Here is a 57,671-nt window from a genome sequence, read left to right on the forward strand (position 1 = left end):
TGCCCAGTGCACGGTCGGTAGGGGGCTACGTCCCCCGCATCCCCCTACCGACTCCCCTTGCAACGGAAGGACACAACCCTCCAGGAGGAGGTGCCGGTAACGCTAAGCCACAAAACACCGTTAACAGTTACGACAATTGAGTGAACTACCAGGTGAGGGGTACTCAACTACTCTCAGAGAGTAACTTCGAAGACCAATTCACGGGCGGCTTCGAGGCCCATCGCGATGGCACCGGAGAGCACCGCGCCATCCCCCAGGGAGCCCGCCACGATCCGGGGCGCCAGCGGTGTCATCGACCGCAGCGCCGCCTCCAGCGGCTCGAGCATCAGGTCGACGTTCGACCCGACGCCACCGCCCAGGACCACCAGTTCCGGATCGATCACCGCGGCCACGGCGGCGACGAGGAACGCGAGCCGTTCCGCCTCCACCCGCACGACCTCCAGTGCGGTGGCATTCCCCGAACGCGCCTGCGAGAACACGTCACGGGCCGAGCGCGCCGTCAGCCCGAGCTCCCGTGCCCGTGCCACAACGGATCCCGCCGACGCCGCGTCCTCGAACTGTCCACGGCGGACGTCCGAAGAGGACTCGCCGTACGGCAGGAACCCGACCTCCCCCGCCGCGCCGCGCGCGCCGCGGAACAGCTCGCCGTCCACGACGATGCCCATGCCGACACCGGTGCCGACCGTGGCGCACACGAACACGCGGGCGTCCCGCGCGGCCCCGTAGACGTGCTCGCCCAGCGCCGCCAGGTTCGCGTCGTTCTCCACGACCACCGGGCCGAGCGACGACTCCAGCCCGTCCACCACGCCGAGCGACTCCCAGCCCGGCAGCTGCGGCGCGTGCCGCACCACCCGCGAGCGCTGGTCGATCACCCCGGGGCTGCCGATCACCTTCACCACGACGTCCGTGAGAGCGATCCCAGCGTCCGCCGCGGTGCGTGCGGCCAGGTCGGTCACCGTGCGCACGAGCGCCGCCGCCGACCGGCTGCGGTTGCGCTCGTCCACGCGGGCCACCACCGACCCGCCCAGGTCGGCCAGTGCCGCCCGGATCCGCTCCCGGCCGATGTCGACGCCCAGCACGTAGCCGGCCACGGGATTCGGCTCGTAGACCACCGCTGACCTGCCGGGACCCGCTGTCGTGCGGCCGATGGGGCGCACCAGGCCGTGACGTTCCAGATCGGCCAGGGCCTGCCCGACCGTCGGCTTGGACAGACCGGTGTCCTTGGCGATCTGGGGGCGCGTGGCGGCACCCAGACGGCGCAGCAGGCCGAGCACAGCGCGTTGGTTGAGCACGCGCATGCCCGCTGGTGTGCCCACCTCTGGCGGCTTGCGGTCGCTCACCACGCGATTCTAGATCTTGATCGCCGGTGCTCACGGGCAACTGTTGAGGAGACAGGTTGCACGACAATTCCCGTCCTGTCCCTTGACAACGATGTCACGTGCCGGAAACGCTCCCACCCACATGGGGCAGGCGGCGGAAGGGTTGCAATGAGGCACCTGCGCAAGAGACGAACCACGACCCTGTTGAGCGTTGCGATTGCTGCGACACTGGTGGGCGGCGTCACCAACGGCTACGCGGCCGCCGCACCAGAGGAGCCAGGAGTGGGTTTTTCATCGTCCTTTGAGGACGGTCAACCTCAGCCTTCGTGGTCGAACGCGGTCGAGACCGACTCCTCGGGCAACCCGAAGTCGTCGGGCGTGATCGGCTCGGACGGCTCGGGCATCCCCGGCAACTTGTCCGACAAGGTGCTGGAGGTCAAGGCCAACGGCGAGTTCGCGGACGCCGGCGAGGTGAAGGAGAACCTCGTCGACGGCAGCGTCAACTCCAAGTGGCTGGTCTTCACCTCCACGGGCTGGGCGTCGTTCCGCTTCGGCGAGCAGCAGACGATCAGGAAGTACGCGCTCTCGTCGGCCAACGACGCTCCCGAGCGCGACCCGAAGAACTGGACGCTCCAGGGCTCGAACAACGGCACGGACTGGACCGTCGTCGACACGCGCACCGGTGAGACGTTCGCCGAGCGCTTCCAGACCAAGAGCTACGACATCGCGACGCCCCAGGCGTTCAGCCACTACAAGCTCGACGTGACGCTGAACAACGGTGGCAACAACGTCATGCAGCTCGCCGAGGTGCAGCTCTCCGACGGCTCCACCACGCCTCCCGCGCCGAACATGCGCAGCGTCGTCGGGAGCGGCCCGACGGGCGGTTACACGTCCAAGTCGCGCGCCGGCTGGACGGGCGTCAAGTCGTTCCGCACCCAGGGCAGGCACACGGCCGAGGGCCGGGCGTACAGCTACAACAAGGTCTTCGACGTCGACGTGCCCGTCACCGCCAAGACCGAGCTGTCGTACATGATCTTCCCGGAGTTCATCACCGACAACCTGGACTACCCGAGCACGTACTCGGCGGTGGACCTCGCGTTCTCCGACGGCACGTACCTGAGCGACCTCAAGGCCGTCGACCAGCACGGCGCGACGCTGTCGCCGCAGGGCCAGGGCGCGGGCAAGTTCCTGTACGCCAACCAGTGGAACAAGGTGGCGTCCACGATCGGCGCCGTCGCGGCCGGCAAGACGATCAAGCGGATCCTGGTCGCCTACGACGGTCCGAAGGGCCCGACGGAGCTCGCCGCCTGGTACGACGACATCCGCATCGGCGACGTCGTCACCAAGCAGTACGCGAAGCCGTCGGACTACGTGCTGACCACGCGCGGCACGAACTCGAACGGCTCGTTCTCGCGGGGCAACAACTTCCCGGCGACCGCGGTGCCGCACGGCTTCAACTTCTGGTCCCCGATGACCAACGCGGGTTCGCAGAGCTGGCTGTACGAGTACGCGCAGCGCAACAACGCGCAGAACCTGCCGACGCTGCAGGCGTTCACGACCTCCCACGAGCCCAGCCCGTGGATGGGCGACCGCCAGACGTTCCAGGTCATGCCCTCGAACATCGCGCCGACCCAGGACCGCGCGCTGCGCGCCCTGCCGTTCCGGCACGAGAACGAGGTCGCCAAGGCGCACTACTACGGCGTCACGTTCGAGAACGGCATGAAGACCGAGATCACGCCGACGGACCACGCGGCGGTCTTCCGGTTCACGTTCGACGACGGGGCCCAGAAGAACCTCGTGTTCGACAACGTGAACAACTCCGGTGGTCTCACCCTCGACGCCGCCAACGGTGTCGTGACGGGCTACTCGGACGTCAAGAGCGGCCTGTCGACCGGCGCGACCCGCCTGTTCGTCTACGGCAAGGTCGACAAGGCGGTGACGGCGAGCGGCAAGCTCACCGGCGCGGGCCGTGACAGCGTGGGCGGCTACTTCTCGTTCGGCGACAAGACCGTCGAGCTGCGGATCGCCACCTCGCTGATCTCCGTCGACCAGGCGAAGTCGAACCTGGAGCAGGAGGTCAGCGGCTCGGACACGTTCGAGTCGGTGCGCGACAAGGCGCAGGCCGCGTGGGACAAGATCCTCGGCATCATCACGGTCGAGGGCGCGTCCGAGGACCAGCTGATCACGCTGTACTCGAACCTGTACCGCCTCTACCTCTACCCGAACTCGGGCTTCGAGAACGTCGGCGGTGTCACCAAGTACGCGTCCCCGGTGTCGCCCGCGACCGGCCAGAACACGCCGACGCAGACCGGCGCGAAGATCGTGGACGGCAAGGTCTACGTCAACAACGGGTTCTGGGACACCTACCGCACGACCTGGCCCGCGTACTCGCTGTTCACGCCGTCCAAGGCGGGCGAGATGGCCGAGGGCTTCGTCCAGCAGTACAAGGACGGCGGCTGGATCTCGCGCTGGTCCTCCCCCGGTTACGCGGACCTGATGACCGGCACGAGCTCCGACGTGGCGTTCGCCGACGCGTACCTCAAGGGTGTCAGCAACTTCGACATCAAGGCCGCCTACGACGCCGCGGTGAAGAACGCGTCCGTCGTGCCGCCGAGCAACAACGTCGGCCGCAAGGGCATGGACCGGTCGATCTTCCTCGGCTGGACCGGCAACGACCAGCTGCACGAGGCGTGGTCGTGGGCGATCGAGGGCTACCTCAACGACTTCGGCATCGCGTCGATGGCGAAGGCCCTGCACGAGAAGACGGGCGAGAAGCGGTACGCCGAGGAGTACGAGTACTTCCTCAACCGCGCCCAGAACTACGTGCTGACGTTCGACAAGCGGATCGACTTCTTCCAGGGCCGCAACGTCGACGGGTCGTGGCGCGTCGAGGACCCGTCGAAGTACAACCCGCAGGACTGGCGCTACGACTACACCGAGACGAACGGCTGGAACATGGCGTTCACGGTGCCGCACGACGGGCAGGGTCTCGCGAACCTGTACGGCGGGCGGGAGAAGCTGGCGCAGAAGCTCGACTCGTTCTTCACCCTGCCCGAGACCGCGAAGTTCCCCGGCGGCTACGGCGGCGTGATCCACGAGATGATCGAGGCGCGGGACGTGCGGATGGGCCAGTACGGCCACTCCAACCAGCCGTCGCACCACATCGCCTACATGTACAACTACGCCGGCCAGCCCGCGCGGACGGCGGAGAAGGTGCGGGAGATCCTGTCGCGCCTGTACGTGGGCTCGCAGCAGGGCCAGGGCTACGCCGGTGACGAGGACAACGGCGAGATGTCGGCCTGGCACCTGTTCTCGTCGCTGGGCTTCTACCCGCTGCAGATGGGCAAGCCGGCCTACGCGATCGGATCGCCGCTGTTCACCAAGGCGACCGTGAAGCTCGAGAACGGCAAGAAGCTCGTCATCAACGCACCGAAGAACAGCGCGAAGAACATCTACGTGCAGGGTGTGAAGGTCAACGGCAAGGCGTGGAACAAGACGTCGCTGCCGCACGACGTGCTCGCGGCCGGCGCCACGATCGACTTCGACATGGGCCCGAAGCCGTCCGCCTGGGGCACGGGCGTCAACGACGTGCCGGACTCGATCACCAAGGGTGACGCGGTTCCGACGCCGTTGCGCGACGTCTCCTCGGGTGTCGGCACGGCCGCGTTGGTGGACAACAACTCCGCGACCAGCGCCGTGGTCCGCTCGTTCGACTTCAAGGCGGCCGACGCCAAGGAGAAGGCGGAGTTCTACACGCTGACCAACGGCAAGACGGGCACGTCGCCGTCGGCGTGGGAGCTGAAGGGCTCCTACGACGGCAAGACGTGGGCCACGGTCGACAAGCGGACCGGTGAGAACTTCCAATGGCAGCAGTACACCCGGTCGTTCAAGATCGCCTCGCCGGGCCGGTACAACTTCTACCGGCTGGAGTTCACCGGCGACGTGACGCTGTCGGAGTTCGAGCTGCTGTCGAAGCCGCTGCCGGCCGCCACCAGCACGGTGACCGGCACGGTCAACGGCCCGCTGCAGGTCAAGGGCGTGACCTATGTGGACGGTGCCACGATCAGCGGACCGGTGACAGTTCAGAAGGGCGCGACCCTCTACGTCTTCGGCGGCGAGATCAAGGGCCCGCTGTCGGCGGCGGACGCGTCGTCCGTCGTACTGGTGGGCACTCGCGTCAACGGCCCGGTGACGGTGCACGGCTCCGCCACCGAGGTCGCCGTGGAGAACACCTCGGTCAGCGGCCCCGTGTCGCTGACGTCGAACAAGACCGCTTCGGTCGTGGCGTTCTCGACGGTCGGCGGACCGTTGTCCTGCACGGGCAACGACCCGGCGCCGTCGAACAACGGCTTCGCGAACGACGTGAAGGGTCCGAAGGCAGGACAGTGCGCTGGGCTGTAGCGAGTAGCCCGCAGCGCTGATGGGGAAGGCCGCGTTCCGTCACGGAGCGCGGCCTTTCCCGTTCACCTGAAAGGATCTATCCCTTTCAGACATACTCCGGTGAGATCTTGTCAACTCGTGTGCGGTGACTGGGGAGGCTCTTGTGGTGCCGTTCGAGCGAGGCCGCGTGTGGATCGCCGTTCCGCAACCCCGCCAGCCGGTGGTTCCGTCACGAACGGGCGCGCAGTCCACGAAGGACACCATGCGCGACCTGCCGCACTCACCAGCTGAGCTCCCGGCACCGCTGCGCTGACGAGCCGCCCTCGACCTGCAGGGTCGCGTGCTCGATGTGGTACTTGGCCGCCAGCAACGCCTGCGCCTCCTTCAACACGACCGCGTGATCGGCGTCCTCAGCCGTCGTGAGGTGGGCGGAAGCCACCTCCATGCCGCTGGTGAGCGTCCACACGTGCAGGTCGTGCGCCTCGGTGACGCCAGGCAGCTCGGTGAGCGCCTTCTGCATCTCCGTGACGTCCAACCGCTCCGGCGCGTGCTGGAACAGGATGTGCAGCGCGTTCTTGGCCAACGAGTACGTCCGCGGCAGGACCCACACGCCGATCAGCACACCCATGATCGGGTCCGCGTACTTCCACCCGGTCGTGATGGTGACCAGCGCCGAGATCAGCACACCGACGGACCCGATCAGGTCGGCCAGCACCTCGAGGTAAGCACCCTTGACGTTGATGCTCTCCTTGGCGCCCTCCTTGAGGACGGAGAAGGAGACCAGGTTCGCCGCCAGCCCGAGCGTCGCGGCGATGAGCACCGGCCACCCCGGCACGCTCGGCGGGTCCTGGAACCGGCCGACAGCCTCGTAGATGACGTAGCCGGCGACCCCGAAGAGCAGCACCGCGTTGGCCAGCGCCGCCAGCACCTCGGCCCGGTAGAAGCCGAACGTGCGGTTCTTCCCGGCCTTGGCCCTGCGCGCCACCATGATCGCGGCCAGCGCCATCCCGACCCCGAGCACGTCGGTGAGCATGTGGGCGGCATCGGAGATCAGGGCCAGCGAGGACGTCGCGAAGCCCACGACGAACTCCACCACCATGAAGACCGCGCCGATGCCGAACGCGACCCACAGCTTGCCGGCGTGCTGCCCGCTCGCGCTCGCCGATCCGTGCCCATGCCCGTGACCCATGGTTCGGAACATATAGCGACATGCGCATGAGTGCAATCCGGGCTATTCCCGTCCCACTACCCAGGTGATGGACGCCACGTCGTGGGGCCACAGGGGGTAGGTGTGAAACGGGGTGGCGCGGGTGCGCTAGGATCTTCCACGTAGCTACGGCCCCCGTAGCTCAGGGGATAGAGCACCGCCCTCCGGAGGCGGGAGCGCAGGTTCGAATCCTGCCGGGGGCACCGAAGTCGAAGGCGATCTGTGTTCGCGGAGTGCGCGAACCGGGTCGCCTTCGGGCGTTTTCTGGGGGCCGAGCCCCCAGACCCCAGCCGGGGGCGAGCCCCCGGACCCCCGCGGGTGGCTGGGACCGTCTGTGAGTCGCCCTGCCCAGAGGAACCACAGACACCGGACCCCCGCAGGTGGCTGGCACCGTCTGCGAGTCGCCCTGCCAGGGGCACCACAGACAATGGTCGTGCAGCGCCCTGCGTTCGGTTCAGTTTCCCGCCCGGCCGGTGTCGTACGCCCACATCGCGATCTCGACCCTGTTGCGGGCGCCGATCTTGGCCAGCAGGCTGGCGACGTGGGTCTTGGCGGTCGTCAAGCCGATGAACAGCTCGGCGGCGATCTCGGCGTTCGTGCGGCCACGGGCGACCAGTGCCAGCACCTCCTCCTCGCGTTCGGTGAGCGGCTCGATCGGTTGGGTCCGCCGGCTCGACGGTTCCCTGGCGGCGAGGGTGGCCAGCAGCCGCCGGGTGATGTTCGGCGCGATCAGCGCGTCACCGACGGCGGCGGCGTGGACGGCCTGGACTAGCAGCTCCGGCCCGGCGTCCTTGAGCAGGAAGCCCCTGGCGCCGGCCCGGAGGGCACCCTGGACGTACTCGTCGAGGTCGAACGTCGTGATCACCACCACCGCGATCGGATCCGGGACGTCCCGCCCCGCGAGGAGACGGGTCACCTCGATGCCGTCGAGCCCGGGCATCTGGATGTCGACCAGGCACACGTCGGGACGGAGCCGCTGCGCCAGCTCGACGGCGGCGTGGCCGTCGGCGGCCTGGCCGACGACCTCGATGCCGGGCTGCGCGTCGAGGATCATCGACAGGCCGGTGCGCACCAGGTCCTGGTCGTCGGCCACCAGCACGCGCACCGTCATCGGCGTGCCGCGGTCGGCAGTTCGGCGTCGACCGTCCACCCGCCGCCCTCGGGTGCCGGGCCGGCACTGAGCGTGCCGCCGAGCAGCTGGACGCGCTCGGTCATCCCCAGCAGCCCGAAGCCGTGGTTGACCGACCGCCCTGGGTCGACCTGTCCGTCGTCGGTCACACGCAGTCGCAGCCTTCCCGCGGCCTCGACGACCCGGATCTCCACCCGCGAGGCGTTGCGAGCGTGCCGCAGGGCGTTGGTCAGCGCTTCCTGCGCCAGCCGGTAAACGGCCGTGTCGACCTGGTGCGAAAGTTCGTGCAGGTCGTCCGGCAACTCCACGTCGACGACCGGGAGCGGGTCGCGGCGGGCGAGGGCCACCAGGTCGGCAACACCGGGCTGGGGGAGATACCCCGTCGGCGCGCCGTCGCGCAGCACCCGGACCATCGCCCGCATCTCCGCGAGCGTCCGTGACGCTTCTCCTTCGATGACCGCCAGCGTCTCGAGCGCCGCTTCAGGTCGCTGCGCGGCGATCGCCCGACCGGCCTGCGCCTGCACGGCGATCGCCGAGACGTGGTGGGCGACCATGTCGTGCAGCTCGCGTGCGAGGCCGACCCGCTCCTGGCTGCGGATCTGGTCCAACGTCCGGCGCCAGCTCTCGGCGCGGTAGCGGAACGCCGCGCCGCCCGCTGCCGCCGCCGTCAGGACGGCGATCCCTCCGATGAGCTCGGTCGGCCCGGCGTGGTCGGTCATCCCGCCGAACACCGCGGCGACCGCCACCACCGCCAGCCCGATCACGATCTCGCGCCCCGAGCCCCAGCGGACCAGCGCGTAGACGAACACCAGGACGTAGATCATCGTGTCCAGGCCCACGCTCTGGACCCCGCCCAGCAGGCTCGCCAGACCCAACGCCGTCGCGGTGCCGAAGGCCACCACGACACAGGCCAACGGGTGGGTGCGCCGCCACAGCAGCACCGGCGCGAGTCCGACCGCCACGATCGTGGCGAACGGCCGCCAGACGACGTCGTCCCGGAGGACTCCCTCGAGCAGCGCCGCCGCCACCAGCACCCCGACCAGGACCCAGTCGCGCGGCACCCGGTCGGGAGCGTCCGCGGCGCGGGGCTCGGCCCACAGCGAGCTCAGGGCGTTGGTCATCACCTGCCCAGCCTAAGGATCACCGGGGCGTCGGGGACCGATCGAAAGAACGAGACGCCGCTCCTCCCGAAGGCGGAGGCAGGTCCGGCTTCGACGCCGATGTGCCCACCGCCGGGCTCGGCGATCGTGGATCCACCGATCCTCAACGACAACGGAGCCCATGGTGAGAACACGTCAACCCAACGCCGCGTTGGACGACCAGCGGATCCCGGTGAGAGCCAAGCTCGCCGCAGCGTGGACGAGCGTCATGTTCCTGTACGCCTACGTGGACATCATCGCCTTCTTCAAGCCCGGCGTCGTCGATGACATCCTGGTCGGCGTCGTCTGGGAGTTCGACGTCAGCCAGACGTTGTTGACCGTCTTCGTCGCGCTCATGGCGATCCCGATCCTCATGGTCGTGCTGTCGATGACGCTGCCCGCCAGGGCGAACCGCGTCACGAACCTCGTCGTGGCCTCGGTGCAGATCCCGTACGCGACGTTCAACGTGGTCGGCGAGTCCTGGACGTACTTCTACGGCCTTGGAGTCGCACTGGAAGTGATCGTCCTCGCCCTCATCCTGCGGTACGCCTGGACCTGGCCCCGCACCGCTCCGTCGGCGGTCACGGCCACCAGTCCGGACCGCGACCCCGTTCGCGCCCAGTAGCGCTGACCGCCCACCGGGCCCGGCCGTCGTCGGCACGCAGTCCCGTTGCCCTGGAGCTGGCAGGATGGGACGCAGGGGGTCGTGCTCGGCGGACGCGCGTTCCCCTTCCCGGCCCGAGGATTGGACGCAATGGGACGCTCGTCGGTGTTCACGTTCCAGTACATCGCCATCGACACGGAGGCCGGTGTCACGCCGGAGCAGTTCGAGACCTTCGTGCGCGCTGAAGGCGTTCACCTGCCCCTGTACCCCGGATGGCGGTGGACTCTGCTGCGCGGGTTGCGCGGAGAGCGGACCGGGCAGTACCTGATGTTGTACGAGATCGAGAGCGCCGAGCAGCGCGACCTCTACGTCACGGCCCGGGGTGAGCAGACCGAGCTGGCCCGGGAGTTCTGGGCGCGGCACCCCGAGGCGGAGGCCGTGCTGGCGCGGTGGCGGCGGCTGGGCACGTTCGGTGAGCTGCCCACGTTGTTCACCGACTACCGGCTGCTGGCCGACAACCCGCGGAGCACGGTCACGCCCGGTCCCCGCTACCGCGACCGCCCCGGGGAGGAGCCCGTCGCCAGGGTCGTCGGGATCCACAACCTGGCGTTGCGCGCCGGCGTGACCGAGGAGATGTTCGACCGCTTCATCGCCGAGAACCACCACCGGATCGACGACTACCCGGACTGGCGGTTCCACGTGCTCAAGGGCGAGCGCGGCAACCGCCTCGACCAGTACGTGATGATGATGGAGATCGCGAGCCTGGACGCGCTGGACGTCTTCTACCCGGAGCCCGACATCGCCACCGGCGAGGCGGCGGAGTTCGCGGCCGCCCACCGCGACACCAAGCAGATGTACGAGGAGTGGAAGCAGCTGGCCTCGTTCTCGGGCTCGCCGCAGATCTACACGGACTACCTCGCCGTCGCGGAGAACCCGGCGTAGCCCCGCACGACCGGGATCAGGGCATTAGAGTCGTCGCCGAGCTCGGCGGCTGGTCCCGCTGCGGCGAAGGGGGGATGGCCGTGGTCGTGCAGTACCGGGTCCTCGGCGCGCTGGAGGTGACGCTCGACGGCGCCGACGTGCCGGTGCCCGTGGGGCGGTGCCGGGTGTTGCTGGCGGCGTTGTTGTTGCGCCCCAACCGGTTCGTGTCCGTCGACGAGCTGGCGGAACTGGTGTGGGACGGCGCGCCGCCCGCGCGGGCCAGGCAGTCGCTGCACCAGGTCGTGCGGCGGCTCCGGGTCGCGCTCGGCGAGGCGGACTGCGTGCGGACGCTCTCCGGCGGGTACGAGGCGCGCGTCGGGCCGGACGAGCTCGACCTGCTGCGGTTCCGCGAACTCGTTGCGGCGCAGGACTTCGCGGCCGCCGTCAAGCTGCGGCGGGGTCCGCTGCTGACCAACGTCGTCTCCGAGTTGTTCCACCGCAACGAGGTCCGGCACGTGGCGGAGGAGTGCGCCGAGGTCGTGGCCCGGTCGAAGCGGCCCGTGCCCCGTCTGCTCCCCGCCGCCATGCCGCGCTTCGTCGGGCGGGACGGGCACCTGCGCCGGCTGACCTCGCTGGCCGAGGAGACCGGACCGGTCATCGCCACGATCACCGGCACCGCGGGCGTCGGCAAGAGCGTGCTCGCCGTGCAGTGGGCACACAGCACGACCGACCGCTTCCCGGACGGCCAGTTGCACGTGAACATGCGGGGGTTCGACCGGCACCGCGACCCGATGCCACCAGGTGACGTGCTGAACCGGTTCCTCGAAGCGCTCGGGGTCCTGGTGGAGCGGATCCCGGAGGCACTCGACGACCAGGTCGCGCTCTACCGCGAGATGACAGCGGACCGGCGCCTGCTGGTGGTGCTCGACAACGTCCGCGACGCCGACCACGTCCGCCCGCTGCTGACCGGTCCGTCGTTCGTGCTGATCACGAGCCGCGACCGGCTCACCGGCCTGGCGGGGCGGGACGTCGCGCTCGACGTGCTCAGCGCCGAGGAGGCTCGCACGCTGCTGGTCAGCAGGCTCGGCGAAAAGCGGGTGGACACCGCCGACGACCTGGTGGCGTGGTGTGGTGGCCTGCCGCTGGCACTCGCGATCGTCGCGGCACGGGCGGCCGAGGTCCCGCACCTCCCGCTGTCCGCGCTCGCCGCCGACCTCGCCGACGAGCGGACCCGGCTCGACTCGCTCGACACCGGTGACGCGGAGACCAGCGTCCGCACCGTGTTCCAGTGGTCCTACCAGCGGCTCAGCCCGCAGGCGGCGCGGATGTTCCGGCTCGTCGGCCTGCACCCGGGACCGGACCTCACGATCCCGGCGGCCACGAGCCTCGCCGGTGAGCCCGCCGACGACGCCGTGCGCGAACTGGTCGGGGCGAACCTGCTGGTCGAGCACGCCCCCGGCCGGTTCACGTGCCACGACCTGCTGCGCGTCTACGCCGCCGACCGCGCGCAGGCCGACGAACCGGAGGCGTCCCGCGCGGCGGCGGTGGAACGCATGCTCGACCACTACCTCCACACGCTGGAATGCATGAACCGCACGCATTACTGGAACCACCTCGGCACCCTCGAGGAGCCTCCCGTGCCGTCGGCCGGCACGACCCCGGAGGTGTTCGAGCGGCCGGACGAGGCCGAGGCCTGGTTCCACGCGGAACGCGCGGTGATCTACGCGGTCGTCGTGCAGGCAGGCGACCAGGGGTACGACCGGCACACCTGGCAGTTGGTGTGGTTCATGACCGACCTGGTCGAGAGGTTCGGGCTCTGGCGGGAGTGGATCGGTCTGTTCGCGCGTACGACGGAGGTGGTGGAACGGCTCGGCGACCGCCTCCAGGTGAGCAGGTTCGTGTTCTTGCGCGCGGTCGGCCACGGCCGCCTCGGCGAACTGGAGAGGGGTGTGGAGCTGTTCGAGGCCGCCGACCTGGTCTGTGCGGAGATCGGCCTGGTTCCGGGTCGGGTGCGGGCGCAGGCGGGCATCGCATGGCTGCTCGGTGAACTCGACCGGCCGCACGAGGCGGTCGAGGTGGCCCGGAGGTCGCTCGCCCTGCTGCGCGGCTTCGAAGGCCGGACGCCGACTCGGATGCGGATGGCCCTGTACCAGCTCAGCGGCGCCCTCGTGCTCGCGGGCAGGCACGCGGAGGTGCTGGAACTCGGGGCCGAATGGGAATCCCTGGACGGCGTGGCCGACCCGCACCTGAGCGGGCAGATGGCGTCCGAACTGGCCCGCGCGTACATCGGGCTCGGCAGGCACGCCGAGGCGGTGGCGGAGCTGCTGGGCGCGCTGGAGTCGTTCGAGCAGATGGGCACGTGGGTCGACGTCGCCTACGCCGAGAACTTCCTCGGCGACGCCCACCTCGGGCTGGGTGATGCCGCAGAGGCACGCGTCTGGTGGGAGAAGGCGGCCGCCCGGTACGCGGAGCACGAACACTCGGACGAGGCGGCGGTCAGGGCGAAGCTCGCCAGCGTGAGCTGACCTCGTCGACGCGTCAACCCCCATCTGCTGTTCGGCCACCGGTCGGGCGAACGGGCGTGTGGTGGCCTGGCGGTCAGCGGTCCAGCGCGGCGATCAGGTCGTCACCCGGCAGTTCCACCCCCAGCTGACCACCTGGGTTGATCAGCAGCAGGGTGCCGGCCAGGACCGGGACGAGCTCGCGGCCCGTCGTCTGCATCGGGGACGCGGCGTCCTGCGGCAGGTGCCCCGGTGCGGTCCACACCGCCAGGAAGCGGCGGCCGTCCTGGGTCACGCCGATGCGCAGGTTGCCCTGGCCGTCGGTCTCCGCGATCAGGGTGGCGTCCAGCGTTGCCGTCAGCAGCCGGTGCTGGGGAGCCCAGCCGCACGCGACGTAGCCCAGGGTCACGTCCAGGTCCGCCAGGGGTTCGGGGAAGCCGCGGCGCTGCGGGCCTGGGCGGTAGTTGGGGTTGAGGTAGGTCTCGCCCGTGAACTCGCCGTCCTCCCCCACCGCGAACGCGCCGAAGAGCGTCGCGTCCGGGATGCCCTCGATGTAGTTCGGGTTGACCTCCGGGTCCGCGCACCACAGCCAGGCGTCGGGGACCTGGCGGCGGGCCTGCTCGCGCATCGCGTCCGTGAGCGGGGGCAGGCCGGGGTGCAGGGTGAAGTCGTCGATGTAGTCCGGGAACGCGGTGAACCGGTCCGGCAGGACGTAGGCGCGGACGCCCTCCGCGGTGACGGCGGTGATCAGCGTCCACGGGCCCTTGAGCCGGTAGAGGTAGTGCTCGCGGTCGGACGGGATCTCGGTCTCGTAGGCGAGGTTGCCGTCCGGATCGCCGTAGCGGTGCACCCACAGGTCTTCGACCTTCGTCAACCGGATGCCGGTCATCGTGTTCAGCTGCGGGTCCTGCTCGGAGATCACCTGGTACGGCGACTGCCAGGCGGGCAGTTCCTCGTCGATCTCGAACCGCAGCCTGTCCTGGTTCTCGATGAGCTGACCGGTCAGGTAGGTGACGGCGTTGCGGACGTCCGCGAACCGTTCGCGCCTCTCCTTGAGCTCGCCCTCGGCCCAGTAGACCTCGTACCAGTCGCCGTCGCGCACCAGGCACCACGCCCGGTCGCGGTGGCCGTCGAGGCTGTAGAAGCGCGGGCTGGTCTGGACGCGCGTGATCACCAGGCGGAGGGGTTCCAGCGCCTTGCGGAAGGCCGCGTCGATCTGGTTCTCGTTGAACGGCCTGCCCATCGCGAGCGCGGCCGCGCGTGCCTTCGCGTTCTCCGTGACGGCCGGGAGCTCGTAGCGGTGCTGCCGGATGTGGTCGACCAGCGCCATCGACGGCGGGATCTCGTGCTCACGCAGGTAGTACGCGACGCTTTCCGGCCACACCCAGCGACCGTCGGTGCGGAAGGCGAGTGGCACGACCCGCTCGGCGCCGCTGACGAGGTCGTTCGCCGAGCCGCGCGACGACAGGACGACCGGAGCGCTTTCCAAGTAGCGCAACAGCAGATCGTGTTCTCTGGCACCGACCATCGGCCGGTACCAGACTCCCCTGCCGTCCTCGACCACGTCGAAGGCACGCACCAGTTCCAACTCCGGCGGCGTCTCCGGCAGGGGATCCCAGGACTTCACGCGCCCCCACTGCTGGATCTTGCCCGCCGCTTGCCACATCCAGTCCGGTACCGCCTCCGGCCGCCTCGGCAGCAACCGCAGTTCATCAGCCGCGTGCTGAACCACGTCCGTCTCGACCAGCCACTCCGGCCGGCCTTCGATCAGGAATCGGCGCGTGGTCTCTCCACCGGAGACGAACGTGAAGCTGGCCGTGAACCACGTGCCGAGGCTGTTGCGGAAGTCGCGCAGCCGTTGCCGGTGAAGCCATTGGCTGACCATCACCGGAGGCGCCCACGCACGGGTGGTGCCGTCGACGGTGACCGTGGCCTCGACCTCCATGTGGCGTCCGAGCGCGCGGCAGTGGAGGTCGATCTGCTGCAGGCCCTCCGGTGCGAGGGCGACGAGAGCCTCCTCCACCTGACCGGCGATCGAGGTGTTGGTGCGCGGCATCATGTCACCGGGCCCGAGCGAGGGGTACTGCGGCCACGCGCCGGGAAGCGGTGGCAACTCGCGGAGGAGCACCAGTCGCTCATCGCTCACGTGGCCCTGCAACGGATCCAGGTCGGTCTGCTCCGCGCCGTCCGCGGTGACGCGCCAGACCTCGGCGCCCAGCACCGTCTCGTAAGGCCCGGTCGCGCCGGGCTCGATCCGGAACGCCTCGTTGCCGTCGATGGCGATGTCGAACTGCACGTGCTTCACTCCTTGCCGCACAAGGGAAAAAGGGTCACGACTGCCGTGTTTCGACGAACTCGGCCCACTTCGGCGGCTGCTTGCCCATCTCCTCCATCATCTCCAGCATGTCGCGGAGGTCGGCGACGTTCGGCGCGGTGCCCGCGAACCAGTCGCTGACGCTGTTCCACGCCTTGCGCGCGCCCTCGCCCTCGACGACGTCCCAGACGGGCGGGTCGTCCTGGTCGAGGTCCGCGCCGTCGATGACGTGGTAGGCGTAGCCCTGGTGCGCGGTGAGCGCGAGCAGGCCACGCGGGTCGGTCAGCTCGTGGTCGAGACCGTTGAGGGTGGCGACGGCGTGCCGCTTGCGTTCCGCGGTCATCGCGTCGACCCCGAACGCCGTGCCGGCCAGCCACAGTCCTGATCGGACACCCATGATGCGCAGGACCTCGCGCACCGCCTCGGGAACGCGGTCCACTCCCTGGTCCGCGGCCATCTGGTCGATCTGGTCGTCGGACGCGCCTGCCACGGACCCACGACGCAGGCCGTTCGCGCACACGCTGTCGAAGATCGCGTCGATGCGCTCGCTCGGGTTGCCGGTCAGTTGGTTCACAGCGGGTACAGCCTCTCTCCAGCTCGGTTGACGACTTCCAGGCGCATGTTCGGGAAGACGCGCTCGTAGGCGAGCATGATCTTCTGGCACGACATGCAGATCTGGAACTCGGCCGGGGTTCCGTCGCGCTTGGCGGACGGCAGGTCGACCACCATGCGGAGATCACCTGAGATGTCCGCGGCGGAGAACGGCGTGTAGGTCGTGCCGTTCGCCTCCGCCCTCGCCATGGCGCGTTTGTTGAGCTCGTCGACCGCGAGGGACATGCGGTCCTGCGTGCGCTGGACCTCGCCCTTGAAGCCGTCGCGGTAGTAGTTCGGGTCGTCCTTGTCGAGCCGGTCGACCAGCTTGTTGGCCTCGCGCAGCGCCGTGTCGACCTCGTTGGGGGTCAGGCCGCTGTACTCGGCGAGCTGGTGCCGCGCCAGCTCCTCGAACATCTTCGGCTCCGAGTCGTTGACCCTGGGGGTGCCGGCGCCGTCGCGCCACGCCCCGCTCTCCGGGTCGTACGAGGTCGCGTTGGACGTCTCGAAGAGGCGCTCGTTCTTCGGCGGCTGCTGCGGGGCTTCCGCGGCGGGACTCCAGTCGTGCTGCTTGCCGCTGAAGTTGTAGAAGTCGGCCGACTCGCCGTCGCGGTCGCTGCGGTAGCGCGCCGTGGACAGGGTGCGCTCGTGCGGACGGCGTTCGGCGTCCGTGCTCGGGTTGCGGCCGGTGAGCTCTCGGACGGAGTCCAGGCCCTCCTCGCGCTTCTCGCGGTTGTCCTCGCGCAGCTCGCGGAAGTCGTCCTCCCGCTCACCACGCCGTTCCGCGGTCCCCGGTGCGAACTCGGGCGTCTCGTCGCCCCACTCGGGCGTGTGCCCTGGCGGGTAAGGACTTTCGTGGATGTTCTGCGAGCCGTCCGGACCGAAGGTGCGCCACTCGCCGTTCGGCGGCCAGCCGGGACCGTCGTCGGTGTTCCTGGTGGCGAAGACGTTGCCGTGGTAGTCGACCCAGGCGTCCGTGTTCGGCGCGGTCACCGGCACGCCGAGCTCCTGGGCGAGCTGGGCCGCGAACCCGTCGTCCCGCCTGCCCGTGTCGCAGCCGACGAGGGTGATCGGGTCGCCCCTGTAGTCGGGGTTCGCGCGGATGACGTCGGCGACGTCCCTCGGAGTGAGCGGGTGGTTGCCGACGCGGGCGTTGTGCTCGTTGCTGTGCAGGTCGACGACGAACTGGCCGGGGATCCTCGGGAGTTCCCTGGACGTGTAGTACCCGTTCTTGTCCTGTGACGTGTCGAAGATCGACATGCCGGCCGGGGTGGTGTGCACGTGGTCGCGCACGACCGGGTCGAGGTCCTCGCTGAGCGAGTCGAGGCGGTCGCTCAGCGGTTTCTGCGGGCGCTGTGGGGGTTCCTCGTCGCGACGGTCGGTGTCGTGCTTCTCGGAGTCGTGGCGGTCGGAATCGTGCTGCTGCGACTCGTGCTGCTGCGGCTCGTGCTGCGGGACCGGGTCCTGGGACGGGTGCGGTTGCTCGGTCCTGGCGGGCTCGGGATGGCGGACGGGTTCCGGCGCGTCGGGGCGGTCGGTGTGCGTCGGCGTGGACGGACGGTCGGAGCGATCAGGCGTCTGGTGCGGCGACGGCTCGTTCGAGCCGCTGAGCCGGTCCGCGATCGACGGGCGCGGCAGGTCCGCCTGGCGCGGCAGTGGCTGCGTCGGGCCCGCCGGGCGCTGTTCGGGCACGTCCGACTTGGCCGGGGTGTCGGTGTGCCGGGGAGTGACCGGTTCCTGCTTCGGAGGCGTCCGGTCGGCACGGGTGTCCGCCTGGTCTCGCGTGTCCGTGGAACCGTCCGCCTGTGCGGTGGTGCTGTCAGCGGTCCGGTGGCCGATGAAGTCCGGGTTCGGCACGAACGGCCCGAGCACCCGCCCGCCGTCGTAGCTGACCTGGTGCCAGCCCTCGACGTAACGCCAGTCGATACCGCCGGGGAAGAGCGTCTCCCCCTCGTCGTACCTGCGGTCGTGACCGACGTTGTCCAGCGTCGCGTCGGTCATGATGCCGCCGGGCGCCTTGATGACGTACACCTTGCCTTTGCCCGTGCCCGACCGCTCCATCGCGATCTTCTCGTCGGGCGTGGTGCTGACGAAGGCGTTGGTGTGCGAGTCGACGTGCCGGCGGAGGTCCGGCTCCTCCGAAGGCCTCGGCACGTCGAACCCGCCCGCCGCCTTGATCTCCTCCGGTGAGCGCGTGTCGCCGCGGTACAGGACGTTCTCGTCCCTCATCCAGCCCGGGACGTCCCGGTACGCGACCTTCGACGGGTCCACTCCGTAGTGGGACGGGTCGAGTCCCCGGATGGCGACCGGTGGCCCGCCGTCGGGTCCGGGAGGTGGCGCCGTGTAGGACGGGTGCGGCGGCTTCGGTGGCTCTTCCGGGATCGGCTCGTGCGCGTCCGGGGTCGGCTGGTGCGCGTCCGGCGCCGGCTGGGTATCGGGGTGCTGCTGACCCGGCGGGCCGAACGAGTTCGGCGCGGGCGGCACGTCCTGGTGCGGACGTGCCGGAGGCGCGAACGACTGCGGCGGCCCACCAGGACGCCGGTCGCCTCCCTGCGGAACCGGTGCGTTGCCGTGTCCCGGCATGCCGGGCTGGCGCTGCGCGGGCGGGGCCTGCTGGTGAAAGCCTTGAGGCGGGCCGCCTGGACGGTGACCGCCAGGCGCGTTCGGAGCACCGCCGGGATGTGTGTTCTGCCCCCAGGGCTGTGCGCCGGGACGCGTGTTCTGGCCGTTGCCGGGCATGCCTGGCCGCATGCCGGGAGCGTTCTGCGGCATGCCGTGGCCACCCGGCGGCACGCCGGGTCCGCCAGGACGCATGCCCGGAGTGCCGGGGCGCGTGTTCCCGGAGCCGGGCATTCCGGGGTTGACGGGGTGCGTGCCAGGAGCCCCCGGATGCATGCCGGGACTGCCCGGCCGCACAGGGGGACCGCCTTGTGGCACACCGGAACGCGGGTTCGGAGGCGGGTTGTGACCTCCTGGCATGCCTGGGCGCGTGCCAGGAGGTGGGCCGGGCATGCCGCCGGGCATCGGGCCGTTGCGTCCGGGGACACCCGCGCCCGGGCCGGGCGCTCCCGGGGGTGCGAGGGCGTGGGGGTTCGGCGTTCCGCGCCCCTGGGTTCCGGGGGGTGGGCCACCGAAGCCCTGGGGTGAGGTCGGGGCGCCTGGCTGACGGTGGTGACCACCGGGCGCCTGCGTTCCAGGGGATGGGGCGCCGACGGGCGGACGTCCCTGACCGCCGGCGGCAGGCGGACCGCCGACGGGCTGTCGGCCCTGTCCTCCGGCCACACCGGTGGGAGGACCGCCCGCAGGGGCGCGGCCTTGCCCACCGGGGGCAGCCATACCTCCGGGTGGGCCGCCAGCGGGCGCACGCCCCGGACCACCAGCCGCAGCCACGCCCGCGGGAGGACCGCCTGCAGGAGCGCGGCCTTGCCCACCGGCGGCAGCCACACCTCCAGGCGGACCGCCAACGGGCTGTCGCGCCTGTCCCCCGGCCACACCCGCGGGGGGACCACCCGCGGGCGCACGGCCCTGACCACCAGTCGCAGCCATACCTCCAGGCGGACCACCCGCAGGCGCACGCCCCTGGCCAGCATTCCCAGGCGCGCCACCAGCCGGCGGGCGGCCCTGACCGCCCGCCGGCGGACCACCGGCGGCCGCCGTGCCGGGCACCTGGCCAGGCCGAGGTCCGCCGCCCGCGCCGGGACCCGTGTTCGGGCCGCCCGCCGGGTTCGTCGTGCGAGAGGGTGCACCGCCTCCAGGAGGTGCACCCGCCGGGGACGAAGGGGCCAGGCCGGGCGGTCGTCCGCCCGGTGCGCCTGCCGCCGGAGTCGTGCGCGGCGCGCTCGACGTGGTCGTGGGGCCGCCGAGCTTGTCGGGCACCCGCGCCGGCGGGCCGCCGAGGCCCGGTGTTCTGGCGGAGCCGGTGCCCGAGGTGCCGCCGGGGATCGACGGCGTTGCCGAGGCGCGGTTGCCCGAGGAGGACGACGCCGAAGAAGAAGGGGTGCTGCTCGACGAGTTGCTGGAGGGCTGGGCCGGCGTCTTCGACTGGATGCGGTTCATCGACGACGCGGCCGACTGGTCGGCGTCGCGCGCGGTGCGGGCGGTCTCCTTGGTCTTGGTGCCCGCGTTGTCCGCGGCGGCGGCCGCCTTCTCGGCGCCGCCGCGGGCCGTCTGGATCGCGCGGTCTGCGTGTTGCATCGCCACCTGGCCGAACACGCCCGCGCTGCCCGAGGTGGCGTTGATGTTCAGCTTGGCCGCGACCGACGAGCGGACCTGGTCACCTCGGCTGGTGATCTTGCCGCCGAGCGACTCGACGGCGTCCGGGTCCATCCGGGTGCCGCGGCCGCCGACGCCACCCGGCGACGGAGAAGACGACGACGGAGTGGGCGACGACGTGTTGCCGCTGTGCGAGCTACCGCCGTGATGAGAGGAGGACCCCCGAGTCCGGCCGGTCATCAGGCGTTGGCGGGAGGCATGTCATAGGGCTTGACCGCGTCGTAGGCGGTCTTCGCGTAGCCGCCGTACTCGGCGAAGCGCTCAAGCCCCTTGACCAGGCCCTGCATCTTCTCCGCCAGCTTGGCCATGCGGCCGCCGAAGCGCGCCATCGCCGACGCCAGCTTCGAGAGGCGGCCGGCGATCTTGGTCGCCATCATGGCGGCGCGCGTGCCGGCGTACCCGGCGAAGGCGGCGATGGAGCTGCCCAGCGTCACCACGGCGGACGCGGCGGCGATGAGCGCGCTCGCGATCAGTTCGCCGATGAGGTCCGAGATCCAGCCGAACACCAGTGACCGCAGCTCGCAGACGAGCGCGCCGGACAACGCGTAGATGGCCGCGGTGCCGTCCATGGTCTTGCCGAGCGCCTCGTACTCGCCCGCCATCTGTTCCATCTCGCGCTTGAACGCGTCCCCCGACGCGCCCTCCCAGTCGGAGACGGCGCGCATGTCCTCGCGGTGCTCCTGGGCGACCATCTTCATCTGCAGCGCGGCCTGCTTGAGCTGGTCGGTGTTCGCGTTGATCTCGTCAGGGTTGCCGAGCAACGCGTCCAGCGGCTCGCGCAGGAAGTCGACGTGCTCCAGCAGCCAGCCGACACCGGCGGACGCGAGCATTCCCAACGGGTTCGCCATGGTGGCGACGACGTCCACCACCATGCCGGCGCCGCCGAGCGCGACGTCGATGACGTCCGGCCCTTCGCCCTCCGACTCCGACGTCAGCGAGTCGACGAAACCGGCGACGCTGTCCACCACGCCCGCACCGGTCGACCACGTGGTCGTGCTGTTCTCCTCGGACACCCCAGACCGCCCTACTGCTTCTTGAAGATCGAGTCGCCGCCGAAGTCGTCGTCGTCATCGCTCGGCCGCGGCGCGGGACGACGGACGGGCGGAGGCGGAGGCGCTGTGGCAGCGCGCTCCTCGTACTCCTCGTTGAACGCGTAGCCCGGCGCCTTCGGCTGCTCTTCTTCCTCGGGCGGGGGCAGGTATTCGGTGATCATGCGGTAGGTCTCGGACCCCTCGCCCTCGACCTCGGCGAACGTCTCGGCGACCTTCACCGCGGCACCGCGTTGAGCCTTGCGCGCGATCTCGAGGATCTCGGCGGACAGCTGGCCGTGCGACTTCCGCATGGCGTCCGCGGTCAGGTCGAGGCCGGTCAGGGCGCCGTTGGGCGCCACGCTGACCGTGATCGTGCCGTCGTTCGACGACGCCGAACCGCCTGCCTGTGCGAGGCCCTCCTGCACCGCGGCGGCCTTCGCCTGCGCGTCGGCGATCTTCGCCTCGAAGTCCCGCATCCACTCTTCGGGCGTCTTCACCCTGTCCCCCAGCTCACCCTCGATCGAACGTCCCAAAGGATTCCACAGGCGCGCCCGGCGCGTCGGCCGAACGGCCGTATCGTCGAATCTCACACCTGGAGAAGGAAGCGATGGCCGAGGAGTTGAACCGGGATCGCCGGGAACTCGCCGCCCTGGCGCAGCGGTTCGGGCTGCCCCAGACGGTGTCGGGAGCTGACTTCCCACCGTCGCAGACAGGTGCGCCGCTGATCGTCGACACGGGCGTCGGGGACGATTCGGACGCGGTCATCGCGCTCGTCGCAGCCGAGCCGTCGCTCACCCTCGTGTCCACAGTGGATGAGCAGGACGTGTGCCGCCTTCGGCGCTTGCTCGACCTGCACGGCCGCACCGACGTGCCGGTGGTCGCGGGTGACGAGCTCGACGAGGCGATGACGCGGGTCGTGACGAGCACGAACGGCCTGGTCCGCTGGGCGGGCCTGGGCCCGGCCACGAACGCGGCCCTGGTCGTCGGGAAGCCCGCTTGCGCGGAGCGCCTGGTGATCACACAGGCCGCCGCCGCTGCGGAACTCCGACGCGACCTGACCGCGGCGAGACTCCTGCTCACCAGGGCGGAGCTGCCGAAACTCGTCCGGCTCGACACGGTCCGGCACCACGGCCTCGTGATCGCCACCGCGCTTCAACTGCCGTTCGTGACACTGCGCCGCGCGCACGTCGCACTTGACGAGAGCGGCCGGCTGGTCGAGGCATCCGGCGGTGCGCTCGCACGAGTCAGCGTCAAGGTGGACGAGCGCGCGTTCCTGGGCTGGCTCTCCAGGGTGCTCGGCTAGGAGGCTCCGGCCGCGATGTCCTGGACCACCGCGCACGCGCTCGGCACCGGGTCCTGGTCGTTGACGTGCCCGGCCAACCGGCGGAGCAGCCCCTTGAACGTCTCGCGGTCGCCCTCCGACAGTCCGGACAGGACGTGCGCCTCGGCGTGGGCCAGGCGCAGGTCCAGCTCCTCCAGGCGCTTGCGGCCCTCGTCCGTCGCCACGACGAGGCGGGTGCGGCGGTCGGTCGGGGCCGGCTTGCGGGCGACCAGGGAGGCTCGCTCCAGGTCGTCGAGCAGGTAGGTCATGACCGTGCGGTCCACGCCGAGCTGCTGGCAGAGGGCGGACTGGCTTTCCGGCTGGTCACGGGTGGCCGCGGTGAGGACCTGGTAGCCGCGGTGGCCGCCGGGGAGGTCGCCCACGGCCGCGTTCGTGGCCTTGACGAGGGCGCGGAACACCACGCCCAGGGTCCAGCCGAAGTCGTCCTCTAGCGCCGTCACCCGACCAATGATAGCCGCGACAGAACGTCTGTCGCGCAGAACATCTGCGTGGCATACTTTCGGCATGACAGATTACGGTCACCCGCTGGAGTTCGGGGTGTTCCTGCCGCCCGGCGCCGAGGACTTCGCCACGACGTTGCGGCTCGCGCGGGCCGCTGACGAGCTCGGGCTGGAGCTCGTCAGCATCCAGGACCACCCCTACAACGCGGCGAACCTCGACACGTGGACGTCGTTGTCGGTCATCGCTGCGTCGACCACCAACGTGCGGGTGTTCCCCAACGTGGCCAACCTGCCTCTCAGGCCGCCGGCTGTTCTTGCGCGCGCTGCGGCCAGTCTTGACGTCATCAGCGGTGGGCGCGTTGAGCTCGGGCTTGGCGCTGGGGCGTTTTGGGACGCCATCGCCGCCATGGGCGGGCCTCATCGCACTGCCCCGGAGTCGATCGAGGCGCTCGAGGAAGCCATCGCGGTGATCCGGGCACTGTGGACGCCGGGGCGCGGGGTTCGCTTGCAGGGCAAGCACTATTCACTCAGCGGGGCGCGGCCCGGGCCGTTTCCGAAGCACGACGTCGGGATCTGGCTGGGCGCCTACAAGAAGCGGATGCTCCAGCTCACCGGGCGGAAGGCGGACGGGTGGCTGCCGTCGAGCCCGTACGCGCCGCCGCCGCAGCTCAAGGCGATGAACGCCATCATCGACGACTCCGCGCGCGAGGCAGGCCGCGATCCCAAGGACATCCGCAGGCTCTACAACATCACGACCGAACTCAACGCCGAGCAGCTCGCTGAGGTGGCGCTGAACGACGGCATGAGCGGGTTCGTGCTGATGGTCAACACCGACGACGAGGTACGCGTGTTCGCGGAAGAGGTCGCACCTGCCGTGCGCGAGTTGGTGCAGAAGGAGCGCGGCGACAAGAGGTTGTGGGACGAGTCGACGCGCCCAAAAGGCCCGGCGCCTGAAGCGGGCGCCGTCTACACCGCTTCGGGCAGGGCGTTGGGGCGCCAGCTGATCGGGGTGCACAACCACCTGCGGGAGGAGCTCACCAAGGTCCGTTCGATCGTCCAGCAGGTCGCGGACGGGGTCGTCCAGGTCGGCGACGCGCGGTCCGAGATCAACGCGATGACCATGCGCCAGAACAACTGGGCGATGGGCGCGTACTGCGAGAGCTACTGCCGTCTCGTCACCATCCACCACACCCTCGAGGACACGAGCCTCTACCCGCAGCTCAGGCAGGGGGATCCGCGGCTGGGGCCGGTGCTCGACCGGCTGACCGAGGAGCACCAGGTCATCCACCACGTGCTCGAACGGCTCGACGCCGCGCTGGTGGCCGCGGTCGCGGAGCCGGGGAAGGTCACCGAGGTGCAGGAGGCGGTCGACCTGCTCGCGGACGCGTTGCTGTCACACCTGTCCTACGAGGAGGGTGAACTGGTCGAGCCGATGGCCCGCATCGCGTACCACCACTGAGTGCACTTGGGCGTGTGCGGCGGCGCGGTACCCGCGTCTGCCAACAGACTGGGGTGCGTGGACACCAGGAAACGAGTCGATCCCGTCCGGCGCGGTCGCACCATCCTGGGGGCGGCGCTCCTGCTCACAGCCGTCGCCGCGGGAACGAGAGCCGCCGTCGGGTTCACCTACGGGGCCGAGGCGGAGGCCGCGATCCGGGCGGAGGACGGTCTGGACGTCACGATCGCGCTGCACCACGGGATGACGTACGCGTGGCTCGTGTTCGCCGTGCTGACCGGCGTCGCCGCGGTCCCGTTGCTGCTCAACGGTTCGGGCCGGACGTTCGCGGCGGGCGTCTGCTACGCGCTCGGCATGCCGTTGCTGCTGTTCAGCATCGGCGTGATCGCGCCGATCGGCACGGTCCAGACGCTGACGTGGCTGGCGTGCGGAACGATCCTGCTGCTGGCGTGCTTCGTGATGCTGACGTCGGGTCCGGTTCCCCCTCGGCGAGTGGCTCCGGACCGGCGCAGGCCGGTCCGGAGCCGTCACCGCTAGCGGCCGGTCACGGTGCAGGTGGCGGTCGCGGACCTGCCGGGGTTGCTCTCCGACACGGCCGTCAGCGTCACCTTGGACATCGCCGAACCACCGCCCCGCTGCACGTGCACCGGGACGTCGACGCGACCGCCGAACTTGGCCGTGGCCAACGCGTTCGGCACCGAGACGGTCCAGCCGTTCGACGCCGTCGCCGTCACGCGGTAGACGTCACCGTCGAGGTACTGGTCGACGGGCTCCGGGTGCTGTCCGCCCGGCACCGCTGCCCGGCCGGTGTTGGTCAGCGGGAACTTGCACGTCGCCACGCCCGAGGAGTCGACCCGTGCCGCGGTCGGCGTCACGCGCACGCCGCGCTGCTGCGGGCCGGCGCCGTCGAGCGACCGGATCGCCACCGTGTACGACAGCACGCCGCGCGAGTCGCGCTGCAGGTCCAGCACGTAGAAGTGCAGGCGGTTGGCCGTGTCGACGAACTCGAACTCGCTGCCGGAGTTCGTACCCGCGTGGAACAGCGCGTCGGACAGCTGGCGGTAGTCGCCGATCGTGATCGGGACCCTGGTGCCGTCGGGCAGGACGTAGTCGGTCATGCCGATGTCCTGCGGGTTGGCGTCGACCACCCACGTGAACGGTGCGGCGTCGACGTTCTTGGTCTTGGCGAGCAGCACGCCGGAGTCCGGGGTGAACGAGTCGGCGCCCATCCGGTCCACGACCTCGAGCGTGTAGTTGTTGTAGCCGCCGCCGTCGCAGAACGGGTCGGTGGAGACGTTGCAGGACGGCGTCTTGTCGCCCGTGCCCAGTGCGAGGTTGATGCCCGTCAGGCCGGCATCTCCGGGGTTCACCTCACGCGCGGTGATCTTCGCGATGACCGTGCCGGAGCCGGCCAGCGCCTCGCGGGACAGCCGCAGGACGTTCTTCTCGTCGATGATGCCGAGCTTGATCTTGTTGCGCAGGGTCTGTTGCGCGCCAAGGGATGCGCCACCGGTCGCCGGGATCGTCCAGCGCGAGTGCGGGCCGCCGGGGCCGTTGAACGAGCCGCGCGACAGCATGTCCCACGGGCCGCTGTAGTCACGGCGCGGCGGGCTGCCGTACGGGTTGTTGTAGTTGTCACCGATGCCGAGGATGTGGCTCAGCTCGTGCGCGTAGACGCCCTGGCCGGAGCTCTCGGCCTGGGTGGACGAGCCACCGCCCGCGTTCGGCCAGATCGACGAGCCCGCGGCCCACGACGTCCAGTCGACGTACCGGGTGCGCGACCAGTTCGGCAGCGCGGGGTCCGGCGGGCCGAAGTCGTCGGTCACGTCCTCCTTGGTCCGGAACTTCATCATCCCGAACTCCTGCCAGGTTCCGGACTCGTCCTGGCCCGCCGACAGGTAGTAGATGAAGTCGTACCCCGCGGGCACCTCGGCGCCGACGTCGGCCACCCACGCGGCACGGCCGTCGGTGCGGATGTTGCGGTTGCAGGAGTCGCCCGCGGGACATCCGGTCCCGCCCTGGAACTCCATGGCGTACTCGTGGTCCTTGCCCGGCATCTGGTACGGGCCGAACGCCTTCAGCTCGACGCCGTAGCGCCCGCCGGAGGTCTCCATCCAGTACTCGTGCACGGTGTGGCCGCGGTTGAGGCCGTTCGGCTTGTTGAGGAAGTCCTGGTAGAACTGGCCGACCTCGGCGCGCGGCACCCCGGAGGCCTCGGCGCTCGGGTTGCCGAACACCGTGGAGTTCTTGGGCTGCGTGACGACGAACGGCTGGTTCGGGTAGTCCAGCAGGACCAGCGCGCCCTTGAAGTTGCGCACCGACCCCTTGACCGCCGGGTCGGCCCAGTTCGTGCCGGGGATCTTCTTGTAGTCCCGCTCCCACGTCATGTGGTCGGGGTTGACCCAGTTCTGCGGGTCGATCGGGCCCGGGAACCCGGCCTGCGCGAGGACGCGCGCGGAGTCCCTCGTCTGCTGCCAAGGCTGTTGCTGAGGCCAGTGGTCGTACTGCCAGTGGTTCGCCGGCTCGTCAGGGGCTGCGGCGGAGTTGCCGACGTTGACCATCGCGATCGAGAGGAGCGCGGTGATCAGCAAGGCAGGGCGCCGGTGTGTGCGCTTCATGCGCTAACCGTGGTGCAGGAAGGCCCTCGCCAACCACCGTCGATCGTCTGCCGCTCAACGGAATTCCGGTAGATCGACGCGAACGGACGCACCGCGCGGTCTCGGCACGAACCGGACGCTGCCGGAGTGCGCGGCCACGGTGTCCGCCACGATCGCCAGTCCCAGCCCCGATCCCGGCAGGCCGCGGGCGTCCGGGGCGCGCCAGAACCGCTCGAACGCCGAGGTCCTGTGCTCGAACGGCACACCGGGGCCCTCATCACTCACCGTGAGCCAGCCGGGCTTCGAGCGGACCGTGATCGCGGAGCCCGCCGGGGAGAACTTCACGGCGTTGTCGAGGAGGTTGAGCACACTGCGTTCCAGCGCGCCCGCGTCGCCGACGATCGACCACTCGGCGCGGTCGACGTCGAAGACGTGGTCGTGAGCGCGGCTGCGGGCTCGTTCGACGGCCCTGTCGATCACGCCGGCCACGTCGACGGAGTCGCTGGCCAGTTCCCGGTCGTCACGCGCCAGCACGACCAGTTCGGTGACGAGGTCGCTGAACTCCTGGCTCTGGGCCTGCAGGCGGTCGAGGACCTCGGCGCGCTGGGGCAGTTCGCGGCCCGTGCGCTCGGCGCGGACCAGCAGGTCGATGTTGGTGCGCAGGCTCGTCAACGGGGTGCGCAGCTCGTGTGCGGCATCGTTGACCAGGTCTTTCTGGCGGCGGCGGGACTCGGCCAGCGCCGCGGTCATCGACGTGAACGCGCGGCCCAGGCGGCCCACCTCGTCCTGGCCGCCGACGGTGACGGGGGTGGTCAGGTCCTCGGTGCGCGCGATGTGTTCGGCGGTCTCGGTGAGGCGTTCCATGGGGGCGAGGGCGCGGCGGGTGAGCCACAGCCCGGCTCCGGCCACGAGCAGCGCGCCGAAGACCGACACGGCGGTCAGGACACCGGCGAGCGTGGTCAGGGTGCTGTTGATCTCGGCCTTGCTGCGGCTCAGGATCAGCACCTCGCCGGGGGCGATCGGCTGCAGCAGAACGCGTGCCTCGGCGCCCGACTCGGTGACGCCGTCGCGGAACGCCGGTGTGGCGACGACGTCCTCGGCAGAGGTGACGACGGGGTCGACGCCGGGTGGCGCGCAGCTCAGGCCGTCGGCGGTCAGGGTCTGGATGCCCTGCAGGACCTGCCGCAACCCCTCGGCGGGAACGCCTTCGTCGCACCGGATCTTGATGCGCGGCGGTGGGGTGCTGGCCAGCAACGACTTGTCGAGCTGCGAGCTCAGGTTGTGCTCGGTGGCGAGCCAGGTGACGACGCTGATCCCGGCGATCGCGACCGCCACGACGAACGCGGTGATCAACGCGAGCTTGCTGCGCAGCAGGACCGGGCGGCTCATGGCGACTCGCGCAGGATGAAACCCATGCCGCGCACGGTGTGCAGCAGCCGCGGGCGGCCACCCGACTCGGTCTTGCGCCGCAGGTAGCCGATGTACACGTCGAGCAGGTTGGTGCCCTGGTCCTTGCCCCACACGGCGTGCCGGAGGTGCTGCTTGGTGAGCAGCCGCTCCGGGTCGCGCAGGAAGACGGTGAGCAGGTCGAACTCCGTCGGGGTCAGGTCGAGCAGCTCGCCGCCGCGCACGACCTCGTGGGCCGCCGGGTCCATCCGCAGGTCGGCGAACTGGAGCACCTGCGGTGGCGTCCGCCGCCGGTTCTGCTTCAGCAACGCCCTGATGCGCGCCAGCAGTTCCTCCAGCGCGAACGGTTTGACCAGGTAGTCGTCGGCGCCGGCGTCCAGGCCGGTGACCTTGTCGCCCAGCGCGTCGCGGGCGGTGAGCATCAGCACGGGCAGGCGCTCGCCGGCCGCGCGCAGGCGCCGGCAGGCCTCCGAACCGTCGAGCACGGGCATCATCAGGTCGAGGATCGCCAGGTCGGCGCGGTGCACCAGGGGGAGCGCCTCGGCGCCGTCCGCGGCGGTCGTGACCTCGTAGCCCTCGAACTCGAGGCTGCGCCGCAGACTGTCCCGGACGTCCGGGTCGTCGTCCACCACGAGCAGTCTCATGCCGAGGACGGTAGAGCCGTTCGCTGTGAGCCAGCTGTGCATCCGGGCTCTCACGATTCTCTCAGCGGAAGCCAAGGACGTTCTCACAACTCCGTCAGCAGGCTCGATCTCGGAACGAGCGAGTCGTGTCCACAGTGGAACGGAGAGAGCCATGACGGCGGTGAGCACCGCACAGGCCACAGGGACGGTGGACATCATGATCCCCGTGTACAACGAGGAACGCGCGCTGCCCGGCTGCGTCGAGGTCCTGCACGGGTTCCTGACCGAGCAGTTCCCGTTCGACTGGTCGATCGTGGTGGTCGACAACGCCAGCACGGACGGGACCCTGGAGGTCGCCCGCGATCTGGAACGGAAGTACGAGCGGGTACGCGTGCACCACCTCGACCGCAAGGGTCGCGGGCTGGCGCTGCGGGAGTCGTGGGGTTCCAGCGAGGCGGCGGTCGTCGTCTACATGGACGTCGACCTGTCGACCGGGCTGGACGGGCTGCTGCCGCTGGTCGCGCCGCTGCTCAACGGGCACTCGGACCTCGCGATCGGCTCGCGCCTCGCGCCCGGTTCGCGAACGGTGCGCGGGCCGCGGAGAGAGCTGGTGTCGCGCGCCTACAACGCGTTGATCAGGCTGACGCACGGCGCGCGGTTCAGCGACGCGCAGTGCGGGTTCAAGGCCGCGCGCACGGAGGTCGTCCGGCCGCTGCTCGGCCAGGCGCGCGACGAGGCGTGGTTCTTCGACACCGAACTGCTGCTCCTGGCCGAGCACAACGGTCTGCGCGTGCACGAGGTGCCGGTGGACTGGGTCGAGGACGTGGACAGCCGGGTCGACGTGGTCGGCACCGCGATCGACGACATCAAGGGGTTGATCCGCGTTGCCCGTGCCAAGGCCAACGGGACGGCGCTCGTGACCGGGTTGCCGCGCCGGCCGCAGCCCCGCGCGATCCACCCGGACGCCGTGTTGAGCCGCAGCGAGGGCGGGCTCTCCTGGCAGGTGCTGTCGTTCGCGGTCATCGGCGTGATCTCCACGCTCGCGAACCTGGCCCTGTACGGCGCTTTCCGGCTGTGGTGGCCGGTGCTGGTGGCGAACCTCGCCGCGCTGGTGATCACCACGTTGTTCAACACGGAGGCCAACCGGCGCTTCACCTTCACGGCCCGCAACGCCTCGCGCGGCAAGACGCACCTGCAGGGGTTCGTGGTGTTCGGGCTCTACTACGCGTTCACGTCGGCCGCGTTGCTCGTGTTGCACGCGGTCTCCCCCGACCCGCCGCGCACCCTGGAACTGGTGGTGCTGCTCGGTTCCTCGGCACTGGGCACGGTGGGTCGCTTCTTCCTGCTGCGGAGCTGGGTGTTCCGCCGCAACGACCGAAAGGACGACGCATGACCGCCACTGCCGAAGTGGCAGCCCCTGCTGGCGAACCCGTCGAGGCACGACCTCCCCGTTGGCACGTCTGGGGTCTCGTCGCGATCTGCGTGCTGGCCGGTGGCCTGTACGCGTGGGCGATCGGCGCGGGACAGATCGGCAACTCCTACTACTCGGCCGCCGCGAAGTCGATGTCGACGTCGTTCACCAACTTCCTGTTCGGCTCGTTCGACCCGGCGGGCGTGGTGACCGTCGACAAGCCTCCGATGGCGTTGTGGCCGCAGGCGATCTCCGTGTGGCTCTTCGGGTTCCACGGCTGGGCGGTGTTGTTGCCGCAGGTGGTCGAGGGGGTCGCGGCGGTGTTCCTGCTGCACCGCACCGTCCGGCTGTGGGCGGGCGAACAGGTCGCGCTGCTCGCGGCGTTGATCTTCGCCCTCACGCCGATCACCGTCGCGATCAACCGCGACAACAACCCGGACACGTTGCTGGTGCTGCTGCTCGTCGCGTCCGCCTACGCCTTCACGCGGTCGGTCAAGGCCGCGGACAGCCGGTCGCGCACGAAGTGGCTGCTGTGGTGCGCCTTCTTCATCGGCTGCGGGTTCCTGACGAAGATGCTGCAGGCGTGGATCGTGGTCCCCGGCTTCGCCCTGGCCTACCTGGTCGGGACTTCAGGGGCGGTGAAACGGCGGATCCTCGACCTGCTCGCCGCCGGCGCGGTGCTGGTGGCGTCGTCGTTCTGGTGGGTGGCGCTGCACGCGTTCTGGCCCGGCTCCAAGCCGTACATCGGCGGGAGCACGGACGGCGGCGCGTGGGACCTGATCATCGGCTACAACGGGCTGGGCCGGGTGTTCGGCGGGAGCGGCAACCGGGGTGGCGGCAGCATGCCGGTGCCCAGCGGCGCGGCGCCGACCGGGCAGGGGCCGATGGAGTTCGGCGGACCCGGTGGCGGGGCGATGTTCGGCGGTCAGCCGGGCATCACGCGCATGTTCGACGCGTCGGTCGGCGGGCAGATCTCGTGGCTGCTGCCGTTGTGCCTGCTGGTCTTGGGAACCGTTTCCGTGGCGGGAGTGCTGCGCCGGCGGCGCGGGGTTCCCGGCGACGCGGCCGAGCGTGCGGGCTGGTTCCTGTGGGGCAGCTGGCTGCTCGTCACGGCGTTGGTGTTCAGCCTCGCGCAGGGCATCTTCCACCCGTACTACACGACGATGCTGGCGCCGGCCGTCGCCGCGATCAGCGCCGCCGGGATGGTGATGTTCTGGCGTGCCAAGAGCTTCGTGCGGTTCCTGCTTCCGCTGTCGGTCGTGCTGACGGCCGGGTGGGCGTTCGTGGTGGTCTCGCGCGACACGTCCTGGCACGGCTGGACGCGGTGGGCCGTGCTCGGCATGGCCGCTGTCGCCGTCGTCGTGCTGGTCCTGGGACTGCGCCGGGCCGGACTCGTGGCCGCGGTGGTCGCCGTCCTGCTGGTCCCCGCCGTGTGGTCCACGGCCACCGCGGCGACGGCGAGTTCGAACGGCACGATCCCCGCGGCCGGACCGGCGGAACGCGGCGGTGGTGGTTTCCAGGTCTTCGGCGGGCAGAGGCCGGGCAACGGCAGGCCCGCGCGGCCACAGATCGGCACGATGCCCGGCCCCGGCGGTGGTGGCCGGGGTGAGCTGACCGACGAGCAGAAGCGGATCCTGGCCTACGCCAGGGAGAACAGCGGTGGCGCGGAGATCACGCTCGCGGTCGCCGGGTCGTCGCAGATGGCCTCGCCGTTCATCATGGGTTCCGACGAGGTCGTGATCGGCATGGGCGGGTTCTCCGGCTCCGACGACGCGCCGTCGGTCGACCAGCTCCAGACCTGGGTGAGCGAGGGCAGGCTGAAGTTCGTGCTCGGCGGTGGCGACCGGATGGGCGGTCCTGGCGGCCGTGACGACCACGGCCGCCAGGCGTGGATCTCCCAGCACTGCTCGGCGGTGGACCCGAACCTCTACGGCGGCGGATCGGAGCAGCTCCTGGAGTGCCGGGCGTGACGGTCAGGGCACCAGCGCCCACGCCTGCTGCGCGCTGGCCTTGCAGAAGGCGAGCCAACGGCTCTGCGTGGTGATCACGCCGTCGGAACCGGCGCGGACGAGGGCGGCTGAGGAGTCCCGCTGCGTCTGCGGGCCCCAGTCGCCGTCGATTCCGGTGGAGTAGCCCCAGATGTACTGACAGGCGGCCTGGACGAAGTACGTCTGGGTCGTCGAGGAGGTGGCGAAGCCGGAGTCGCCGCTGCCCGAGATCGCGTTGTCGATGTGGGCGTGGTTGTGGTGCTCGGCGTCGTCCAAGTACGAGAGGACGTGCCGGAAGTGGTGGTGCAGTGACGCCATCGTTCCCCAGTAACGGATGCGGGCGGTGCGCAGGGCGTCACCCGTCGTGTTCCGCCACTGGTCGTAACGGGCGTTGAAGGCGGTGAACGTCGCGCCCGTGTCGCGGTTCGTGATGAGCATGCGGGCGAGGTCGAACGCCCTGCCCTCGCCGTGCATGCCGGGCTTGTCCACATACGCGCCGTACGAGTAGATCTTGTGCGGCGCGGTCCAGTGGTACGGCGTCCAGTTGCGCCAGTGCACGTGCCACGCCTCCAGCCGCGCGTAGAACGCGGGCTCGTAGCGGAACGACGTCGCGGCGCCGTTCACCTCGTAGAAGGTCGGCTGCGAGTTGATCTCGGAGTGGGTGACGAGGGCCGCCGCGGAGGCGTTCGGCGTGCCGAGCAGAACCGCCGCCGACCCCGCCACACCCGCGGCGAGGATGCTCCGGCGTGACACAGATCCGTCCATGCCCGAAGTGTTCTGCCGGGCATGAACGCGATCCCTAGTCCCGCGACCAGTTCTCGGCCGCCGGTACGTCCTCTTCGTCCGCCTCGTCCGCCTGGTCCTCGAGCACGCGGCGGACCTGTTCCTCGCTCGCACCGAACATGAAGCACATGCTCCTGACGCTAGGCGCCTCCCGCGGGGCCGGGCTTCTCGATTCCTGCTCGCTGTCGCCCCTTCTCGTTGCGGCCCCGGCGTGTTGGGATGCACCATGACCGATCGCGGCGAACGCATTGTGAGCGTGCTGGAAGAGGCCTTCTCGGGGCTGATGACCGCCGACCCCGCCGCGTTCCGGCACAAGTTCCGCAAGATGGCGGCCGAGCCGTTCGCGTTCTACCGCGGCAGCGCGTGCCTGTTCTACGCCGACATGGCCGAAATGCCCGACGAGTGGGCCGACGACCGCACCGGCCGCATCTGGATCCAGGGCGACCTGCACGCGCAGAACTTCGGGACCTACATGGACTCCGAGGGCACGCTGGTGTTCGACGTCAACGACTTCGACGAGGCCTACCTCGGCGCGTTCACGTGGGACCTCCGCCGCTTCGCCGCCTCGATGGCCCTCCTCGGCTGGCGCAAGGCGCTGCCCGACAGCGCGATCACCGAACTGATCCGCACCTACGTCCTCTCGTACGTCGCGCAGGTCCGCTCGTTCGTCGAGCACCCGAACGACGAGCTCTTCAGCCTGCGCCTCGACAGCACCGAGGGCGTGCTGCACCGCGTCCTGCAACGGGCCCGCCTGGCCACCAGGATCGGCCTGCTGGAGGAGAAGACGGTGGTCGTCGACTACGAGCGCCGCTTCCGCCGCGACCGCGAGGGCACCCACGAACTCCCGCCGGAGGTCCACGAGGACGTCCTGCGGGCCTACGAGTCCTACCTGGACACCATCCCGACCGGCAAACGGGCGTCGAGCCGCACCTACGCCGTCAAGGACGTGGTGGGCCGCAGCGGTTTCGGCATCGGCTCGGCCGGCCTGCACGCGTACAACATCCTGGTCGAGGGCCGCTCCCAGGCGCTGGAGAACGACGTCGTGCTGTCGATGAAGCAGGCCAACGTCGCAGCGCCGAGCCGCATCGTCGCCGACCCCGGGATCCGCGAGTACTTCACCGACCACGGCCACCGCACCGCCGTCTCCCAGCGGGCGCTGCAGGCCCACGCCGACCCGTGGCTCGGACACACCCAGATCAACGGTGTCGGCTACGTCGTCGCGGAGCTCTCGCCGTACGAGGCGGACCTCGACTGGTCCGACCTCACCGAACCCGCGGACATGCTCCCGGTGCTCGACCACCTGGGCCGGGCCACCGCGAAGATGCACTGCGTGGCCGACTCGGACTCGTCGCAGACCCTGGTCGACTTCCAGTGCGAGGAGGCCATCGCGGCCGTGATCGGGGATCGCGACGCCGACTTCTGCGACTCGATCGTGGAGTTCGCGCTGGGGTACGCGCGGCAGACCCGGGAGGACCACCGGCTGTTCGTGGACGCGTTCCGGGACGGCCGGATCAAGGGTGTCGGCTCGACGGCGTGAGGCCGAAGTAGCTAGCGCACCAGGCCGTGGTGGCGGTTCGTCCACGCGGCGACGGCCGGCAGCACGTCCGTGATCCACTCGCGGGCGGCGGCCGTCAGCTCGTAGCGGGACGCGCGGCGGAGCACGAAACCGTTGTCCTGCAGCCGTTCCAGGGTGAGGATCACCCTCGGGCCGAGGAGCGGGACCAGGTCCTCGGTGGCCTTGGGGCCGTCGGACAGCGACACGAGGACCTGCGGCAGCTGGTCGCTGCTCATCAGGTCCTGCAACGCGAGCAGGTGGTGCAGGGCCGAGGTGTCGGTGCGCTCGGCGGCGAACGTGCTCGGGTCGTGCAGGTGGACCCTGGCCCGGCCGGTCCGCTTGGCCCGTTGCAGGGCCGCGTCGGTGTCTCGGACCAGGTCGATCAGCGTGTCCTCGCCGCTCGGCACGTGGGAGGCGACGCCGATGGACGCCGTCTGGCCGTGCAGGGTGAGGTGGTGGCCGTCGTTCGTGGTGATCTCGGTCTGCAACGTGCGGATGCCGCGCAGGATCCGTTCGGCCACAGTGGCCGCTTCTCGGCCCGTGGTGTGCTGGAGCAGCACCAGGAACTCGTCGCCGCCGTAGCGGCACACGAGGTCTGTCGGGCGCGTGTGTGCTTTGAGGACGGCGGCCACGTCGGTGAGGACCACGTCGCCGGCCGGGTGGCCGTACTCGTCGTTGATCTTCTTGAAGCGGTCTAGGTCGACCATGAGCAGCGCGACCTGTTCCCACCGGCGCTGGGCGCGGCGGTACGCCGCGGGCGCCTGATCGTCCCAGCCCCAGCGGCCGAGGAGGCCCGTCAGGCGGTCCGTCGCCCAGGCACCGACCGGTTGTGCGCACGAGCCGCAACGCGAGGGAACGCTCTCATCGTGCAGGCGCAGGGAACTGTGGTCGACGGACAACCCCGTCCGCGCAGTCGCCACGAGTCCCCCCGGATGCTCTGACCGGCCCGATCTGCCCCTTTCAACTGACGTGACGTCGTTCGGATCAAACGCGACACATCAGTGCAAGCGGCGGAGTGTGATCATAGGGCTACGGAGTGGTGGATTCAACCCCTGTGATGCCATATGCTCGCGTGGTTCCACAGCAGTGGAACGATTTCCTGGCCGCGAGTCGCTCCAGCGGAGGTGTGGCGTGAGGCCGTTCGCCGTGGTCCTCAACGAGCTGTGCACCACCCCGCCCGACGGCCGGGGCAAGGTCACCAACGTGGCGCTCTCGGCCGCGGTGAAGGCGCGGGGCGGGGACATCGGGCACGGCTACATCTCGCAGCTGCGGCTCGGCGTGAAGGACAACCCGACGTGCCAGGCCATCGTCGACCTCGCCGGCGCGCTCGGCGTGCACCCGGCCGTGTTCCTGGGTGGCCGTCGTGAGCTGCGCACGGCAGAACAGCCCGGATGGCGGCCCACGGCGTTGAGCACGCTCTTCGAAGCCGTGCACCCGCCGGACCGCGGCCCTTGGTCGCCCGAGGAGGTCGCGACCGCGATCAGCTCGTCCGGCCAGTTCGGCAGCATCTCCGCGAGCTACATCCGCGAGCTGCTCGGCAACACGAGCGACAACCCGCGGCTCAAGCACATCCTCGGCCTGGCCGACCACTTCGGCGCCGACCCCGCGTACTTCTTCGACGACGAGCTGGCGGCGCGCGTCGACTCGGAGCTGACGGACTTCCTGGCGCTGCGCGAGCTCGGCGTCGTCGAATTCGTCACCCGTCTGGCCGAACGCACGGGCGATCTCTCCCCACAGGCCAGGGCTGCTGCGGTAGAAGGGTTCCGGCAGGCCCTCGAAGTCGGTGAGGGGTGGTCGTTCCCGTTGAACGGCCGCCGCCCCACGTGACGACGACGGCGTGAAGATCTCGGCCTGGACCGCAGACGACATCGAGAGGAGGCGGCGGGTGAACCGCAGGAAACTGCGCAAGCTGGTCGACGAGGTCGCCCGGGACCTCGCGCTGCCGCCCGACGCCACGCACCAGGAGGCGAGCCGCCGCGTCTGCGAGCTCATGAGCGAACGGCTCGGGCGCCAGGTCGACGTCCGGTTCGCCGCCATCACGAACGCGGTGTGCCTGAGCGGCGCGACGGCGTTGCTCGAGAACGGCACGTACCTGGTCATCTGCGCCGACTCGCCGTCCTGGTACCACCGCCTGCACGTGTTGCTGCACGAGTTCGCCCACGTGCTGCTCGAGCACCAGCCCGTCGCGCTCGGCCGCGACGAGGGTCTGCGCAGGCTCGCGCCGCACCTGCTGCCGCGGATGGCGAAGATCATCGCCGGCCGCACGACGCTCACCGAGGACGAGGAGCGCGAGGCCGAAAACCTCGCCGACCACCTGCTGGAGAGGTTGACGGAACACCGGGTGTGGGCCGACACCGCCGCCACCGAGGAGCCCGCGCACGTGCGCCGGGTCGCCGAGTCGCTCGAGGGAAGATCTCGCTGGGTGCGTCGTGGCGATCTTTAACCTGATCTACCTCTCGTGCGGTGTCGTCGGACTGCTCCTCCTCGCTTACAAGATCCGCTCGTTGCGCTCCAGCTGGGGCAGTCCCCGCGTCGTGGCGCTGATCTCCACCGTGTTCTTCTCGGCGTTCGCCATCCTCTTCGCGGCTCCCGCGAACATCACCTGGGTCAACCGGGTGACCGGCGTGCCGAACTTCGCCGCGCTGCTCGTCTACGGCCTCGTGGTCTGCTTCGCGGGATCGGCGTTCGCGCTGGTGCTGTACTGGCGCTACCCGGCGGCCCAGGCGTGGCAACGGGTCCGGCTGATCGTCGTCAGCTACGCCACCGTCGTGGCCGCGATGGTCGTGCTGTTCACCAAGTCCGAGGTCGGTGAGGAACGCCAGGTCGACTTCGACACGTACTACGCCACGCAGCCGACGATCGCGGTCTTCCTGTTCATCTACCTCGTCGCCACCCTGATCGGCTGCGGTGGCCAGGCGTACCACTGCTGGCAGGGCTCGCGCGACGAGGCGATCTCCGCGCGGCCGTGGCTGCGCCTCGGGCTGCGCTGGTACTGCGCGGCGGCGTTGTTCCCCATGGCCTTCGCGGTCATCAAGCTGTTCGTGCTGCTGATGGACTGGGCCGGTGAGCGCAGCTTCGACGTCCTGAGCACGACGGCGCCGTTGATGGCGTCGCTGTCGATGATCCCGCTGGTGATCGCGATGGCGTTGCCGGTGTTCGGGCCGCGCCGCCCGTCGCCGTCGCAGTGGGTGCGGCGCTGGCGCACGTACTTCGCGCTGCGGCCGTTGCACCGCGCGCTGGTGCACGTGAACCCCGGCATCGTGCTGGTGGCGCCGGGCAAGTTCCTCAACCCGCACCACCGCGTGCGCCGGCAGATCATCGAGCTCAACGACTGGCGCTGGGCGTTGACGCCGTACTTCGACCTGTCGGTCGGCGAGGCAGCCGCTTCGCTGGCGCAGCGGGCTTCGCTGTCCAAGGACGAGGTGGCCGCGGTCGTGGAAGCCGCCCAGCTGCGCGCCGCGGGCTCGTCCCGCGGCCGTGCGCGGGCGCCCCAGCGCCGTCCCGCCGCGGAGATCGTCGACGGCACCGACCTCGCCGCCGAGCACGACAGGTGGGTCCGGATCTCGCGTGCCTACCAGCACTCGCCGATGGTCGAGGCCGCCGTCGCCGGCACGGCACGGGTGGAAGCAGCAGGGGGAATGGACTGATGGCACCCACACACGCCGTTGTGCTCGGAGGCGGGCTCGCGGGCGTGCTCGCGGCGTCCGTGCTCGTCCGGCACGTGGACGAGGTCACCGTGGTGGAGCGGGACAAGCTGCCCGAGGGGCCCGCCCCGCGCTCCGGCGTGCCGCAGGCCCGGCACGCGCACCTGCTGATGTCCGGTGGCGCGCGGGCGATCGAGTCGTTGCTGCCGGGCACGCTGGACGCGTTGTTCGCGGCCGGGGCGCACCGGATCGGGGTGCCGAACGACCTGGTGTCGCTGAGCGCCCAGGGATGGGTGCCGCGGTTCCCGGAGATGCAGTTCATCGTCACGTGCAGCCGATCACTGCTCGACTGGGTGGTGCGCTCGCAGGCGTTGCGGGACAACAAGATCTCCGTGCTGACCGGGACCGAGCCGGTGTCGTTGCTCGGGTCCGCCGACGCCGTGACCGGGGTGCTGGTCGAGGACCGGATCTCCCGTGAGCAGGTCTCGCTGGAGGCCGACCTCGTCGTGGACGCCACCGGGCGCGGGTCCCGGCTGCCCGCCTGGCTGGCCGGGTTCGGGCTGCCCGAGGTGGAGTCGGAGAGCGTCGACTCCGGACTCGCCTACGCCACGAGGATCTTCCAGGCTCCCCCGACGGCCGCCTCCGGGTTCCCGCTCGTCAACGTGCAGGCGAACCCGCGCGACCCGTTCCCGGGGTGCACCGCGACCCTGCTGCCCATCGAGGACGGCAAGTGGCTCGTGACGCTGTCCGGGACACGCGGCGGTGAGCCGTCGACCGACGAGTCGGAGTTCGTCTCGTTCGCGCGGTCGGTGCGCAACCCGGTCGTGGGTGAGCTGATCGAGTCCGCCGAACCTCTGTCGCCGGTGTACGGGTCGCACAGCACCGCGAACCGGCGGATGTACTTCGAGCGCTTGAAGTCGTGGCCGTCCGGGTTGCTGGCTCTGGGCGACTCGGTGGCCACGTACAACCCCGTCTACGGGCACGGGATGTCGATCGCGGCGCAGAGCGCACAGGTGCTGGACTCGGGCCTCGCGGACGGGCGTTCCGCTCAGCAGATCCAGCGCGGCATCGGCAAGGTGGTCGACGGGGCGTGGGCGATGGCGACCAACCAGGACATCCTGTATCCGGGCGCGGTCGGGAAGCCGCTGCCGCTGGCCGGACGGGTGCTGCAGCGGTACGTCGACCGTTTGGTGCGCACGGCGACCACGGAGCCACCGGTGACGCGGGCGTTCCTGGAGGCGTTCACCCTGTCCGCGCCGATGGCGAACCTGCTCAGCCCGCGGATGGTGTGGGCGACGCTGCGCGGGCCGCGGTCGGCGTCGCCGGAACCGACGCTGACCGCGGACGAGCGCGAGCGGGTCACGTCCGCGGAGTGAAGTCCGCGCTCTGCACGTAGGCCATGGCTTCGAGGAACGCCGGGTCGTTCATCCTGGCGTCCAGCTCCTCCCCGGTGGGCTCGGCGACGCGCTGGTGCAGCCACCAGAGGTTGCCGAACGGGTCGGCGAACCTGCTGACCCTGTCGCCCCAGAACAGCTCGGTGGGTTCGGTGACGACCCGGCTGCCCAGCTTCCGGGCCCTGTCGAGCGTGGCCGCGTCGTCGGCGACGTAGAGGCGCAGGAACGCCGGCGTGGGCGGCCAGTTCGGCACGTCGAACAGCATCACGACGGAGTCGCCGATGCGGACCTCGGCGTGGCCGATCTCCGGTGCCTCGCCGACCCGTCCTAGCTCGGTCGCGTCGAACACCTCGGTGATGAAGTCGATCAGCTCGGCCGTGCGGCCCCGGCTGATCAGCCACGGCGTCACGGTGTGGTAGCCCTCGGGCACGACGTTCATGGTGGTCTCCCCTTTCGTCGGGGCGACCGTATTTCGCATGTAGGACGAGATCGGTCCTAGTTGTGTCCTAGGTTGGTGGCATGAGTGATGCGGCCCGGTTGTTGCGCCTGCTGTCGTTGCTGCAGACGCCGCGCGAGTGGCCCGGCAGCGAACTCGCGGCCAGGCTCGGGGTCACCCCGCGCACGGTGCGGCGCGACGTCGACCGGTTGCGCGACCTCGGCTATCCCGTCGAGGCGTCGATGGGCGTGCTCGGCGGGTACCGCCTGGGCGCGGGCGCGGCGATGCCCCCGCTGCTGGTCGACGACGAGGAGGCCGTCGCCATCGCGGTCGGGTTGCGGGTCGCCGCCCGCCAGCCGGTGGCGGGCATCGCCGAGGCGTCCTTGCGCGCCCTGGCGAAGCTGCAGCAGGTGCTGCCGTCCCGGCTGGCACGCCGGGTTTCTTCGTTGACGTCGGCGACGTCCGCCCCGGTGTCGCACGCCTCTGCGGTCGATCCCGGCCAGTTGACCGTGCTCGCCGGCGCGGTCGCGGCCCGTGAACGCGTGCGGTTCGCCTACGTGGCCAACGAGAACGTCGTCTCGAAGCGGCACGTGGAGCCTGTTCAGTTGGTAGCGCTCGGCCGGCGCTGGTACCTCCTCGCTTTCGACGTGGAACGGGACGACTGGCGGACCTTCCGGCTGGACCGGGTGTCGTCCGCGGTGGCCACCGGGGCCCGGTTCGCGCCTCGGGTGCCGCCCGGCGGGGACGCGGTGGAGTTCGTGACCCAGCGGATGTACGACACGGCTCCCACGTTCCAGGCGCGCGCGATCCTGGGGCTGCCGGTGGAGTTGGCTCGGGCGCGTCTGGGGGACTTCGCCGGGGAGTTGATCGCGGTTGAGGACGGGTCGTGTTCTTGGTGCAGTCCTGAGGACACGGTGGAGTATTTGGGGTTTCGCCTCACCTCGCTGGGGTGTGAGTTCGTGGTGGAGGGGCCGGAGGAGCTGGTCGAGCACCTTCGGGAGGTGGGGGAACGGATAGGGCGGGCTGTGGGGTGGACGGGTGGCCGTGATGGGGGCGGTGGGTGAGGTGGGCGGCGAGTGAAGTGGGTGACGTCGGGCGGTCGGCGGGTCGCGTGCGGCGGGGCCGGACGCGAGGCGGGGCGAGTTGCAGCGGCGCCGGCGAGCCGGCCGCAAGGCCGAGCCCGACCAGCCCCACCGCGCCCTCACCCGCCTGGCGGCCCCGCTCTCACCCCCAGCACCGGCTGCCCTCCCACCATCCCGTCGTAGGAGCTGTCCCACGGCCAGCGCCCGGCCTCGTCGGCGTGCACGAGCTGCAGGGCCTCGATGCCCTCGCCGTACAGCCGCGCGGACACCAGCAGGTGCGCCCACGGGCGGGCCACGCGGACCACCTCCAGCAGGGGGCCGCCGGGCACCGTGAAGCGCTTTCCCGGGGGTGGGAGGCAGCTGTGCGCGAGGTGTTCCGCCATGTCGTCGAGGAGGCGGCCCGCTTCGAGGACGGGCATGCCCGTCACGACCAGTTCCGGTAGGCCTCGGGGGCTCAGGCCCACCGTGTAGGCCCAGGGCGGGTGGGCCCGGTCCCGTTCCACGGCCTGGACGGCCCAGCCCCGTGCGGCTATGCAGCGGCGCAGCGTGGCCAGGTGTTCTTCCATCCGGTCGGCGGGGTGGTCGCAGTCCCAGCACATGGTGGTCTCCTCGGATCGGTGGTGGATCCAGTGTGCCGAGGAGCACCGACAAGATCGTTTGAGCGATTCGTTGACAGAAAGTTGACAAACGATCTGTGGGCCGTCTGGATCGTTAATCTGCGACGCACGGAGGAACGTGCATGCGCCAACAAACGCTTCAACCCGAAGTAGCACAAGGGCACCACCCAGCTGGGGACTGAATGCGCATCGAACCCGGCAGCCCACTCGCGGACGCGGTCAAGGCCGCGCGGTCCGCCGCACTGCGCGGCAACGTGCTCGGCGTCGACCTCGCCTACGAGAAGGCCGCGAAGATCAGTCCCGCCGTCGCCCACGACCACTGCTCGACGTTGCTGAACCTCGGTGCGATCGCCAAGGCCGCGCAGCGCTGCGACGAGTACCTGCAGGCGGGCAACGACACGACGTTGCGCGTCCTCAGAGCCCAGATCCGCAGTGCCGCAACCGATCACACCGCTGCCGAGCACGACGTGCGCGAGTTGCGGCGGTTGAAGCTCACCGAGTTGGAACAGGCCCGGCTCGCGCGGGTCGCGGCGCTGGCCGCCGCGGACTTCTACGACTACCCCACGGCCGAGAGCGAGCTCGACGCCGCCGAACGGCACTTCCGCCGCGCCGGGAGGCCCGAGTACCTGGAACACATCGGGCGCGACCGGCTCCTGCTGGACGTGCGCAGGAGCACGCGCGTCGCGAAGCTCGGCGACCGGACTCCCCGCACTCCCATGGAGTTCCTCCAACGGGCCGCCGCGCTGCGCCGCGAGGTCCGGTACGAGGAAGCGCTGGCGTTGATGACGCGGTGCGTCACCAGCTACCAGATCGAGGCCGCGCTGAGGTTCGCCGTCCTGTACGAGCTGACGGTGCTGCTGGTCATGACCCGGCAGGCGGGTGCGGCGCGCAAGCTCTTCCCGCTGCTGGTCGCGGCCGCCGGGCCGGAGGTGGTCTCGCGGCTCCCGGACGCCACGCAGGCGCTCAGCCCGGAGCGCAGGCTCTCCCACGTGCGCCGCCTGATCGCCGAGGACGAGCTGCTCAAGGCGGAGGGCATGCTGGGCGAGGGGAACTCCCCGCTGTGGCACCTGACCGCTGCCGAACTGGCTCACGCGCGGGGACGGCTCGACCAGGCGGTGCTGCACTTCGAGGTCGCGAGCCGGTCCGGTCACGCCGAGCTCACCGCGCTGGCGTTGCGCGGGCTCGGGGACGCGTTCGCCGACGCGGGCGACGAGGACCTGGCCGCCCAGCACTGGGCCGAGTCGCACCGCATCGAGGACACCATCGCCGACCACCGCGACAGCCCCAGCGTCAAGCTGCGGATGCTGCGCACGGCACCCGGTGTGCAGGACGGACGGGTGCGCGCGGCCGCTCGCCGCGTCCGCCGCGAGGGCGACAGGGCGCTGGCGGGGCTGGTGGTGGCGGTCGAGGCGGCCAGGGGCACGTCGATCCTCCCCGAACCGCGCGAGCTGCCGAGCTTCACCGACCTGCGGGCGGCCCGGCGCTGGCTCGCCGGCATCACGCGGCACCTGTCGAAGGACCAGGTCGTGTGGATGATGCACGCGACACCGGACCGGCTGCACCACCTGGTGATCGGCCGCGGGATCACGCACGTGACGACCGACGTCCACATCGGCGACCTCACCGACACGATCCGCCGCCTCAAAGCGTGGAAACCCAAGTACGACAAGGCCATCCTCGGCGCCCTGCTGGTCGAGCTGGCCGGCCTGATCGCGTTGGACGACGTCGTGAAGGTCCTGCCGCCCAAGGCTTCCAGGATCGTCGTGGTGGCGGGGGACGTCCTCGCCGACGTCCCGCTGGCGGGCCTGCCGCTCACCGGCACGACCCGTTTCCTCGGCCTGACGCACGCGCTGTCCAGCCTGCCGTGCCTGTCCGCGCTGCGACCGCTGCAACGCCGGTCCCGCCGGCGCAGGGGTGACGACGCGGTGGTCGTCGGGGAGGCCTCCGAGCTGCACCGAGCCGTCCGGGCGGGCCGGTTCCACCGCCTCCGCGTCAACGCCCACGGCATGCACGACCGCATGAACCCCGACCAGTCGTGGCTCCAGTTCGGCGACGGACAGGTGACCGTGGAGGCGTTGGGGCAGATGGACTTCAGCGCGTTCGGCACCGTCGTGCTCGGCGCCTGCGAGTCCGGCATGACCCAGCAGCGCGGCCGCGACGAACGGGCCGGGTTCGTCCGCGCGGCCATCACCGCGGGTGCGGCGTCGGTCGTCGCCGCCCGCTGGAAGGCCGACGGCGAGGCCGCGCGGAAGGTGCTCGACGCGTTCGACCGCAACCTCGCGAGCCTGCCCCGGGATCGCGCCCTGCAGCACGCGCTCGGAGAAGTCGCCGATCGGCACCCGGCGGACTGGGCGTGCTGGTCCCTGCACGGCGACGCGGGCGTCCAGACCTCGGCGGGCCCGCTGCGCAGACGACTCAGGAAGAACGGAGACCCCGTGCCGCTCGAGACCCGCCCCAAGGTGTTCCTGTCGTTCGCGGGCAAGGACCGCGAGCACGCCGAGCGGCTGCGCGCCGACCTGGAGGCCCGCAACGTCAACGCCTACCTGGACGAGAACGCCGGCGCACCCGGTGGCGACGTGGCCGCCGGGATCGACGAGGAACTGGCGACCTCGGACTACTACGTCCTGCTGTGGTCGGCGAACACCCTTCAACGCGAGTGGGCCGCCGCGGAGTGGACACCGGCGTTCACGCTGGAGATGACACGCCGGCGCGCCTTCCTGTTCGTCGTGCGGCTGGACGAGGAACCGCTGCCGCCACTCCTCGCACCGCGCAAGCACATCGACCTCCGGGACGCCGCCGACCGCCTCGTCGCGGTGTGGCGCTCCGACCGCAAGTCGGAGCTCCCCGTGTTCCCGCAACCCGTTCCGCCGACGCCGCAGGGCCCGACCACCGCGATCTCGGTGCGCAGCCACGACCTCGGCACCACGCACGTCGTGATGACACCGCTGCACCTCACCGGCACCGCGCTGTACCGGGCGGTGTTCGACGCGCTGCAGCTCCCGACCGAGCAGGCCACGTTCGACGGCACGGTCGGGATGCGGTTCAGCTACGAGCTGTACCAGCAGAACGAGCCGATCCCCGACGACGAGTCCACTGTGGAGCTCGCCTCCGACGTGGTGGACATCGCGGTCCGCGTCGAGTCGTTCGGCAGCTCCTCCGGACGGGGTGAGGACGTCGACGAGGGCTTGGAGGTCGACCAACAGCGCATGTTGCTGGTCGCGGCCTTCCGCCACCTGCTCCCCTAGGCAACCGATCGGGTGAATTCCCCTCCCGCTGTCAGCCTTTGCTGGTTTCAAAGCCTGTAACCGGTGAAGGTCGCCGTCGGGCGGTGAACGACACGAGCGGACGCTGAAGGGAAGGCCGTTGAGCGCACCGGATCAGGGCTTCGCGGAGTTCTTCCGCGAGTGCCGGCCCGTGCTGACCAGGACGCTGACGGCTCTGAGTGGCGACACCCGCGTGGTCGAGGACATCGCGCAGGACGCGTTGCTGATCGCACAACACCGGTGGGGCGACATCCGCGCGTACGACAAGCCCGAGGCGTGGGTGCTCAAGGTCGCAATACGCCTTTTGCGGCGCTGGGAGCAGAAGTACGCACGAGAAACCCCTCTGGCCGAAGTGCCTGAGGGCGTCCAACCGGCGCACGACGTGGAGGCGTTGCACTCGGCGTTGCGCGAGCTCTCCCCCAGGCACCGCGAGACCGTGGCGCTGCACCACCTGCTCGGGTACTCGGTCAGCGAGATCGCCGCGGTGCTGGTGGTCGGCGAGTCGACCGTGCGCACGCACCTCACCCGCGGCCGGGCCGAGCTGCGGCGGATCCTCGGAGGCAGTGATGAGTGAGCTGCTGGACCGGTTCGAGTTCGACGACGCGGTCGAACGGATGTACCGCGCGGGCGAGGCCGCCGAACGGGCCGGTCGCCTGCGCGAGGCGGCCGTGCACTTCCGGGTCGCCGCCGACCAACACCTCGGTGACGCGGCCGTGCGGCTGGCCCGCGTGCTTTTCGCACTAGGCGAGGAGAACGAGGCCGCGCAGTGGTGTGCGGCTGCCGTGCAGGACGGGTTTTCCGAGGCCGAGGAGTTGGTCCTCGAGAACTCCCTGAAGCGGCAACGGTTCTTGGAGCACGCGGCCCGGATCATGGTCGGCGCGCCCACGTTCGACTGGCTGCCGTCCGGCATGCCGTCCCGGCACATCGCCGCCCCGGAGATCGCGAGGCGCACCGCCGCGTTGCGCGCGCTGGACGAGCGCTATGGCGGAATTGCCTGCCACACAGCGGTTCTGGAGCACCTGGCCGACGTCGAACCGATGGTCGTCGTGGGCGACGTCCCGACGTGGACCGCCGTCGCCGAGGTCTACGAGCTGGCGGGCTGGACGGCGTTCGACAGCGGGCAGCCGGGCACCGCCCTCCCCCACTTCGCGCACGCCCTGACGCTGGCGAGGCAGGCCGAGGACGAGTCGCTGATCGCGTCCGTGCTGACCCGCGCCGGCCGGATGTTCCTGCACCACAACGCACCCGAGGACGCGCTGAAGGCCTTCCAGCTCGGTTTCGTGGCGGCGCACAACGCGTGGGCCGACCGCCGCGTGCTGGACGATCCCCCGCAGGCCATCGCCTCACTCACCACCAAGGTCCGCACCTATGACGAAGGCAGGTCCCGCACCCTCGCGTTGACGGCGTTGGCCCGCAACCACCTCGCACTCGGTGACGTGGCCGCGGCGACCGGGTTCGCCGCGGAGGCCGTGGCGTCCGCGCGGAACCTGCGGTCGGCCCGCGCCGAGGACCACCTGCACTGGCTCGATCAGGAAGCACGGGCCGCCGGCGCATCCGTGCTGGCAGAGCAGATCTCGGCCCGTCCCGCACGCTCGGGCTGACGCTTTCACCCGATCCGGGCCGATACACGCGTGCGTGCATGCGGGTAGGTTCTCCGTCATGGCCGAGCCTTTCTCCTGGGTGCCCGCGGGGATCAACACGGACGTGCCGAGCGCAGCGCGCGTCTACGACTTCCTGCTGGGAGGTGGCCACAACTTCGCGTCGGACCGCATGGTCGGCGACAAGGTGCTGCAGATCCTGCGCGACGGCCGTGCCATCGCCTCGTCGAACCGCTCGTTCATGCGCCGTGCGGTCCTGCTGATGATGGAGCAGGGCATCACGCAGTTCCTCGACCTCGGCTCCGGCATCCCCACGGTCGGCAACGTCCACGAGATCGTGCAACAGGAGAACCCGGACGCACGGGTCGTGTACGTCGACTACGACGAGGTGGCGGTCTCGCACAGCCAGCTCATCCTGGAGGGCAACGCCAACGCGGGCGTCGTGCAGGCGGACATGTGCCGCCCCGACGACGTGCTGTCCGACCCGGTCGTGAAAGACCTGATCGACTTCTCCAAGCCCGTCGGCCTGCTCATGGTCGCCGTGCTGCACTTCGTCTCGGACGACAAGGGCCCGGCCGAGGTCGTCGCCCGCTACCGCGACGCCGTGCCCGAGGGCAGCCTGATCGCGCTGTCGCACCTCACCGCCGACTTCAAGCCGGACGAGATGGGCGGCGTCGTCGAGGCCATGAAGCACAGCCGCGACCCGATGTACTTCCGCGGGCTCACGGAGTTCGAGCCGATGTTCGCCGGCATGGAGGTCCTCCAGCCGGGCGTCGTCCCGGCGCCGCAGTGGCACCCGGAACTCGGCCCGGCCGGAGAGGGCGGCCCGGAGGACGTCTACGTGGGCGTGGGCCGCAAGCTCTAGCGGAACTTCCAGGCCTGGGCCGCGGAACCGTTGCAGGTCCACAGGTTCAGGCGGGTGCCCGGCGTGGTCGACGCACCGGGGTTGTCCAGGCACAGCCCCGACTGCGGGTTCTGCACCGAGCCGTCCGACCGCACGCGCCACTGCTGCGCGCCTGTGCCGTTGCACTGCCACAGCTGCACGGCGGTGCCGTTGGTGGTGCCGCCGTTGTCGACGTCGAGGCACCTGCCGGCGATGGCGATGGTGCCGTCGGCGACGACGCGCCACTTCTGCGCGTAGGTGTTGTTGCAGGTCCAGATCTGGACCGGGTTGCCGTTGGCGGTGCCGCCCTTGTCGTTGTCCAGGCACAGGCCCGAGGGCAGCTCGACGGATCCGGCGCCGGACGGGTGGCGCAGAGCCGGGAGTGACGGCGTGTTCAGGTGGTAGAAGTCGACGGCCAGGTAGTTCGGGGTCTTGCGGGCGGCCGGCTCGCAGAAGCGCTGGGCGCGGTCGGCGGTCTTCGCGTTGTCGGTGCTGACGGTGCCCTGCATCGGGACGTCGCGGAAGTGGTTCATGACGTACAGCGGGCGGAAGCCGGCTTCCGTCGCGGTCAGGGGTTTGTCGGACCAGCGGGAGTAGCAGGACCAGTCGCTGCTGCCGACGCCCGCGCCCATGGACCAGTAGTTCTCGACGGTCCAGTCGCGCTGGTAGAGGACACCGGAGTCCTCGCGGCCGTCACGGCCGTGCGAGGTGAAGATGAGCAGGCGCTTGCCGGACGCCCTCATCTGCGACAACGTCGGCCAGCCGTGCTCGCGCACGCCCTCGGCGCGGAACAGGACGTCGTTCAGGCCTCGGACGCGGGCCAGTTCGGAGCGCAGGACGTCGGCGGAGACGTAGTCCTCCAGGAAGACCGTGATGACCTCGGTGGGGCGTGACTTCAGGAAGTCGACCATGCGCTGGAGGTCGACATTCAGGGCGACCGGCTTGCTGACGGCCGTGCAGCTGTTGTGGCAGAGGATCGCGCCGTCGGGGGTCTGGTGGATGTCGAGCATGAAGCCGCGGACGCCGTCGTTGAGCTGCTGCACGATGCCGCGGGACTGGTTCGGGGCGATGTTCGCGAACATGAAGCCGCCGTCGACGCCGTTCGCGTAGGCGTTGTGGGAGGTCAGGAACGTCATCTCGTCCAGCCGCGGGTCGGCAGGGGTCTGGACGCGGACGGGGTTCACGGGCGTCAGAAACCACGTGTCGTCGCCCGTTCCGACGCGGACCTGGTCGGTGCCGGACGCGATCAGGTAGCGGTCGGCGCCGGGGTCCTTGAAGCGGTATCTGTCCTGGTCGTCGAGCAGGCCGACCCACTGGGCCGCGGCACTCGAGCAGCCGACCATCTGGGTCGCGTCGCCGTTGCGGCCGAGGCACAGGCCGCCTTCGGAGAGCGTGCTGCCGTTCCAGGAGAACTGCTGGCGGTCCTCGTTGCCCTTGGGGCGGTGCTGCTGGACCGAGGAGCCGGAGACGGCCGCGTTCTGGCCGGTCACGGCGCTTTGCAGGTAGTAGTTGCCGGTGGGGGCGGCGGCCGCGTCGACGGGGACGAGCAGCAGCGGCAACAGTGCCAGTGCAGGGATGATGCGCATGAGGTGAAGGCTGGCGCACACGCATGAACATGAAAAGGATTCACACCGAAATCCGGCCGAACCGAGACCTCTGTGGCCCAGGACACAGAATCCGATGCAGCGGACGGAGCAGCGAAGGGGGTTTCCCACTCCGCAAACGACCGAGGACGAGAAGGGGGCGGCGTGGGGTTCGACCAGTTCGTGGCTGATCGGCTGGACCGGCTGTTGGGGTACGCCACCGCGATCACCTGTGACAAACACCTGGCGCAGGACATCGTGCAGAACGTGCTCCTGCGCGCGCAGGGCAAGTGGGAGCGCATCGGGGCGATGGACGCGCCCTACCTGTACGTGAAGCGCATGGTGACCAACGACTACCTGTCGTGGCGGCACCGCAAGGCGGCACGCGAGATCGCCGTGGAACGCGGTGAGCTCGTCAGGCACGCACCGGCGATGGCGGATCCGGCTGACGCGCACGCCGAACGGGAGGCCATGCGCGCACGCATCGCCGTCCTGCCGCGCAAGCAACGTGCCGCGTTGGTGCTGCGGTTCTACGAGGACTGCAGCGACGCCGAGATCGCACAGGTGCTCGGATGCACGGAATCCACCGTGCGCAGTCAGCTCTCTCGCGCACTGCAGACGTTGCGCACTCACGAACTCGCCCGGTCCGCCACCCTGGGGGTGCACTCATGAACGACCTGATCCGCCAGGCCATCGCCGCCGAGGCCGACGAGCGCGTCGACTCGCGGACCGTGCTGGCCAACCTGCACAAGGCCAGGAAGGCCAAGCCGTTCGGCATGATCATCGGGGTCGCGACGCTGACCGTCGCGGCGGCGGCAGCGGCCGTCGTCATCCCGACGACGATCAAGAAGACCGAGGCCGCGCCGCCGGCGAACGCACCGGTCTCCGGAGCGCAGAACGTCCTGTTGATCGGCACCGACGACGACCGCCGCGCGGACGCGATCGTGCTCGCGCGTTTCGAGACCGACGGATCCGCGTCGATCATCTCGCTGCCCCGCGACATCCACGCCGGCACCGGCCAGGACAGGCTCAGCGGCCTGTTCAAGGACGATCCGCGCAAGCTGACCGCGGCAGTCGAGGACCTGACCGGGACGAAGGTCGACCACTACGCCGCGGTCGCGATGTCCGAGTTCGGCCGGGTCGCCACGGCCGTGGGCGGCATCGAGGTGTGCTTGAACAACTACGTGATGGACGAGTACAGCGGCGCACACTTCATGGCGGGCAAGAACACGCTCGTCGGAGAGCAGGCGCTGCAGTTCCTGAGGCAGCGCCACGGTCTCCCCGAGGGTGACCTGGACCGGGTCAAGCGCCAGCAGGCGTTCCTCACCTCGTTCGCGGCGAAGATCACGAAGGACAAGGCCCCGGAACTGCTGCAGTTGCTCGAACGGTCGATCGAGTACGACGAGGGCTGGGACCTGCTGCAGTTCGCGTCGCGGTTCCAGGGGCCGGTGAAGGTCCGGAGCGCGACGCTGCCCATCGGCGAGGAGGTCCAGCGCGACGGCATCCAGGTGTACGCACCGGATCCGGACCAGTCGAAGAGGTTCGTCGAGGACCAGTTCGGCGGCGGGGGTCCGACCGAGACCGGGTGCGTGAACTGACGATCACTCGGATGGAGCATCAAGTCGCTCTTCTGCGCAGCCGATGATCTGCATGTAGCGCGCGAGACGGCCGCTACGATCGATTTGTGCGCGAACCACTTGAACGTGACTCCGAGATCGCGCACCTCCGTGAAGCCCTGGACGCCGCCACCCGTGGTGAGGGTCGTGTCGTCGTCATCGAAGGGCGTGCGGGCATCGGCAAGACCAGGCTCGTGCACGAGTGCCGCGAACTGGCCAAGAAACGCGGTTTCGGCAGGTTGCAGGCCGTCGGCGACGCCCTGGAGAGCGCCATGGCGTGGGGCGTCGTCCGGCAGATGGTCGAGCGGTCGGTGTCGCGGTACTCCGGCGAGATCCGCGAGAAGATCCTGGCCGGGCCGTCCGGGGCGGCGTTGAAGGCGCTGGACGACGCCGCGCTCGACCCGAGCCAGGCCGAACTGGCCCGCACGCTGCACTCGTTGTGGTGGGTCGCGGTGGACCTCTCCTCCACCCGCCCGCTGCTGATCACCGTGGACGACGCGCACTGGGCCGACCACTCGTCGCTGCAGTTCCTCGTCTACCTGTCCCGCCGGATCGCGGACCTGCCGATCGCGCTGGTCGTCGCGACCCGGCCTCCGATGGACAACCTCGGGCCGCTGGCGCAGCTCAGCGTGTCCGCCGACCGGTTGCTGCCGCGGCCGCTCACCCCGGACGCGCTCGGTGCGCTGGTCGGCGGGCACCCCGAGGTGATCACCGCCCTGCACGCGGCCAGCGGCGGAAATCCTTTCCTGTCGGGTGTTCTGGTCGACGAGCTCGCCGCTCTCGGGCTGCCGCTCGACGACGCGGCGACGGCGGAGGAGGTCGGTGCGCTCGGACCGAGCACCGTTTTCCGCGCCACGCTGGGAAGACTGCCCGCCGACGCGGTGTCGCTGGCGGGTGCGGTCGCCGTCCTCGGCACGCACGCCGATCCGTGGCAGGCAGCGGACCTGGCCGGGGTGACCGACCTGCCCGGCGCGGTCGAGGCGTTGACGGCGGCGAACGTGCTGGTGACCGGCGAACACCTGGAGTTCGTGCATCCCGTTGTGCGCGAAGCGGTTCTGACGGGGTTGGGACCGATCGCGCGTGCCTCGCTGCACGCGCGTGCCGCGAAGTCGTTGCAGGAACAGCACGCGCCCGCCGATCGCGTGGCAGCGCACCTCGTCCACGCTCCCAAGGGGACGCTGCCGGACGCGGCCGAGGTGTTGCGGAAAGCCGCGGCGGCGTTGCTGTCGGCGGGAGATCCGCGCACGGCCGCGGCGCATCTGACGCGTGCCGCCGAGGAGGAGCCAGGCGACGCCGGACTGCGCGCGGAGCTCGGCCGGGCACTGCTGCGGGTCGGTGACGCCGTCAACGCGCACCGGCACCTGAAAGCTGCGGCACAAGCACTTCCGGACGCGGAACTGGTGGCCGCGGCGGCGTCGGCGACGGCCGCGCTGGAGGGTCCGGCCGCGGCGATCGCGGAACTGACCGAGGCCATCGCGGCCCGTCCCGGCGGCGAGTCGCGGCTGCACCTGGAGGCGCGGCTCGCGGTCTTCCGCTCGTTCCTCCCCGACCAGCGCCGCACCGCCTCCGAGCACCTCAGCGCGTACGCGGGCCTCGCGGGCAGCACCCCCGACGAACGCACGCTGCTCGGGCTCCTCGCGCAGATGGGCCGCTACGAGGTGTGGCCGCACGACGAGGTGGCCACGACGGCGACGCGCGCGCTCGCGAACGGTGCGTACCTCGACGACGCGACGGGCAGCACGGACGCGATGGTCGCGTGGCTGGTGGCGTTGCTCGCGCTGATGGCCGCGGACGGCGTGGACACCGCACGGCACGAGATCGAGCGCGCGCGGCTGAAGGTCCGCCGGCACGGGTCGCCGATCGAGTTCGCGATGGTGGCCAACGCGTCGCTGTTCCTGAACTGGCGCTGCGGCGACATGCAGGTCGTCGAGGCGGAGGCCGAGGCCGCACTGGCCGCCGTCGCGCACGAGGACCCGGTGTCCGAGGTGATCAGCCTGCGCGCGACCTCGACGCACTTCGCGGTCTACGCGGCGCTCGAACGAGGTGACGTCGCGGCGGCGCAGGCGTTCATCGCGGCGTTCGACGGCAAGCACGCCGATGCCCGGCTGACCATGCCGATGATCTGGCTGCACGAGGTGCGCGCGTTGATCGCGCTGGCCGAGGGCGACGCACGGCGTGCGATGTCCGAGGCCTACCGCCAGCGCGACGCGATGCACCAGGTGCACGTCGATCCGCCGACGATCCCGTGGCGCGCGGTGGCGACGAGAGCGGCACTGCTGCTCGGCCAGCACGAACTCGCTCTGGAACTGGCCACCGAGCAGCTGGAGGTGGCCAGGAGGTGGGGCGCGGCCACCGAGGTCGGAGCGGCGTTGCGGCTGCTCTCGAACGCGGACCCGGACGCGCGGCTGGAGCTGCTGACCGAGTCCGTGTCCGTGCTGGAGCAGTCACCGTCCCGCCTGGAGCTGGCCCGATCGCTCGTGGACCTGGGCGAGGCGCTCCGGGTCGTGCGCAGGCGGACGGACGCGCGGGAGCCGTTGCACCAGGCCATCGACATCGCCGAGAAGTGCGGCTCGACCGTGCTGCGGACCCGTGCGGCCGAGGCGTTGGAAGCGCTCGGCGACCGGCCGCGGCGCCAGGTCGTGGTGGGTGCGGAGGCGCTCACGGCGTCCGAACGCCGGGTGGCCGACCTCGCGGCGGCGGGCAGGGCGAACAGGGAGATCGCGCAGGAGCTGTTCGTGACGCCCAAGACGGTCGAGAACCACCTCGGCCGGATCTACACGAAGCTCGGAATCGCAGGTCGCAGGGACCTCGCCCGCGTTCTCGCCTGAGACGGAGCGACGTGGGGGTGTGCCTGATACACCCAACTTCCGAACAGCGGTGTTGAGGGTTCTCCCCTCATGCCCTTGGGGGTCCGCCTCGGCGAATCTTGTGTCACCGCAGGGGAAACACAGGAAATCGAGGGGACACCGAAATGATCCGCAACGCTCTGGTCGCCGCCGCCGCTCTCACCGCCGTCGTCGCACCCGCCACCGCCGTGGCCGACCCGATCATCGGCACGCCGCCCCCGTGCGTCGGCGCCTCCGACCTGGCCGGCCCGCAGTTCAACGTCAAGAAGTGCGGCGTCAGCGACGTGGACCAGCACCGCGCCGGCCTGGAGAGCAACGGCAATGCCTACTGCGGCCCGGCCTCGCTCTACAACGTCCTGCACTACTGGGGCCACCAGAAGGACGCGCCGGTCGGCTGGCTGACCACCAAGGTCGGCAACCTCGACCCCAAGGACCCGTCCGACTTCAGCGTCATCACGAACTCGATCTGGCGCATCGGCGTCGACGCCAAGTACGACGGCGGCACGAGCCTCGGCAACCTGCGCAAGGCGTGGGACGTCGCCACCAAGCCCGCCCGCGACGCCGGGTGGACCACCTCCACGGGCGCCGTGAGCACCCACGAGAACCCGGACTTCGCCGGTGACCTCGCGAAGAAGCTCAACGAGGGTCCGATCCAGCTCGTGTACGGCCGCTACAAGGCGGGCCCCACCACCGGTTCGCTGCAGCGCAGCGGTGGCCACATCGTCACCGTGGTGTCCGCGACCGGGTCGTTCGGCGGCAGCACGATCCAGCTGAAGCTGGCCGACCCCGGCCGCGCGGGCGACAGCGGTCAGGGCGACTACCTCTACACCCAGTCCGCCTACGAGTCGCTCGACGTCACGCTGACCAAGCGGTCGATCAAGGAGTACGTGCCGGTCAAGGACGACGAGAACACCCGCGAGGACGAGTCGCTCGAGCCGGGCACGTACCGGACGGTGACGCGCTGGGAGCTCACCGGGCCGCGCTACGTCAGCGACACCACCCGGCAGATGGTCGAGGCGTTCAACTGGTTCGACATGGCCAAGTAGTTCGCCGGGCTCGCAGGGCACTCTTCCGGACCACGTCCGCTGGGGCCGCATCCCTTCTGGGGTGCGGCCCTTCGGCAGCGCCGCGGCAGTCGGCCTTTGCCCCGTGTCCGGCGTTCAGACGGCCGCATCGTGGCGCCGGCCCCGCGCCCCTGTACTGGTTGTACCGGGGCGCGGGGCCGGTGCCACGAGGTGGCCTGCTGAGCGTCGGAGACGCGGCGAAGGCCGGCTGTCGCGGCGCTAGCCTGAACCCATGCACGACCGCGATCGGGAACGCACCCGCCGCCGGTTGCTGGACGCCGCGTTCGTCGAGTTCGCCGCCCACGGCATCGCCGGGGCCCGGATGGAACGCATCGCGCGCATAGCCCGGTGCTCCGCGGGCCTCGCCTACAACTACTACGGCGGCAAGGACGAGCTGTTCGACGCCGTGCAGTCCGACGTGGCGGGCGCGACGGCGCTGGAGTTCGACGTGCTCGACCTGCCGGGGTACGCGGGCCGGTTGTACGACCTGCAGCACCAGCACCCCGAGCTCGCCCGGCTCGCGACCTGGCAACGGCTGGAGCGGCGCTCTCCCGTGAGCCGGACCGCCGACGTCGAGGCGATCCGGTCCGCCCAGGAGTCGGGGCTGGTGTCGTCGCGGTTCCCGGCGGAGCAGGTGTTGCAGCTGGTGCTGGCGGTCGCGTCGATGTGGGCGGCGGCTCCGTCGAGTTCGGACCACGGGGTACGGCGGCGGACCGTCGAGGACGCCGTGCGCCGGCTGGTGGAGCCGTAGCCTGGAGATATGCGTGTTCTCGTCGTCGCCGCTCCCCTGCTGGGCCACGTCTTCCCGTTGATGCCGCTCGCGCTGCGGTTGCGCGAGGCCGGCCGCGAGGTCGTGGTCGCCACGGGCGGGGAGGCGTTGCGGGTCGGCGAGTCCGGGCTGCGGGTCGAGGACGTCGTCCCCTCCAGCGTCCGCTTCGGACCGATCGCGGTGCGGATCATGCTCGCGCATCCGCTGGTGGCCAAGCGGGAGATGCGGGGCAGCGGGCGGCTCGACTTCGTGTCGCGGTTGTTCAGCAGGGTCGGTGACGCGATGACCGGGCCGTTGCGGGAGTTCGCGGAGGGCTGGCGGCCGGACGTCGTGGTGCACGAGCCGCTGGCGGCGGCCGGGTCGGCGCTGGGGGTGCCGTCGGTCGTGCACGACGTGTCGTTGTTCGACGGGCTGGAGCTGACGGCCGCGGTCGGCGCGCGGATGAAGGCCGGGGTGCGGTCGCCCACGACGGTCCTGCGCACCGCTCCGCCCTCGCTCGCGGAGTTCCCCGGCGGCGAACGGGTGCGGTTCGTGCCCTACAGCGGTGACGGCGAGGTGCCGCCGTGGCTCGCGGAGCCGTCCGGCAAGCCGCGGATCCTGGTCAGCAGGAGCACCGCGCCCGGTCCCGGCTCCGGCCGGATGATGGCGGCCGTGGTCAGGGCGGCCGAGCGGGTGGACGCCGAGTTCGTGCTGGTGCGTCCGGACCGGACGGACGGACTGCCGGGCAACGTGCGGGCGGTCGGGTGGGTGCCGATCCCGCGCGTGCTGCCGTTCTGCGACGGGATCGTGCACCACGGTGGCGCGGGGACGTTGCTCGGCGCGCTCGCCGCCGGGGTGCCGCAGCTGGTCGAGCCCGGGCCCGGTGACAGGACCGTCCACGCGGACGCGATCACCCGGCGCGGGGCGGGGCTGAAGGCCGAGCCGCGCGAGGTCACGCCGGACCTGCTGACCCGGCTGATCGAGGATTCGAGGCTCCAGCGGGCCGCCGGTGAGGTGCGTGCGGAGATCGCCTCGGCGCCTTCGCCCGCCGAGGTCGCGGAGCGCTCGGAAAGCTGGGTGAATTGACCCCGTCGTAATGGAGGAGCACCTAATCTGGCCCGGTGCGCATTCTCTTCTCGAGCTTAGGCTCCCACGGACACGTTTACCCGATACTTCCGCTCGCGACCGCCGCGCGAGCGCAAGGCCATGACGTTCTCTACGCCGTTGATGCAGGATTCCACGCGACTGTGGAAAAACTCGGACTCACGGTGGTCGACGCGGGCATCAGCATCTGGGCCGCGTTCCGCCAGGCGAACGAACTGCACGGCACGGACGGGTTCCGGCGGGACATGCTGCGCCAGACCGCCGTCGACGCGTTCGGATCACTGCTGCCCAGGGCCTACGTGACCGATCTGGAGCCGGTGCTCGAACGGGACAAGCCGGACCTCGTCGTCTTCGAGCTCATGAACCCCGGCGCGGGTCTCGCCGCCCTGCGGGCAGGCATTCCGGCCGTGTGCCACGGGTTCGGCAGGATGGACGAATCCCTTGTTCCGGAAGCGATGAGCGACCTGCTCCTCGAGTACGTCGACGAACTCGGGATCACGCTCCCGAATGGGCAACATTACGGGCTCGGATCGACTTATCTCGACGTCTTCCCGCCTTCACTGCAGGATCTCGACTTTCTTTCGGACGTGGAGCGCATTCCGATGCGTCCGGTCCCGTTCACCGAGCCGGGCGAATTGCCCGGTTGGGTCGTGGAGCACGAAAGGCCGCTGGTCTACCTCACGTTCGGCACGGCGTTCTCGAACCAGGACGTGCTGAGGACCGCGATCACCGGGCTGTCCGGTGTGGACGCCGAACTGCTGGTCGCGACCGGGCCGCAGGTCG

Annotated in this window: 45 protein-coding genes and 1 tRNA gene (1 of these 46 running past the window's edge); 28 read left to right on the plus strand and 18 right to left on the minus strand. The window is 70.4% G+C overall.

The genetic code is table 11. The features are described 5' to 3' along the window. Positions 1 to 173 precede the first annotated feature (173 nt). Complete coding sequence (locus BMY74_RS28885; RefSeq protein WP_089921612.1) at positions 174 to 1,298, minus strand: ROK family transcriptional regulator; 1,125 nt, start codon at positions 1,296 to 1,298, stop codon at positions 174 to 176. A gap of 189 nt (positions 1,299 to 1,487) precedes the next feature. Between BMY74_RS28885 and BMY74_RS28890 the strand changes: the two genes are divergently transcribed. Beyond that, positions 1,488 to 5,720 carry a GH92 family glycosyl hydrolase gene (locus tag BMY74_RS28890; protein ID WP_089921613.1) on the plus strand — a complete coding sequence of 1,411 codons (4,233 nt, stop codon included), beginning with the start codon at positions 1,488 to 1,490 and terminating at the stop codon, positions 5,718 to 5,720. A gap of 259 nt (positions 5,721 to 5,979) precedes the next feature. Here the strand turns inward: BMY74_RS28890 and BMY74_RS28895 are convergent, their stop codons facing one another. Beyond that, a complete protein-coding gene (locus BMY74_RS28895; RefSeq protein ID WP_089921614.1) occupies positions 5,980 to 6,888 on the minus strand; it encodes a cation diffusion facilitator family transporter in 909 nt (302 codons plus the stop codon). Between the two features lie 149 nt (positions 6,889 to 7,037). Between BMY74_RS28895 and BMY74_RS28900 the strand changes: the two genes are divergently transcribed. Continuing rightward, positions 7,038 to 7,109, plus strand: a tRNA-Arg gene (locus BMY74_RS28900). A 251-nt stretch (positions 7,110 to 7,360) separates the two neighbouring features. On the opposite strand, the gene BMY74_RS28905 is transcribed toward BMY74_RS28900, so the two are convergent. Further along, the gene (locus tag BMY74_RS28905) at positions 7,361 to 8,017 is read right to left on the minus strand and encodes a response regulator (RefSeq protein ID WP_089921615.1); all 657 of its coding nucleotides are present in this window, start codon (positions 8,015 to 8,017) and stop codon (positions 7,361 to 7,363) included. After that, positions 8,014 to 9,156, minus strand: coding sequence for a sensor histidine kinase (locus tag BMY74_RS28910; protein WP_425434866.1), 1,143 nt, complete (start codon positions 9,154 to 9,156; stop codon positions 8,014 to 8,016). The genes BMY74_RS28905 and BMY74_RS28910 overlap by 4 nt, the downstream gene beginning before the upstream one ends. A gap of 160 nt (positions 9,157 to 9,316) precedes the next feature. Here BMY74_RS28910 and BMY74_RS28915 point away from each other — a divergent pair, with 160 nt between their 5' ends. The 3 genes from BMY74_RS28915 (at position 9,317) to BMY74_RS28925 (ending at position 13,224) form a co-directional block, all read left to right on the plus strand. Beyond that, a complete protein-coding gene (locus BMY74_RS28915; RefSeq protein ID WP_245786418.1) occupies positions 9,317 to 9,799 on the plus strand; it encodes a DUF6326 family protein in 483 nt (160 codons plus the stop codon). Between the two features lie 129 nt (positions 9,800 to 9,928). Continuing rightward, positions 9,929 to 10,720 carry a hypothetical protein gene (locus BMY74_RS28920; protein ID WP_089921617.1) on the plus strand — a complete coding sequence of 264 codons (792 nt, stop codon included), beginning with the start codon at positions 9,929 to 9,931 and terminating at the stop codon, positions 10,718 to 10,720. A 74-nt stretch (positions 10,721 to 10,794) separates the two neighbouring features. Continuing rightward, positions 10,795 to 13,224, plus strand: coding sequence for a winged helix-turn-helix domain-containing protein (locus tag BMY74_RS28925; protein ID WP_089921618.1), 2,430 nt, complete (start codon positions 10,795 to 10,797; stop codon positions 13,222 to 13,224). Between the two features lie 73 nt (positions 13,225 to 13,297). Here BMY74_RS28925 and BMY74_RS28930 read toward each other — a convergent pair whose 3' ends face one another. Genes BMY74_RS28930 through BMY74_RS28940 form a run of 3 tightly spaced genes read right to left on the minus strand, consistent with a single transcriptional unit; the run spans position 13,298 to position 18,919 of the window. Further along, positions 13,298 to 15,496, minus strand: a complete 2,199-nt coding sequence (locus tag BMY74_RS28930; RefSeq protein ID WP_143091736.1) for an SseB family protein — start codon at positions 15,494 to 15,496, stop codon at positions 13,298 to 13,300. Positions 15,497 to 15,530: 34 nt separating this feature from the next. Then, the gene (locus BMY74_RS28935) at positions 15,531 to 16,088 is read right to left on the minus strand and encodes an SMI1/KNR4 family protein (RefSeq protein WP_089921620.1); all 558 of its coding nucleotides are present in this window, start codon (positions 16,086 to 16,088) and stop codon (positions 15,531 to 15,533) included. Next, positions 16,085 to 18,919, minus strand: coding sequence for a scabin-related ADP-ribosyltransferase (locus tag BMY74_RS28940; RefSeq protein WP_143091737.1), 2,835 nt, complete (start codon positions 18,917 to 18,919; stop codon positions 16,085 to 16,087). Before BMY74_RS28940 ends, BMY74_RS28935 begins: the two co-directional genes overlap by 4 nt. Positions 18,920 to 19,931: 1,012 nt before the next feature. Here BMY74_RS28940 and BMY74_RS28950 point away from each other — a divergent pair. Continuing rightward, a complete protein-coding gene (locus BMY74_RS28950; protein ID WP_089921623.1) occupies positions 19,932 to 20,525 on the plus strand; it encodes a hypothetical protein in 594 nt (197 codons plus the stop codon). A gap of 31 nt (positions 20,526 to 20,556) precedes the next feature. Here BMY74_RS28950 and BMY74_RS28955 read toward each other — a convergent pair whose 3' ends face one another. After that, positions 20,557 to 21,390, minus strand: coding sequence for a WXG100 family type VII secretion target (locus tag BMY74_RS28955; RefSeq protein WP_089921624.1), 834 nt, complete (start codon positions 21,388 to 21,390; stop codon positions 20,557 to 20,559). 11 nt (positions 21,391 to 21,401) lie between these two features. Beyond that, the gene (locus BMY74_RS28960; protein ID WP_143091738.1) at positions 21,402 to 21,905 is read right to left on the minus strand and encodes a YbaB/EbfC family nucleoid-associated protein; all 504 of its coding nucleotides are present in this window, start codon (positions 21,903 to 21,905) and stop codon (positions 21,402 to 21,404) included. Positions 21,906 to 22,015: 110 nt separating this feature from the next. On the opposite strand from BMY74_RS28960, the gene BMY74_RS28965 reads away from it, so the two are divergent. After that, positions 22,016 to 22,711 carry a hypothetical protein gene (locus BMY74_RS28965; protein WP_089921626.1) on the plus strand — a complete coding sequence of 232 codons (696 nt, stop codon included), beginning with the start codon at positions 22,016 to 22,018 and terminating at the stop codon, positions 22,709 to 22,711. On the opposite strand, the gene BMY74_RS28970 is transcribed toward BMY74_RS28965, so the two are convergent. Beyond that, a complete protein-coding gene (locus BMY74_RS28970; protein ID WP_245786419.1) occupies positions 22,708 to 23,190 on the minus strand; it encodes a MarR family winged helix-turn-helix transcriptional regulator in 483 nt (160 codons plus the stop codon). The two genes, BMY74_RS28965 and BMY74_RS28970, sit on opposite strands and share 4 nt — an antisense overlap. Positions 23,191 to 23,254: 64 nt before the next feature. Here BMY74_RS28970 and BMY74_RS28975 point away from each other — a divergent pair, with 64 nt between their 5' ends. Both BMY74_RS28975 and BMY74_RS28980 read left to right on the plus strand, forming a co-directional pair. After that, positions 23,255 to 24,649 carry an LLM class flavin-dependent oxidoreductase gene (locus tag BMY74_RS28975; protein WP_089921628.1) on the plus strand — a complete coding sequence of 465 codons (1,395 nt, stop codon included), beginning with the start codon at positions 23,255 to 23,257 and terminating at the stop codon, positions 24,647 to 24,649. Positions 24,650 to 24,706: 57 nt separating this feature from the next. Beyond that, the gene (locus BMY74_RS28980; RefSeq protein WP_089921629.1) at positions 24,707 to 25,183 is read left to right on the plus strand and encodes a hypothetical protein; all 477 of its coding nucleotides are present in this window, start codon (positions 24,707 to 24,709) and stop codon (positions 25,181 to 25,183) included. On the opposite strand, the gene BMY74_RS28985 is transcribed toward BMY74_RS28980, so the two are convergent. From BMY74_RS28985 to BMY74_RS28995, 3 genes are read right to left on the minus strand one after another with little or no spacing between them, the layout of a single operon-like run. Further along, a complete protein-coding gene (locus tag BMY74_RS28985; protein ID WP_089921630.1) occupies positions 25,180 to 27,264 on the minus strand; it encodes a M6 family metalloprotease domain-containing protein in 2,085 nt (694 codons plus the stop codon). The two genes, BMY74_RS28980 and BMY74_RS28985, sit on opposite strands and share 4 nt — an antisense overlap. A 54-nt stretch (positions 27,265 to 27,318) precedes the next feature. Then, the gene (locus tag BMY74_RS28990) at positions 27,319 to 28,632 is read right to left on the minus strand and encodes a HAMP domain-containing sensor histidine kinase (protein ID WP_089921631.1); all 1,314 of its coding nucleotides are present in this window, start codon (positions 28,630 to 28,632) and stop codon (positions 27,319 to 27,321) included. After that, positions 28,629 to 29,294 carry a response regulator transcription factor gene (locus BMY74_RS28995; protein WP_089921763.1) on the minus strand — a complete coding sequence of 222 codons (666 nt, stop codon included), beginning with the start codon at positions 29,292 to 29,294 and terminating at the stop codon, positions 28,629 to 28,631. Before BMY74_RS28995 ends, BMY74_RS28990 begins: the two co-directional genes overlap by 4 nt. 151 nt (positions 29,295 to 29,445) lie before the next feature. Between BMY74_RS28995 and BMY74_RS29000 the strand changes: the two genes are divergently transcribed. Together BMY74_RS29000 and BMY74_RS29005 are read left to right on the plus strand one after the other, a co-directional pair. Continuing rightward, positions 29,446 to 30,666 carry a bifunctional glycosyltransferase family 2/GtrA family protein gene (locus BMY74_RS29000; RefSeq protein WP_089921632.1) on the plus strand — a complete coding sequence of 407 codons (1,221 nt, stop codon included), beginning with the start codon at positions 29,446 to 29,448 and terminating at the stop codon, positions 30,664 to 30,666. Continuing rightward, complete coding sequence (locus BMY74_RS29005) at positions 30,663 to 32,654, plus strand: ArnT family glycosyltransferase (RefSeq protein ID WP_089921633.1); 1,992 nt, start codon at positions 30,663 to 30,665, stop codon at positions 32,652 to 32,654. Before BMY74_RS29000 ends, BMY74_RS29005 begins: the two co-directional genes overlap by 4 nt. A gap of 3 nt (positions 32,655 to 32,657) precedes the next feature. Here the strand turns inward: BMY74_RS29005 and BMY74_RS29010 are convergent, their stop codons facing one another. Next, positions 32,658 to 33,437 (minus strand): hypothetical protein, encoded by a 780-nt coding sequence (locus BMY74_RS29010; protein ID WP_143091739.1) that lies wholly within the window; start codon positions 33,435 to 33,437, stop codon positions 32,658 to 32,660. A 244-nt stretch (positions 33,438 to 33,681) separates the two neighbouring features. Between BMY74_RS29010 and BMY74_RS29015 the strand changes: the two genes are divergently transcribed. Beyond that, complete coding sequence (locus BMY74_RS29015) at positions 33,682 to 34,992, plus strand: DUF2252 domain-containing protein (protein ID WP_089921635.1); 1,311 nt, start codon at positions 33,682 to 33,684, stop codon at positions 34,990 to 34,992. An 11-nt stretch (positions 34,993 to 35,003) separates the two neighbouring features. Here the strand turns inward: BMY74_RS29015 and BMY74_RS29020 are convergent, their stop codons facing one another. Beyond that, positions 35,004 to 35,930, minus strand: a complete 927-nt coding sequence (locus BMY74_RS29020; protein ID WP_089921636.1) for a GGDEF domain-containing protein — start codon at positions 35,928 to 35,930, stop codon at positions 35,004 to 35,006. A gap of 211 nt (positions 35,931 to 36,141) precedes the next feature. Between BMY74_RS29020 and BMY74_RS29025 the strand changes: the two genes are divergently transcribed. From BMY74_RS29025 to BMY74_RS29040, 4 genes are read left to right on the plus strand one after another with little or no spacing between them, the layout of a single operon-like run. After that, positions 36,142 to 36,837, plus strand: coding sequence for a hypothetical protein (locus tag BMY74_RS29025; RefSeq protein WP_089921637.1), 696 nt, complete (start codon positions 36,142 to 36,144; stop codon positions 36,835 to 36,837). Between the two features lie 58 nt (positions 36,838 to 36,895). Next, positions 36,896 to 37,453, plus strand: a complete 558-nt coding sequence (locus BMY74_RS29030) for a hypothetical protein (RefSeq protein ID WP_143091740.1) — start codon at positions 36,896 to 36,898, stop codon at positions 37,451 to 37,453. Continuing rightward, positions 37,440 to 38,657: an MAB_1171c family putative transporter gene (locus BMY74_RS29035; RefSeq protein ID WP_089921639.1), complete on the plus strand. Its 1,218-nt coding sequence runs from the start codon at positions 37,440 to 37,442 to the stop codon at positions 38,655 to 38,657. Before BMY74_RS29030 ends, BMY74_RS29035 begins: the two co-directional genes overlap by 14 nt. Next, positions 38,657 to 40,030 carry an NAD(P)/FAD-dependent oxidoreductase gene (locus BMY74_RS29040; protein WP_089921640.1) on the plus strand — a complete coding sequence of 458 codons (1,374 nt, stop codon included), beginning with the start codon at positions 38,657 to 38,659 and terminating at the stop codon, positions 40,028 to 40,030. The genes BMY74_RS29035 and BMY74_RS29040 overlap by 1 nt, the downstream gene beginning before the upstream one ends. Here the strand turns inward: BMY74_RS29040 and BMY74_RS29045 are convergent. Then, positions 40,014 to 40,487 carry a VOC family protein gene (locus BMY74_RS29045; protein ID WP_089921641.1) on the minus strand — a complete coding sequence of 158 codons (474 nt, stop codon included), beginning with the start codon at positions 40,485 to 40,487 and terminating at the stop codon, positions 40,014 to 40,016. The two genes, BMY74_RS29040 and BMY74_RS29045, sit on opposite strands and share 17 nt — an antisense overlap. Before the next feature lie 80 nt (positions 40,488 to 40,567). Between BMY74_RS29045 and BMY74_RS29050 the strand changes: the two genes are divergently transcribed. Continuing rightward, positions 40,568 to 41,548: a helix-turn-helix transcriptional regulator gene (locus tag BMY74_RS29050; RefSeq protein WP_089921642.1), complete on the plus strand. Its 981-nt coding sequence runs from the start codon at positions 40,568 to 40,570 to the stop codon at positions 41,546 to 41,548. A gap of 137 nt (positions 41,549 to 41,685) precedes the next feature. On the opposite strand, the gene BMY74_RS29055 is transcribed toward BMY74_RS29050, so the two are convergent. Continuing rightward, a complete protein-coding gene (locus BMY74_RS29055; RefSeq protein WP_089921643.1) occupies positions 41,686 to 42,165 on the minus strand; it encodes a DUF4262 domain-containing protein in 480 nt (159 codons plus the stop codon). Between the two features lie 200 nt (positions 42,166 to 42,365). Between BMY74_RS29055 and BMY74_RS29060 the strand changes: the two genes are divergently transcribed. The 4 genes from BMY74_RS29060 to BMY74_RS29075 all read left to right on the plus strand — a co-directional run bounded on the left by BMY74_RS29060 (position 42,366) and on the right by BMY74_RS29075 (position 47,909). Beyond that, positions 42,366 to 45,428 (plus strand): TIR domain-containing protein, encoded by a 3,063-nt coding sequence (locus BMY74_RS29060; protein ID WP_089921644.1) that lies wholly within the window; start codon positions 42,366 to 42,368, stop codon positions 45,426 to 45,428. A gap of 118 nt (positions 45,429 to 45,546) precedes the next feature. Next, positions 45,547 to 46,020, plus strand: coding sequence for a sigma-70 family RNA polymerase sigma factor (locus BMY74_RS29065; protein WP_177229971.1), 474 nt, complete (start codon positions 45,547 to 45,549; stop codon positions 46,018 to 46,020). Beyond that, positions 46,013 to 47,047, plus strand: coding sequence for an NsdA family TPR-like regulatory protein (locus tag BMY74_RS29070; RefSeq protein ID WP_089921646.1), 1,035 nt, complete (start codon positions 46,013 to 46,015; stop codon positions 47,045 to 47,047). The genes BMY74_RS29065 and BMY74_RS29070 overlap by 8 nt, the downstream gene beginning before the upstream one ends. Before the next feature lie 58 nt (positions 47,048 to 47,105). Continuing rightward, complete coding sequence (locus BMY74_RS29075; RefSeq protein ID WP_089921647.1) at positions 47,106 to 47,909, plus strand: SAM-dependent methyltransferase; 804 nt, start codon at positions 47,106 to 47,108, stop codon at positions 47,907 to 47,909. Here BMY74_RS29075 and BMY74_RS46340 read toward each other — a convergent pair. Then, positions 47,906 to 49,513 carry a PI-PLC domain-containing protein gene (locus BMY74_RS46340; protein WP_245786420.1) on the minus strand — a complete coding sequence of 536 codons (1,608 nt, stop codon included), beginning with the start codon at positions 49,511 to 49,513 and terminating at the stop codon, positions 47,906 to 47,908. The genes BMY74_RS29075 and BMY74_RS46340 overlap by 4 nt on opposite strands. 162 nt (positions 49,514 to 49,675) lie before the next feature. Between BMY74_RS46340 and BMY74_RS29085 the strand changes: the two genes are divergently transcribed. The 7 genes from BMY74_RS29085 to BMY74_RS29115 form a co-directional block, all read left to right on the plus strand. Beyond that, a complete protein-coding gene (locus BMY74_RS29085) occupies positions 49,676 to 50,182 on the plus strand; it encodes a SigE family RNA polymerase sigma factor (RefSeq protein ID WP_089921648.1) in 507 nt (168 codons plus the stop codon). Next, positions 50,179 to 51,108, plus strand: a complete 930-nt coding sequence (locus tag BMY74_RS29090; RefSeq protein ID WP_177229972.1) for an LCP family protein — start codon at positions 50,179 to 50,181, stop codon at positions 51,106 to 51,108. The genes BMY74_RS29085 and BMY74_RS29090 overlap by 4 nt, the downstream gene beginning before the upstream one ends. Positions 51,109 to 51,194: 86 nt before the next feature. Beyond that, positions 51,195 to 53,954 carry a helix-turn-helix transcriptional regulator gene (locus BMY74_RS29095; RefSeq protein WP_089921650.1) on the plus strand — a complete coding sequence of 920 codons (2,760 nt, stop codon included), beginning with the start codon at positions 51,195 to 51,197 and terminating at the stop codon, positions 53,952 to 53,954. Positions 53,955 to 54,097: 143 nt separating this feature from the next. After that, positions 54,098 to 55,018, plus strand: coding sequence for a hypothetical protein (locus tag BMY74_RS29100; RefSeq protein WP_089921651.1), 921 nt, complete (start codon positions 54,098 to 54,100; stop codon positions 55,016 to 55,018). A 250-nt stretch (positions 55,019 to 55,268) separates the two neighbouring features. Beyond that, entirely contained in the window at positions 55,269 to 55,787 is a 519-nt protein-coding gene (locus tag BMY74_RS29105) for a TetR/AcrR family transcriptional regulator (RefSeq protein ID WP_089921652.1), read from the plus strand. 9 nt (positions 55,788 to 55,796) lie between these two features. After that, positions 55,797 to 56,870, plus strand: coding sequence for a glycosyltransferase (locus BMY74_RS29110; protein WP_089921653.1), 1,074 nt, complete (start codon positions 55,797 to 55,799; stop codon positions 56,868 to 56,870). A 35-nt stretch (positions 56,871 to 56,905) separates the two neighbouring features. After that, a protein-coding gene (locus BMY74_RS29115) for a nucleotide disphospho-sugar-binding domain-containing protein (RefSeq protein ID WP_089921654.1) crosses the window boundary here: on the plus strand, positions 56,906 to 57,671 show its 5' portion. It continues 380 nt past the right edge of the window; only the first 766 of its 1,146 coding nucleotides appear in the window; its start codon is at positions 56,906 to 56,908; its stop codon lies beyond the right edge, outside the window.

Origin of the sequence: Lentzea albida, assembly GCF_900111005.1 — a bacterium.
Taxonomy (GTDB): domain Bacteria; phylum Actinomycetota; class Actinomycetes; order Mycobacteriales; family Pseudonocardiaceae; genus Lentzea; species Lentzea albida.

Coding starts and splice junctions, on each gene's coding strand:
- BMY74_RS28885 (WP_089921612.1), bottom strand. CDS start 1,298: ATGCGCGTGCTCAACCAACGCGCTGTGCTCGGCCTGCTGCGCCGTCTG.
- BMY74_RS28890 (WP_089921613.1), top strand. CDS start 1,488: ATGAGGCACCTGCGCAAGAGACGAACCACGACCCTGTTGAGCGTTGCG.
- BMY74_RS28895 (WP_089921614.1), bottom strand. CDS start 6,888: ATGGGTCACGGGCATGGGCACGGATCGGCGAGCGCGAGCGGGCAGCAC.
- BMY74_RS28905 (WP_089921615.1), bottom strand. CDS start 8,017: ATGACGGTGCGCGTGCTGGTGGCCGACGACCAGGACCTGGTGCGCACC.
- BMY74_RS28910 (WP_425434866.1), bottom strand. CDS start 9,156: ATGACCAACGCCCTGAGCTCGCTGTGGGCCGAGCCCCGCGCCGCGGAC.
- BMY74_RS28915 (WP_245786418.1), top strand. CDS start 9,317: ATGGTGAGAACACGTCAACCCAACGCCGCGTTGGACGACCAGCGGATC.
- BMY74_RS28920 (WP_089921617.1), top strand. CDS start 9,929: ATGGGACGCTCGTCGGTGTTCACGTTCCAGTACATCGCCATCGACACG.
- BMY74_RS28925 (WP_089921618.1), top strand. CDS start 10,795: ATGGCCGTGGTCGTGCAGTACCGGGTCCTCGGCGCGCTGGAGGTGACG.
- BMY74_RS28940 (WP_143091737.1), bottom strand. CDS start 18,919: ATGCGTCCTGGCGGACCCGGCGTGCCGCCGGGTGGCCACGGCATGCCG.
- BMY74_RS28965 (WP_089921626.1), top strand. CDS start 22,016: ATGGCCGAGGAGTTGAACCGGGATCGCCGGGAACTCGCCGCCCTGGCG.
- BMY74_RS28975 (WP_089921628.1), top strand. CDS start 23,255: ATGACAGATTACGGTCACCCGCTGGAGTTCGGGGTGTTCCTGCCGCCC.
- BMY74_RS28985 (WP_089921630.1), bottom strand. CDS start 27,264: ATGAAGCGCACACACCGGCGCCCTGCCTTGCTGATCACCGCGCTCCTC.
- BMY74_RS28990 (WP_089921631.1), bottom strand. CDS start 28,632: ATGAGCCGCCCGGTCCTGCTGCGCAGCAAGCTCGCGTTGATCACCGCG.
- BMY74_RS28995 (WP_089921763.1), bottom strand. CDS start 29,294: ATGAGACTGCTCGTGGTGGACGACGACCCGGACGTCCGGGACAGTCTG.
- BMY74_RS29000 (WP_089921632.1), top strand. CDS start 29,446: ATGACGGCGGTGAGCACCGCACAGGCCACAGGGACGGTGGACATCATG.
- BMY74_RS29005 (WP_089921633.1), top strand. CDS start 30,663: ATGACCGCCACTGCCGAAGTGGCAGCCCCTGCTGGCGAACCCGTCGAG.
- BMY74_RS29010 (WP_143091739.1), bottom strand. CDS start 33,437: ATGGACGGATCTGTGTCACGCCGGAGCATCCTCGCCGCGGGTGTGGCG.
- BMY74_RS29015 (WP_089921635.1), top strand. CDS start 33,682: ATGACCGATCGCGGCGAACGCATTGTGAGCGTGCTGGAAGAGGCCTTC.
- BMY74_RS29040 (WP_089921640.1), top strand. CDS start 38,657: ATGGCACCCACACACGCCGTTGTGCTCGGAGGCGGGCTCGCGGGCGTG.
- BMY74_RS29045 (WP_089921641.1), bottom strand. CDS start 40,487: ATGAACGTCGTGCCCGAGGGCTACCACACCGTGACGCCGTGGCTGATC.
- BMY74_RS29050 (WP_089921642.1), top strand. CDS start 40,568: ATGAGTGATGCGGCCCGGTTGTTGCGCCTGCTGTCGTTGCTGCAGACG.
- BMY74_RS29055 (WP_089921643.1), bottom strand. CDS start 42,165: ATGTGCTGGGACTGCGACCACCCCGCCGACCGGATGGAAGAACACCTG.
- BMY74_RS29060 (WP_089921644.1), top strand. CDS start 42,366: ATGCGCATCGAACCCGGCAGCCCACTCGCGGACGCGGTCAAGGCCGCG.
- BMY74_RS29070 (WP_089921646.1), top strand. CDS start 46,013: ATGAGTGAGCTGCTGGACCGGTTCGAGTTCGACGACGCGGTCGAACGG.
- BMY74_RS29075 (WP_089921647.1), top strand. CDS start 47,106: ATGGCCGAGCCTTTCTCCTGGGTGCCCGCGGGGATCAACACGGACGTG.
- BMY74_RS46340 (WP_245786420.1), bottom strand. CDS start 49,513: ATGCGCATCATCCCTGCACTGGCACTGTTGCCGCTGCTGCTCGTCCCC.
- BMY74_RS29090 (WP_177229972.1), top strand. CDS start 50,179: ATGAACGACCTGATCCGCCAGGCCATCGCCGCCGAGGCCGACGAGCGC.
- BMY74_RS29100 (WP_089921651.1), top strand. CDS start 54,098: ATGATCCGCAACGCTCTGGTCGCCGCCGCCGCTCTCACCGCCGTCGTC.
- BMY74_RS29105 (WP_089921652.1), top strand. CDS start 55,269: ATGCACGACCGCGATCGGGAACGCACCCGCCGCCGGTTGCTGGACGCC.
- BMY74_RS29110 (WP_089921653.1), top strand. CDS start 55,797: ATGCGTGTTCTCGTCGTCGCCGCTCCCCTGCTGGGCCACGTCTTCCCG.